Origin of the sequence: Arthrobacter sp. Soil764 (assembly GCF_001428075.1) — a bacterium.
Classification (GTDB): Bacteria; Actinomycetota; Actinomycetes; order Actinomycetales; family Micrococcaceae; genus Arthrobacter.
Genome location: NZ_LMSI01000025.1, coordinates 59,487 through 115,380 on the forward strand (window position 1 = coordinate 59,487; position 55,894 = coordinate 115,380).

Annotated in this window: 56 protein-coding genes (2 of these 56 only partly in view); 11 read left to right on the forward strand and 45 right to left on the reverse strand. The window is 66.7% G+C overall.

The annotated features are described in order from the left end of the window. The 4 genes from ASG86_RS19275 to ASG86_RS19290 all read right to left on the reverse strand — a co-directional run. Positions 1-342, reverse strand: the 5' end (the start) of a protein-coding gene (locus tag ASG86_RS19275; RefSeq protein ID WP_056338343.1) for an FtsK/SpoIIIE family DNA translocase. 2,559 nt of this gene lie to the left of the window's left edge; only the first 342 of its 2,901 coding nucleotides appear in the window; it begins with the start codon at positions 340-342; the stop codon falls past the left edge of the window. Positions 343-501: 159 nt separating this feature from the next. Next, positions 502-2,193 carry a ribonuclease J gene (locus tag ASG86_RS19280; RefSeq protein WP_056338346.1) on the reverse strand — a complete coding sequence of 564 codons (1,692 nt, stop codon included), beginning with the start codon at positions 2,191-2,193 and terminating at the stop codon, positions 502-504. Between the two features lie 40 nt (positions 2,194-2,233). After that, positions 2,234-3,142: a 4-hydroxy-tetrahydrodipicolinate synthase gene (dapA, locus tag ASG86_RS19285; RefSeq protein WP_056338349.1), complete on the reverse strand. Its 909-nt coding sequence runs from the start codon at positions 3,140-3,142 to the stop codon at positions 2,234-2,236. Between the two features lie 58 nt (positions 3,143-3,200). Continuing rightward, positions 3,201-3,590, reverse strand: a complete 390-nt coding sequence (locus ASG86_RS19290; RefSeq protein WP_235565239.1) for a hypothetical protein — start codon at positions 3,588-3,590, stop codon at positions 3,201-3,203. A gap of 100 nt (positions 3,591-3,690) precedes the next feature. On the opposite strand from ASG86_RS19290, the gene ASG86_RS19295 reads away from it, so the two are divergent. Continuing rightward, positions 3,691-4,926 (forward strand): heparan-alpha-glucosaminide N-acetyltransferase domain-containing protein, encoded by a 1,236-nt coding sequence (locus ASG86_RS19295; protein WP_056338351.1) that lies wholly within the window; start codon positions 3,691-3,693, stop codon positions 4,924-4,926. 119 nt (positions 4,927-5,045) lie between these two features. Here the strand turns inward: ASG86_RS19295 and ASG86_RS19300 are convergent, their stop codons facing one another. From ASG86_RS19300 to ASG86_RS19335, 8 genes are all read right to left on the reverse strand, one after another. Next, positions 5,046-6,053 carry a TM2 domain-containing protein gene (locus ASG86_RS19300; protein ID WP_056338354.1) on the reverse strand — a complete coding sequence of 336 codons (1,008 nt, stop codon included), beginning with the start codon at positions 6,051-6,053 and terminating at the stop codon, positions 5,046-5,048. Between the two features lie 239 nt (positions 6,054-6,292). Continuing rightward, complete coding sequence (locus ASG86_RS19305) at positions 6,293-6,775, reverse strand: hypothetical protein (protein WP_056338357.1); 483 nt, start codon at positions 6,773-6,775, stop codon at positions 6,293-6,295. A gap of 3 nt (positions 6,776-6,778) precedes the next feature. Next, positions 6,779-7,549 (reverse strand): 4-hydroxy-tetrahydrodipicolinate reductase, encoded by a 771-nt coding sequence (gene dapB, locus ASG86_RS19310; protein ID WP_056338360.1) that lies wholly within the window; start codon positions 7,547-7,549, stop codon positions 6,779-6,781. 111 nt (positions 7,550-7,660) lie between these two features. After that, the gene (locus tag ASG86_RS19315) at positions 7,661-8,152 is read right to left on the reverse strand and encodes a molybdenum cofactor biosynthesis protein MoaE (protein WP_056338363.1); all 492 of its coding nucleotides are present in this window, start codon (positions 8,150-8,152) and stop codon (positions 7,661-7,663) included. Continuing rightward, positions 8,142-8,654, reverse strand: coding sequence for a MogA/MoaB family molybdenum cofactor biosynthesis protein (locus tag ASG86_RS19320; RefSeq protein ID WP_056338734.1), 513 nt, complete (start codon positions 8,652-8,654; stop codon positions 8,142-8,144). The genes ASG86_RS19315 and ASG86_RS19320 overlap by 11 nt, the downstream gene beginning before the upstream one ends. Before the next feature lie 14 nt (positions 8,655-8,668). Continuing rightward, positions 8,669-9,160 carry a cyclic pyranopterin monophosphate synthase MoaC gene (gene moaC / locus ASG86_RS19325; RefSeq protein WP_056338365.1) on the reverse strand — a complete coding sequence of 164 codons (492 nt, stop codon included), beginning with the start codon at positions 9,158-9,160 and terminating at the stop codon, positions 8,669-8,671. Beyond that, positions 9,148-10,413 carry a molybdopterin molybdotransferase MoeA gene (locus ASG86_RS19330; protein WP_056338368.1) on the reverse strand — a complete coding sequence of 422 codons (1,266 nt, stop codon included), beginning with the start codon at positions 10,411-10,413 and terminating at the stop codon, positions 9,148-9,150. The genes moaC and ASG86_RS19330 overlap by 13 nt, the downstream gene beginning before the upstream one ends. 57 nt (positions 10,414-10,470) lie before the next feature. Beyond that, positions 10,471-12,063 (reverse strand): molybdopterin-dependent oxidoreductase, encoded by a 1,593-nt coding sequence (locus ASG86_RS19335; protein WP_056338738.1) that lies wholly within the window; start codon positions 12,061-12,063, stop codon positions 10,471-10,473. Positions 12,064-12,255: 192 nt separating this feature from the next. On the opposite strand from ASG86_RS19335, the gene moaA reads away from it, so the two are divergent. The 3 genes from moaA to ASG86_RS19350 all read left to right on the forward strand — a co-directional run bounded on the left by moaA (position 12,256) and on the right by ASG86_RS19350 (position 15,427). Next, positions 12,256-13,383, forward strand: coding sequence for a GTP 3',8-cyclase MoaA (gene moaA / locus ASG86_RS19340; RefSeq protein ID WP_200946298.1), 1,128 nt, complete (start codon positions 12,256-12,258; stop codon positions 13,381-13,383). A gap of 5 nt (positions 13,384-13,388) precedes the next feature. Then, positions 13,389-13,655 carry a MoaD/ThiS family protein gene (locus ASG86_RS19345; RefSeq protein ID WP_056338374.1) on the forward strand — a complete coding sequence of 89 codons (267 nt, stop codon included), beginning with the start codon at positions 13,389-13,391 and terminating at the stop codon, positions 13,653-13,655. Between the two features lie 116 nt (positions 13,656-13,771). Then, positions 13,772-15,427, forward strand: coding sequence for an HNH endonuclease signature motif containing protein (locus ASG86_RS19350; protein ID WP_056338741.1), 1,656 nt, complete (start codon positions 13,772-13,774; stop codon positions 15,425-15,427). Between the two features lie 74 nt (positions 15,428-15,501). On the opposite strand, the gene ASG86_RS19355 is transcribed toward ASG86_RS19350, so the two are convergent. Then, entirely contained in the window at positions 15,502-16,683 is a 1,182-nt protein-coding gene (locus tag ASG86_RS19355; RefSeq protein WP_056338376.1) for a helix-turn-helix transcriptional regulator, read from the reverse strand. Between the two features lie 139 nt (positions 16,684-16,822). Between ASG86_RS19355 and ASG86_RS19360 the strand changes: the two genes are divergently transcribed. Beyond that, the gene (locus tag ASG86_RS19360; protein WP_056338380.1) at positions 16,823-17,104 is read left to right on the forward strand and encodes a hypothetical protein; all 282 of its coding nucleotides are present in this window, start codon (positions 16,823-16,825) and stop codon (positions 17,102-17,104) included. Between the two features lie 8 nt (positions 17,105-17,112). Here ASG86_RS19360 and ASG86_RS19365 read toward each other — a convergent pair whose 3' ends face one another. From ASG86_RS19365 to truB, 10 genes are all read right to left on the reverse strand, one after another. After that, entirely contained in the window at positions 17,113-17,619 is a 507-nt protein-coding gene (locus ASG86_RS19365) for a DUF1579 family protein (protein ID WP_056338383.1), read from the reverse strand. Between the two features lie 118 nt (positions 17,620-17,737). Next, entirely contained in the window at positions 17,738-19,081 is a 1,344-nt protein-coding gene (locus ASG86_RS19370) for a M16 family metallopeptidase (RefSeq protein WP_056338386.1), read from the reverse strand. Further along, positions 19,078-21,429: a polyribonucleotide nucleotidyltransferase gene (locus ASG86_RS19375; RefSeq protein WP_235565249.1), complete on the reverse strand. Its 2,352-nt coding sequence runs from the start codon at positions 21,427-21,429 to the stop codon at positions 19,078-19,080. Before ASG86_RS19375 ends, ASG86_RS19370 begins: the two co-directional genes overlap by 4 nt. Positions 21,430-21,669: 240 nt before the next feature. Continuing rightward, positions 21,670-21,939 (reverse strand): 30S ribosomal protein S15, encoded by a 270-nt coding sequence (rpsO, locus tag ASG86_RS19380; protein ID WP_056338389.1) that lies wholly within the window; start codon positions 21,937-21,939, stop codon positions 21,670-21,672. Positions 21,940-22,139: 200 nt separating this feature from the next. Then, positions 22,140-23,399, reverse strand: coding sequence for a kynureninase (locus ASG86_RS19385; protein ID WP_056338392.1), 1,260 nt, complete (start codon positions 23,397-23,399; stop codon positions 22,140-22,142). Continuing rightward, entirely contained in the window at positions 23,396-24,250 is an 855-nt protein-coding gene (gene kynA / locus ASG86_RS19390) for a tryptophan 2,3-dioxygenase (protein WP_056338395.1), read from the reverse strand. The genes ASG86_RS19385 and kynA overlap by 4 nt, the downstream gene beginning before the upstream one ends. Positions 24,251-24,304: 54 nt before the next feature. Then, positions 24,305-25,288: a bifunctional riboflavin kinase/FAD synthetase gene (locus ASG86_RS19395; protein WP_056338398.1), complete on the reverse strand. Its 984-nt coding sequence runs from the start codon at positions 25,286-25,288 to the stop codon at positions 24,305-24,307. 131 nt (positions 25,289-25,419) lie between these two features. Then, on the reverse strand, positions 25,420-25,884 hold the full coding sequence (locus ASG86_RS19400; protein WP_056338744.1) for a hypothetical protein: 465 nt from the start codon (positions 25,882-25,884) through the stop codon (positions 25,420-25,422). Between the two features lie 19 nt (positions 25,885-25,903). Then, positions 25,904-26,257: a hypothetical protein gene (locus ASG86_RS19405; protein ID WP_056338402.1), complete on the reverse strand. Its 354-nt coding sequence runs from the start codon at positions 26,255-26,257 to the stop codon at positions 25,904-25,906. Positions 26,258-26,260: 3 nt separating this feature from the next. Beyond that, positions 26,261-27,196, reverse strand: a complete 936-nt coding sequence (gene truB, locus ASG86_RS19410; RefSeq protein ID WP_082566865.1) for a tRNA pseudouridine(55) synthase TruB — start codon at positions 27,194-27,196, stop codon at positions 26,261-26,263. A 99-nt stretch (positions 27,197-27,295) separates the two neighbouring features. Here truB and ASG86_RS19415 point away from each other — a divergent pair, with 99 nt between their 5' ends. Beyond that, positions 27,296-28,453 (forward strand): pyridoxal phosphate-dependent aminotransferase, encoded by a 1,158-nt coding sequence (locus ASG86_RS19415; RefSeq protein WP_200946299.1) that lies wholly within the window; start codon positions 27,296-27,298, stop codon positions 28,451-28,453. A 41-nt stretch (positions 28,454-28,494) separates the two neighbouring features. Here ASG86_RS19415 and trxA read toward each other — a convergent pair whose 3' ends face one another. Both trxA and ASG86_RS19425 read right to left on the reverse strand, forming a co-directional pair. After that, entirely contained in the window at positions 28,495-28,932 is a 438-nt protein-coding gene (gene trxA / locus ASG86_RS19420) for a thioredoxin (protein ID WP_056338410.1), read from the reverse strand. Between the two features lie 2 nt (positions 28,933-28,934). Next, positions 28,935-29,474 carry a nucleoside deaminase gene (locus tag ASG86_RS19425; protein WP_235565240.1) on the reverse strand — a complete coding sequence of 180 codons (540 nt, stop codon included), beginning with the start codon at positions 29,472-29,474 and terminating at the stop codon, positions 28,935-28,937. Between the two features lie 175 nt (positions 29,475-29,649). Here ASG86_RS19425 and ASG86_RS19430 point away from each other — a divergent pair, with 175 nt between their 5' ends. Further along, on the forward strand, positions 29,650-30,792 hold the full coding sequence (locus ASG86_RS19430; RefSeq protein WP_056338414.1) for a ScyD/ScyE family protein: 1,143 nt from the start codon (positions 29,650-29,652) through the stop codon (positions 30,790-30,792). A gap of 77 nt (positions 30,793-30,869) precedes the next feature. Here ASG86_RS19430 and rbfA read toward each other — a convergent pair whose 3' ends face one another. The 5 genes from rbfA to rimP all read right to left on the reverse strand — a co-directional run bounded on the left by rbfA (position 30,870) and on the right by rimP (position 36,831). Then, positions 30,870-31,379 carry a 30S ribosome-binding factor RbfA gene (gene rbfA / locus ASG86_RS19435; RefSeq protein WP_056338417.1) on the reverse strand — a complete coding sequence of 170 codons (510 nt, stop codon included), beginning with the start codon at positions 31,377-31,379 and terminating at the stop codon, positions 30,870-30,872. A gap of 250 nt (positions 31,380-31,629) precedes the next feature. After that, on the reverse strand, positions 31,630-34,560 hold the full coding sequence (infB, locus tag ASG86_RS19440) for a translation initiation factor IF-2 (RefSeq protein ID WP_056338420.1): 2,931 nt from the start codon (positions 34,558-34,560) through the stop codon (positions 31,630-31,632). A gap of 152 nt (positions 34,561-34,712) precedes the next feature. After that, complete coding sequence (locus tag ASG86_RS19445) at positions 34,713-35,075, reverse strand: YlxR family protein (protein WP_307091012.1); 363 nt, start codon at positions 35,073-35,075, stop codon at positions 34,713-34,715. 164 nt (positions 35,076-35,239) lie between these two features. Beyond that, a complete protein-coding gene (nusA, locus tag ASG86_RS19450) occupies positions 35,240-36,220 on the reverse strand; it encodes a transcription termination factor NusA (RefSeq protein WP_056338426.1) in 981 nt (326 codons plus the stop codon). Next, complete coding sequence (rimP, locus tag ASG86_RS19455; RefSeq protein ID WP_056338429.1) at positions 36,220-36,831, reverse strand: ribosome maturation factor RimP; 612 nt, start codon at positions 36,829-36,831, stop codon at positions 36,220-36,222. The genes nusA and rimP overlap by 1 nt, the downstream gene beginning before the upstream one ends. Positions 36,832-36,937: 106 nt before the next feature. Here rimP and ASG86_RS19460 point away from each other — a divergent pair, with 106 nt between their 5' ends. The 3 genes from ASG86_RS19460 (at position 36,938) to ASG86_RS19470 (ending at position 40,050) form a co-directional block, all read left to right on the forward strand. Next, complete coding sequence (locus tag ASG86_RS19460) at positions 36,938-38,074, forward strand: DUF4439 domain-containing protein (protein WP_235565241.1); 1,137 nt, start codon at positions 36,938-36,940, stop codon at positions 38,072-38,074. Positions 38,075-38,168: 94 nt separating this feature from the next. After that, entirely contained in the window at positions 38,169-38,936 is a 768-nt protein-coding gene (locus tag ASG86_RS19465; RefSeq protein ID WP_056338435.1) for a VIT1/CCC1 transporter family protein, read from the forward strand. Between the two features lie 52 nt (positions 38,937-38,988). Further along, entirely contained in the window at positions 38,989-40,050 is a 1,062-nt protein-coding gene (locus ASG86_RS19470) for an aminoglycoside phosphotransferase family protein (protein ID WP_056338438.1), read from the forward strand. Positions 40,051-40,100: 50 nt separating this feature from the next. Here the strand turns inward: ASG86_RS19470 and ASG86_RS19475 are convergent, their stop codons facing one another. From ASG86_RS19475 to dxr, 11 genes are all read right to left on the reverse strand, one after another. Next, positions 40,101-41,492 (reverse strand): pyridoxal phosphate-dependent decarboxylase family protein, encoded by a 1,392-nt coding sequence (locus ASG86_RS19475; protein ID WP_056338441.1) that lies wholly within the window; start codon positions 41,490-41,492, stop codon positions 40,101-40,103. Between the two features lie 55 nt (positions 41,493-41,547). Continuing rightward, the gene (locus ASG86_RS19480; RefSeq protein ID WP_056338446.1) at positions 41,548-42,342 is read right to left on the reverse strand and encodes a sulfite exporter TauE/SafE family protein; all 795 of its coding nucleotides are present in this window, start codon (positions 42,340-42,342) and stop codon (positions 41,548-41,550) included. Continuing rightward, positions 42,339-44,150 carry a proline--tRNA ligase gene (locus tag ASG86_RS19485; protein WP_056338449.1) on the reverse strand — a complete coding sequence of 604 codons (1,812 nt, stop codon included), beginning with the start codon at positions 44,148-44,150 and terminating at the stop codon, positions 42,339-42,341. Before ASG86_RS19485 ends, ASG86_RS19480 begins: the two co-directional genes overlap by 4 nt. A gap of 345 nt (positions 44,151-44,495) precedes the next feature. Next, positions 44,496-45,254 (reverse strand): hypothetical protein, encoded by a 759-nt coding sequence (locus ASG86_RS19490; RefSeq protein ID WP_235565242.1) that lies wholly within the window; start codon positions 45,252-45,254, stop codon positions 44,496-44,498. A 52-nt stretch (positions 45,255-45,306) separates the two neighbouring features. Further along, complete coding sequence (locus ASG86_RS19495; protein WP_056338457.1) at positions 45,307-46,197, reverse strand: GNAT family N-acetyltransferase; 891 nt, start codon at positions 46,195-46,197, stop codon at positions 45,307-45,309. Continuing rightward, positions 46,160-47,326: a flavodoxin-dependent (E)-4-hydroxy-3-methylbut-2-enyl-diphosphate synthase gene (ispG, locus tag ASG86_RS19500; protein WP_018771945.1), complete on the reverse strand. Its 1,167-nt coding sequence runs from the start codon at positions 47,324-47,326 to the stop codon at positions 46,160-46,162. The genes ASG86_RS19495 and ispG overlap by 38 nt, the downstream gene beginning before the upstream one ends. A 34-nt stretch (positions 47,327-47,360) precedes the next feature. After that, positions 47,361-47,654, reverse strand: a complete 294-nt coding sequence (locus ASG86_RS19505; protein ID WP_056338460.1) for a YciI family protein — start codon at positions 47,652-47,654, stop codon at positions 47,361-47,363. Between the two features lie 80 nt (positions 47,655-47,734). Continuing rightward, entirely contained in the window at positions 47,735-48,253 is a 519-nt protein-coding gene (locus tag ASG86_RS19510) for a hypothetical protein (protein WP_056338462.1), read from the reverse strand. 64 nt (positions 48,254-48,317) lie between these two features. Beyond that, positions 48,318-49,052: a hypothetical protein gene (locus ASG86_RS19515; RefSeq protein ID WP_056338465.1), complete on the reverse strand. Its 735-nt coding sequence runs from the start codon at positions 49,050-49,052 to the stop codon at positions 48,318-48,320. A 77-nt stretch (positions 49,053-49,129) separates the two neighbouring features. Then, positions 49,130-50,461, reverse strand: a complete 1,332-nt coding sequence (locus ASG86_RS19520; protein ID WP_056338469.1) for a M50 family metallopeptidase — start codon at positions 50,459-50,461, stop codon at positions 49,130-49,132. A gap of 17 nt (positions 50,462-50,478) precedes the next feature. Further along, positions 50,479-51,663 (reverse strand): 1-deoxy-D-xylulose-5-phosphate reductoisomerase, encoded by a 1,185-nt coding sequence (dxr, locus tag ASG86_RS19525; protein ID WP_056338472.1) that lies wholly within the window; start codon positions 51,661-51,663, stop codon positions 50,479-50,481. Between the two features lie 103 nt (positions 51,664-51,766). On the opposite strand from dxr, the gene ASG86_RS19530 reads away from it, so the two are divergent. Continuing rightward, positions 51,767-53,236 carry a lipase maturation factor family protein gene (locus ASG86_RS19530; RefSeq protein ID WP_056338475.1) on the forward strand — a complete coding sequence of 490 codons (1,470 nt, stop codon included), beginning with the start codon at positions 51,767-51,769 and terminating at the stop codon, positions 53,234-53,236. A gap of 12 nt (positions 53,237-53,248) precedes the next feature. Here ASG86_RS19530 and ASG86_RS19535 read toward each other — a convergent pair whose 3' ends face one another. The 4 genes in view from ASG86_RS19535 to ASG86_RS19550 are tightly spaced (at most 2 nt apart) and all read right to left on the reverse strand, a layout consistent with a single transcriptional unit that may run on beyond the window. Continuing rightward, on the reverse strand, positions 53,249-54,088 hold the full coding sequence (locus ASG86_RS19535) for an HpcH/HpaI aldolase/citrate lyase family protein (RefSeq protein ID WP_056338478.1): 840 nt from the start codon (positions 54,086-54,088) through the stop codon (positions 53,249-53,251). Further along, positions 54,085-54,642 carry a MaoC family dehydratase gene (locus tag ASG86_RS19540; RefSeq protein ID WP_056338481.1) on the reverse strand — a complete coding sequence of 186 codons (558 nt, stop codon included), beginning with the start codon at positions 54,640-54,642 and terminating at the stop codon, positions 54,085-54,087. The genes ASG86_RS19535 and ASG86_RS19540 overlap by 4 nt, the downstream gene beginning before the upstream one ends. Beyond that, positions 54,639-55,406, reverse strand: coding sequence for a CoA transferase subunit B (locus tag ASG86_RS19545; protein ID WP_056338484.1), 768 nt, complete (start codon positions 55,404-55,406; stop codon positions 54,639-54,641). Before ASG86_RS19545 ends, ASG86_RS19540 begins: the two co-directional genes overlap by 4 nt. A 2-nt stretch (positions 55,407-55,408) precedes the next feature. Continuing rightward, a protein-coding gene (locus ASG86_RS19550) for a CoA transferase subunit A (protein ID WP_056338487.1) crosses the window boundary here: on the reverse strand, positions 55,409-55,894 show its 3' portion. The gene runs 306 nt beyond the window's last position; only the last 486 of its 792 coding nucleotides appear in the window; the start codon falls outside the window, past its right edge; the stop codon is at positions 55,409-55,411.

Below are 55,894 nucleotides of genomic sequence, written 5' to 3' on the forward strand. Positions count from 1 at the left end.
CCAGGCGAAGGTGGCGATGAAGATGCCCAGTGCCAGGTTGAACAGGGCGGCGCCGTCGCGGCGTTCCTCCGCGGGGATGTCGCTGACGTCGTGGCCGATGCGGCGCACTCCCCCGCCCACCAGGTGGCCCACTCCCAGCCATGCTCCGCCGACGACGCGCAGCAGCCAGGGCTGGTGGTGTTCGACGGCGGGAAGCTGGCGGGTGCGTGCGGTGCTGGATGAGCCGCCGCGCCCCGTCCTGCTGGCGGTGGAGCCGGTTCCGCGGCCTGTGGAGCTGCCGGCTTTGCTGCCGGAGCTCCCCCTGCCGGTACCTTTGGGCGCGGAAGTAGTACGTGTGGCCATACTGCCACGGTACCGGAAGCATGCTGTGATTCCGGGGATATCGGGGCCGCCGGCCTACCCTCCGGGCGGCAGCGTAGAACCGCCCGGGATACGCGGAAGGGCCCGGTCCATGAAGAACCGGGCCCTTCCGGGGATCCGCCGACGCGGTGCCGTCTGGTATCAGGCCTCGAGCACCACGGGAATGATCATGGGCTTGCGGCGCAGCTTGCGGTTGACCCAGGTGCCTACGACGCGGCGCACTACCTGCTGGAGCTGGTGGCTGGTGTGGTCGGCGTGGTTCTGGACCGCTTCCTCCAGTGCAGCGTTGATCTTGGGGATGATGTCGTCGAACACCGAATCATCCTCGGCAACGCCGCGGGCATGGATCTCCGGGCCGGACACCACCTTGCCGGTAGCGCGGTGGATGACCGTGATGATGGAGATGAAGCCCTCATCGCCCAGGATGCGGCGGTCCTTGAGGTCTGCGTCGGTGATCTCGCCCACGCTGGAGCCGTCCACGTAGACGAAGCCCACCTCCACCTGGCCGACAATGTCCGCCTGGTGGTCGCGGAGGTCGATGACGGTGCCGTTGTCCGCAAGGATGACGCTGGCGTCCGGGACGCCGGACTCAATGGCGATCTTGCCGTTGGCAATCAGGTGCCGGGTTTCACCGTGCACCGGCATGGCGTTGAGCGGCTCAAGGATGTTGTAGCAGTACAGCAGCTCACCGGCAGCGGCGTGCCCCGATACGTGGACCTTGGCGTTGCCCTTGTGGATCACGTCGGCGCCAAGCTTCAGGAGGCCGTTGATGATCCGGAACACCGCGTTCTCGTTGCCCGGGATGAGGCTGGAAGCCAGGATGACGGTGTCGCCGTCGCCCACCACCACCCTGTGGTCGCCGTTGGCCATCCGGGACAGGGCTGCCATCGGCTCGCCCTGTGATCCGGTGGACATAAGCACCACGCGATTGTCCGGGAGGTTGTCGATGTTCTTGATGTCCACGATCAGCCCGGCGGGGACGTCCAGGTAGCCCAGCTTCTCGGCGATGGCCATGTTGCGGACCATGGAGCGGCCCACGAAGGCCACCTTGCGGTTGTGCTTGGCCGCGGCGTCCAGGACCTGCTGCACACGGTGGACGTGGGAGGAGAAGGAGGCCACGATGATGCGCTTGGTGGCCTGGCCGAACAGCCGCTCCAGGGTGGGGCCGATTTCCTTCTCCGCGGTGGTGAATCCGGGGACGTCGGCGTTGGTGGAGTCGGACATGAAGAGGTCCACGCCCTCTTCGCCGAGCTTGGCGAAGTGCCGGAGGTCGGTGATGCGCCCGTCCAGCGGCAGCTGGTCCATCTTGAAGTCGCCGGTGTGCAGGACCGTACCGCCCGCGGTGCGGATAAACACGGCCAGGGCGTCCGGGATGGAGTGGTTCACGGCCACGAACTCGCATTCGAAGGGCCCGAACTTCTCCACCTGGCCCTCTTCCACGGTCAGCGTGTAGGGCCGGATGCGGTGCTCCTGCAGCTTCGCCTCGATCAGGGCGAGGGTCAGCTGGGACCCCACCAGGGGGATGTCGTTGCGCAGGCGCAGCAGATACGGCACGGCGCCGATGTGGTCCTCGTGGCCGTGCGTCAGGATGACGGCCACGACGTCATCCAGCCGGTCCTCGATGTACGAGAAATCGGGCAGGATCAGGTCAACACCGGGCTGGGTTTCCTCCGGAAAGAGGACGCCGCAGTCCACGATCAGCAGCTTGCCGTCGATTTCGAACACGGCCATGTTCCGGCCGATCTCCCCCAGGCCGCCAAGCGGAACAATCCGGAGCGTGCCCTGGGGCAGGCGCGGAGGGGTAACAAGGCCGGTAAGGGCAGATTGGGTCATAGTGCACTACTTTCCAGGCGGAAGGGTGCCGGTCTTAGCCTCAGGAGAAGACCAGCCCCGCTTCCGCCAAATCCCCGCGGATGGTTTCGATCTCGGTTTCGTCCGGCTCCACGAGGGGCAAACGGACAATCGAGTTGGGCAGGACTCCCTGCCATTTAAGAATCTGTTTGGCCGCCACGGCGCCCTGGACCCGTGTCATGGTTGCGCGGACCACCGGCTGCAGCTCGAAGTTGATCTTGCGGGCGGTGCCCAGGTCGTTTGCGTTGACGGCGTCGATGAGTTCGCGGAAGCGGCGGGTGGCCACGTGGGTGGTAACGCCCACCAGGCCGACGGCGCCCAGCGCCATCCAGGGAAGGGTCAGTCCGTCGTCGCCCGAGTAGAACAGGAGGTCCGTTTCCGCCATGACACGGGTGGCTGCCACAAAGTCGGCCTTGGCGTCTTTGACTGCCACGATGTTGGGGTGCTGGGCCAGCCGGATCATGGTGTCGGGTTCGATCGGGATGGAGGACCGGCCGGGAATGTCGTACAGCATGACGGGTACGTCCACGGCGGAGGCGATGGTCTCAAAGTGGGCGCGGACACCGGCCTGGCTGGGCTTGTTGTAGTAAGGGGTCACCAGGAGGAGGCCATCGACGCCGAGGGCTGCAGCCTGCTGGGAGAGGTGGACCGAGTGCGCGGTGTCGTTGGTACCGGTACCGGCGATGATGGCCGCACGGCCGCCCACGGCGTCCTTCACGGCGCGGAACATGCCAAGGTTCTCTTCGTCCGTGAGCGTGGAGGTTTCGCCGGTGGTGCCGGTGACCACCAGGCCGTCACAGCCGTCGTCGACCAGCTTGCTGGCCAGCGCTGCCGCCTGGTCGTAATCCACTGCGTCGTCCTTGGTGAACGGCGTGACCATGGCGGTCAGGAGGGTACCGAGGGCAGGGATGTGCGCGGAAGAGTCAGCCATGGAAAAAACGTTACCCTGTCCCCGGCTGGTTAGGACAATGCCACGGGCGTGACAAGCGTCAAATACGGTTCCGCCCGGACTGTCGCGCATCCGTTCCGGCATGGCAATAGCGGCCGACGGCGGCCTGCCGGAGGCCCTCAGCCCAGGAGGCGAGCCGCTGCGCAGCCCGTACATAGTGAAACAGCTCGGTGGGCGTCAGGGCGTCAAGGTCCGTCTCTGCCAGCCGGCGCGCAAGCTCCGCCCCTTCCGGCTGCGCGGCCAGGGTGACGCCTTCCCGTTCCCACTGGACGTCCTCGGCTGGGCGCCCGGAGACAAGCTGCCGGAACAGGTAGTCCACCACGCCCGGACTCATGGCCTTCAACAGCCCATCTCCCGCGTTCCCGTCGGCGGGCACCGGTGGAGGGTTGAATCCCTGCGGGGCAATGGCTTCTGACGGTGGCATCTCCATGGCCCCATGGTATTCGAACATATATTCGAACACAAGAGTGTGCTGGACTGCGCCTTCCGTGTGACAGCCACGCCTCAGGCGTATGTGAGACGATCTGGTCATGACGTCCCGCACCCCGGCCACCCGGCCCCGGAAGACCGCAAGCCGTCATCAACCGGGCCGCCTTCGGGGCGTGGATGCAGCCCGCGGCCTGGCGCTGCTGGGCATGATGGCCACCCACCTGCTGCCGACATTCGAATCGAATGCGGATCTCACGCCGACGTGGATAGGCCTCACGTTTTCCGGCCGCGCTGCCGCCCTGTTCGCCGTGCTGGCCGGGGTGGGACTTGCCCTGTCCACGGGGAAGGACAAGCCGTTGCAGGGCCCCGAACTCTCGGCGGCCCGCCGCGGCGTGGCACTCCGCGCCCTGGTGATTGCCGCCGTCGGGCTGACCCTGGGCGCCCTGGAAGTGAACGTGGCCATCATCCTGGTCCACTACGCCGTGCTGTTCCTGTGCGTCCTTCCCTTCCTGGGACTGGGCGTGAAGCGCCTGTGCGCGTGGGCCGCCGGCTGGATCCTGGTGTCGCCGGTGCTGGCCTACCTGCTGCGGCCCTGGCTCCTTGCCCCCGAGCCGCCCCTGAGGCTGGGCCACAACCCACGCTGGGAGGACCTCGGAACACCGTCCCGGCTGCTCGCCGACCTGTTCCTCACGGGCTACTACCCCGTCTTGCAGTGGCTGGCCTACCTGCTGGTGGGACTGGCCATCGGCCGGCTGCTCCTGGCCAAGGCAGTGGTGCCCGTGCTGCTGCTGGTGGGCGGAACAGTGGTGGCTGTGGTAGCCAAGACACTGGGTGTGGCGGCGATGGAGGATTGGGGCGGCCGGGCGGCGCTGGAGAAGATCCTCAACTCGCCGGGATACCCGCTGGGCAGCGTACTGCAGGTGAACCTGGCCGGACTGCCACAGGAGGGTTCGTGGTGGTGGCTTGCATCGGCCGCACCGCATTCCGGCACCCCGCTTGACCTGCTGCATACCTCGGCCGTGGCGGCGGCCGTCATCGGTGCGTGCCTGCTCCTGGAGCGCCTCGCAGAATGGGTGGACCTGGACCTGCTGCTGCCGTTGCGGGGCCCCGGTGCCATGACGCTGACCCTGTACACCGTCCATGTCTGGGTGGTCTCCGGCTTCTACCTCAAACCCATGCCGGCAGGCTGGACCCAGGACGGGATGTACTTTGCCCACGCCGCCCTTGCCATCGGTGTGGGCATCGTGTTCGCGCGGCTGATGTGGCGGGGCCCGCTGGAATGGGTGGGCCATGGGGCAAGCCTGGTGGGGCGTGGCGGCTTTAAGGCCCTGGCCTGAACCCCAGGGGTTGCACACGGGGCTGCGCGAGGAGCTTCGCATCACATGAAAAGGAACCCGCGGCCGGCCACTGGATGGCGCCGCGGGTTTCCTTCCGGACAGTTAAGTTGCGCCCCGGGCTATTGCGGGGTCAGCGTGAAGGTTGCCGTCTTGTCGCCGTAGTCATCGTTCACCACCACCTGGACCGGGCCCTTCTTCACGTCGAACGCAATGACACCTTCGCGGACATCGCCGGCGCCGACCTCATCGGTGGGCAGGGCTCCCAGTCCCTCATCCAGGTAGACCAGTTCACCCTCTTTCCCGTCGGCATCGTAGACCGTGAAATTCGATGGGCTGGAGAAGCTGCTGCCGGTCAGCGTCTCCCAGGAAACCTGTACCGCCAGGAAGCCGCCATTCTTCGGTTCAAGATAAGTCATGTCCGGTATCTCGGTGGTGTAAATGGAGTCGAGAACGCCGATCTTCACAGTGTTGCCTTCGGACACCGTGGCCACGAAGGAGTTCGCACCGGCCCCGGTCGCATTGGACGGGGATGTCCCATTTGACGGTGCGGTCCCATTTGAGGGTGCGGTCCCATTTGAGGGTGCGGGTGCGGCTTGGGAAGCCGAAGGAAGGTCCGGTGGAACGGGGATGTTCCGGCCGCTAACCGCAGCAGTAATCATGGCCACGGACATAATGGCCAGCACAACCCCGGTAATGATGCTCACCAGCCAAACGACACCGGTGATGATCCAGGCCTTCTTCTTGTTCTCCGGATAGCCGTCCAGGGGTCGCCCGTCTTTATCCCTGGTGTTCCCGGTCAAGGTCATGATCAGGTCCACAATGGACCAGATACCCAGGCCCCCAGCAGTCAGCAGCTTGGCAACACCCGAGCCGATCTTGCCAAGGTAGAAGCGGTCGGCGCCAAAGGTGCCCAGGAGCAGGGACAGGATCCAGGTGGTCACGAAGGACTTGCGGGGCCGGTCGGAGTATGGACCCTGCCCATAGGATCCTGGCTGGTATTTCCCCTGGGGGCCTGCCGGGTACCGCCCCTCGAAGGAGGGCTGCCCTTCAAAGCTGGACGGCGCTGGGGGAATCGGCGGCGCCGACGGTCCGCCCTGGGGCGCGTGGGGGTAGTTCGGGTGGCTCATTGGTCGTCCTTTGTAAAGGTGTGCAGGTGCGCAAGTGGGGTTCAAGGGACGACCGTGGCGGAATAACCGCCAACCCCATGTCCGCCCCCCAAGCCGGAAAATGTTGCACAACGAACCTACCGCGTGCGGCAGGGAGGTGCGATGGGCAGAAATACCCATCGCAGAAAGTGAGCGGCCGCCGGCAACCGCCACTGATGTTGATGCCTCCCCCGCAGCAGGGGGTTAGACCGTGCGCGGGGTTAGCGCGGCTGGGACGCCGCGGTGAAGAGCTTCACGGCGTCACGCATGGAAGAACGCGCGCGCTTGCGGTCCCCGGCCGCGTCATAGGCACAGCTCAGCCGGAACCAGGATCGCCAGTCACCAGGAGCAGCCTCAGCTTCAGCCCTGTACTTTTCGAACTCCGCGTCGGCAGCGGCGCGGACGATCCTGCCGCCGGGCGTGCGGGGAAGTTCATCGACGGGCAGCCCGCCCTCGGCTTCCAGGACCTTTGCCATCTGCTCCGTCCGGGCACCGAACATCAGCTCGCGGATCAAGGCCCACGCGCCGACGATGGGCAGCACCAGGTAGGCAGCGCCGATGGCCTTGGCCGTCAGGTTGCTGTCCGCCAGCAGCAGGAGGGAACGCTGGAAGGACACCACCAGGTAGAAGACCAGTAGCAGGGTCACCGCTCCCACCCAGATCTTGGTGCGGTTCTTCCGGAAGCCGGCTGCGAAAGCGTTCACGGCCTAGAGACCCAGGTCCAGGTAGCCGTCCAGGCCCACGGTCAGGCCGGGGTGTGCGGCGACGTTGCGGACGCCCAGGAGCACGCCCGGCATGAACGACGCGCGGTCGAAGGAATCATGGCGGAGGGTCAACTGCTCGCCGGACCCGCCGAGCAGGACTTCCTGGTGTGCCACGAGGCCGCGGAGCCGGACGCTGTGGACGCGGACACCGTCCACGTCGCAGCCGCGCGCGCCGGCACGTTCGGTGGTGGTGGCATCGGGGCTGGGCGGCACCTGGGCGGCCGCGCGTTCAGCGGCAATGAGTTCTGCCGTGCGGACGGCGGTGCCGGAAGGGGCATCCACCTTGTCCGGATGGTGGAGTTCGATGATTTCCACGGATTCGAAGTACTTGGACGCCTTCGCGGCGAAGGCGGAGGCCAGCACCGAGCCCAGGGCAAAGTTCGGCGCGATGAGTACGCCCGTCTCCGGGTGCCCGGCCAGGAGGGATTCCAGCGCGGACAGGCGGCCGGCGTCCCAGCCGGTGGTGCCCACCACGGCGTGGATTCCATGCTCAACGGCGAAGCGCACGTTGGCTTCGGTGCTTTCGGGGACTGTCAGGTCCACCAGGTACTGGGCACCGGAGGCGGTCAGCTGCTCCAATGAGTCACCCCGTCCCAGGGCTGCGACGAGCTTCATGTCGGGCGCGGCATCAATGGCCTTGACGGCCTCGGCGCCCATGCGTCCGTTGGCACCAAGGACGGCCACCAGCTTGGAAACGGAGTGTTGTTCGGTCATGGCGTTAACCCTACCGGCGGGACAGGATGGTGCAGGAACCGGGCAGCGTGCGTTACCTCGCAGTTGGGGCATCCAGCGGGCGCATTGAGCGGCGCCTGGCCCAGGACGGCATCAGCCGCCGGCGCCGACCCATTCCACGGTGCCGTCCGCGAAGAACTGTTCCTTCCAGATGGGCACCTGTTCCTTGATCCGGTCCACCAGTTCGGAGCAGACCGCAAAGGCCTGCCCGCGGTGCGCAGCGGATACTGCGCACACCAGCGCCGGGTCCCCGATCTCCAACGTCCCGATCCGGTGTGCGGCCCAGATCCGGACCGGCTGGCCGGCCTTGCCCCCGGAAGTCTCCCCGGCAGCCTCCTCCCCCACTGCGTTCTGCTCGGCAACCAGCCGGGCGACGACGTCGGCCATCACCTGGTGCGCCGTGGGGTGCGCACTGTAGCTGAGGCGCTCCACGGCCTTGCCGCCGTCGTGGTTGCGCACCACGCCGCTGAAGCTGACCACCGCACCGGCGGTATCGCTTTCCACCGCGGCAATCGCCTGGTCCACGGAGATGGGCTCCGCGCTCAGGACTGCCCGCACTACCTCGAATGCTGCGTCAGTGCCCATGTCCGCCCTCCAACTGGTCGCAAAGGTGCCCGATCACCGGGTCCAGGACGCTGAGCCCGTCCATGACCCCTTTCGGTGACCCGGGCAGGTTCACAATAAAGGTCCGGCCCGCGGCGCCGGCGTAGCCCCTGCTCAGGGCCGCCAGCGGGGTCTTGGCAGCGCCGGCCCGCCTGATCGCTTCCATGATGCCGGGGATTTCCCGGTCCAGCAGCGGCAGGGTGACATCGGGCGTGCGGTCGTCCGGGCTGAGGCCGGTGCCGCCGCTGGTAATGACGACGGCGGGACGCTGGGTGAGGAGGGCCCTGATGGCAGCGCCCACGGGATCACCGTCGGGGACCACCATGGCAGGGAAGACGTCGAAGCCGTGTTCCGTGAGCCAGTCGGTGATCACGGGACCGGTTTCGTCGTCGTAGATGCCGGCCGCGGCGCGGGTGGAGGCGATCACGACGCCGGCCTTCCGCCCCTGCACGTCGCCGTGGCGGTGGGGTTCGGAGACGTCCATGACGTTGGGGTTGGTCACAGTGCCCAGTCTCCGCTCTTGCCGCCGCTCTTGGCCAGCACCTTGATTTCCGTCAGGACGGCATGCTTGTCCACCGCCTTGATCATGTCGTAGACACTAAGGGCTGCCACTGACACTGCGGTCAGGGCCTCCATCTCCACGCCGGTGACACCCCGGGTCTTCACGGTGGAGCTGATGGTCACGGCGTCAGTGCCGAGGTCGAAGTCAACGGTGACTTTTGAGAGGGGCAGCGGGTGGCAGAGCGGAATCAGGTCCGGCGTCTTCTTGGCGCCCATGATGCCTGCCACGCGGGCCACGGCCAGGGCATCGCCCTTGGGGAGGCCGCCAGTGCCCAGGAGCTGCATCACCTCGGTGGTGGTCCTGACGGTGGCGGTGGCCGTAGCTTCCCGGGTGGTCTCGGCTTTGGCGGAGACATCCACCATCTGGGCGCTGCCGTCCTGGCGCAGGTGCGTCAGTGCGGGGGTATGTTCTGCGTTCACAGCATCCATACTTCCACCTCGTCGCCGCCGGCGAGTTCCGTTACACCGGAAGGAACGTGGACCAGGACGTTCGATCCGGCGAGGGCGTGCATCAGGTGCGAGCTCTCGCCGCCCTCCAGCCGAACGGTTCCGTCCGGCTGCAGGCTGCCGCGCCGGACCTGGTGCTTGTGCCGGGGCGAGGTGAGTTTCCCGCCCGCCCCTCCAAGGTCGAGGCGGGCGCGCAGCGGCAGCCTTCGGGCCGGCGCCCCAAGCAATTCCGACAGTGCGGGGCGGAGGAACATCTCGAAGGACACCAGGCAGCTGACCGGATTGCCGGGAAACCCAACGAAGGGGACACCGTCGAACGTTCCCAGTCCCTGGGGCCCGCCCGGCTGCATGGCCACGTGCAGGAAGTCCACCGGCTGGTCCGCCATTGCCTGCCGAACCACTTCGTAGGCCCCCTTGCTGACCCCGCCGGTGGTGACGATCAGGTCGGCGTCCCGGCCTTCGGTCCGCAGCAGCGCCTGGAGTTCGGCCGGGTTGTCGGTTGAAATGCCGGTGCGCCGGACTGCCAGGCCCGCCTGTTTCATGGCGGCTTCCAGGAGTGTTCCGTTGGAGTCGTAGATCTTGCCGGGCGGGAGCGGCAGGCCGGGTTCCACCACCTCGTCCCCCGTGGTGACCAGCAGGACGGTCACCACCTTGTACACTGCCACCTCCGGCAGGCCCAGGGCGGCGAGCAGCCCCAACTGGGCCGGCCCCAGGCACGTCCCGGCGGCCAGGGCACGCTCCCCTGCCCTGATGTCGCTGCCCGGGAAGCGCACGAACGTTCCGGGTGCGGTAGCCGGCAGCATTACTGTCTGCCCGTCAACGGATGCCAGGAAGTGGTCCGGCACCGCCTTTTCAATAGGCACGACGGCGTCGGCCCCCGCCGGGATCATGGCACCGGTCATGATGGGCGCCGCAGTGCCCGGCTCGAGCGGCTGCGGACTTGACCCGGCGGGAACCGGGGACATGATGCCCAGGTCAGCGCCGGCGTCGGGAATGTCCGCAGAACGGACGGCGTACCCGTCCATCTGGGAATTGGCGAAGGGGGGAAGGCTGATCGGCGCGGCGACGTCGCCCACCAGGCCGCGGCCCAGTGCCTGGCTGAGTGGCAGGGTTTCGATGCGGTCCGTTGTCCGGAGCGGCCGGAGAAGTTCGACGACGGCGGCTGCATGCTCAGCGACGGACCGGGCGTGCTCCGCTGCGTGGTGGGCGGGGCCCTGCGTGGTGTGGCTGGTCATGGGTGCGCCTTTGGTCTGGGCCGTCAGGTGGTCTGGTCCTCAGGTGGGCCGAGGCCGTCAGGATTTCACGTCCACTCTAACGGTGTGGAATCCGGTGGCTCCGTCGGGCGCCGGTGGGCGTGCGGTTTCGTCCTGGAGTTCACCCGCGTGGTTGGTGGCGCGCACCTGGACCTCGTACTGCCCCGGGGTGAGGTCCACGTCCAGCTTCCACTGGTACCAGGTGTCGGCGGAGATCCCCGTGGCGAGATCCGCTTCCCGCCACGGTCCGCGGTTGATCCGCAGTTCCACCTTCCGGATGCCGGTGTGCTGGGCCCAGGCGACTCCGGCGAAAACAACCGTTCCCGCATTGACCGGGCGGCCGCTGCGGGGGACGTCAATGCGGGACGACGTCTTGATGGGCCCGCGCTCGGACCAGCCACGCGGAGTCCAGTACCCGGCGTCGTCGGCGAACCGGGTGAGTTTGAGTTCGGTGACCCATTTGGTGGCCGAGACATAGCCATACAGGCCCGGAACCACCAGGCGGACCGGGAAGCCGTGCTCCAGCGGCAGCGGTTCACCGTTCATGCCCACAGCCAGCAGGGCATCCCGGTTATCGGTGAGGACCTCCAGCGGCGTCCCGGCGGTCCAGCCGTCGGCGCTGCGGGAGAGGACCATGTCGGCGTCCGGCTGGGGACCGGCCAGGGCCAGCAGTTCCCGGACTGGCCAGCCCAGCCAACGGGCATTTCCGATCAGGTCACCGCCCACGCCGTTGGAGACGCAGGCGATGGTGATGTGCCGTTCGGTCAGCGGCTTGGCCAGGAGGTCCGCGTAGGAGAGCTGGACTTCCCGGGCTACCTTGCCGGTCACTTTCAGGACCCAGCTATCCGGGTTCACCGCCGGGACGGACAGCGCGGTGTCGATCCGGTAGAAGTCCCGGTTAGGGGTTACCAGCGGTGTCGTCCCTGCAACACCCGACTCCGCAGCAGCAGGCACGGGCTTTGCCGGTGACGCCGCTGCGGGAAGGGTGATCCGTGCCCGGGCCTCCGTGACCGCCATGGTGGCCCCGCGCCAGATTCCCGCCAGTACTCCTCCCGCCGCAGAAGCCGCTGCGGTAACACCGAGGAACTGGAAGAAGCTGCGGCGGGATTGGGCGGCCACGGGGCCGGCCGTGGTTCCGGCAGCGGCAGCAGGCTGGCTCGCAGTTGGGTGGACGGGCATGGACACGTCCCACGCGTGCAGCCTTGGCACCAGGACGCGCAACAGCACGACGGCGGCGCCCGCGGCCAGGAGCGGCGGGATGAGTGACATGGGGGTCATCTGGGAACGCGTCAGGACGGCGGCAGCTCCGGCGAGTCCGAAGATTCCCATCACGGCAGCACCGGTGAACCGCCGCCGGTACTCAAGGACTCCGGCCAGCGCGGCCAGGGCAGCGATGACCAGCGCCATTCCCACCAGGAGGGCCGCCTTGTCTGCCGTGCCGAAGACGGAGATCGCCCAGTCCTTGACGCCGGGAGGGACGGCGTCGATGACGGCGCCGCCCACGGCTGTCAACGGTGACAGGGATGGGCTGAGGACCCCCGCGGCCAACTCCCCCACTGCCACGCCGGCTCCTGCCGCGGCTATCCCGGCAGCCGCAGCCCAACCACCCCTGGCGCGTGGGACTGCCTGCATCGGGACGGGACTCTCCACGCGCTCCCCAAGGCCGGCGCCGTCGTCGTCCGCCGTGTGCCGGCGCTGGGAACTCTCCACACCTTCCAGCATAGGTTTGCCAAGGGTCGCCTGCGGCGGTGCGCCCATATATCTTGCCCAGCTGACTCTGGTCACAGGTGTGATGGGCGGCTCAACGTGGCGTAGCCTGATTTCATGAGTGTCCAGCTAGGCATGCCCCAGCCGCGGGAGGAAGCAGCATCGGCGCTGCCCGGCGTTCCCGCGCGCCGCCCGGCCGATGCACCGGCCGGGCTGGTGGATCGGTATGGCCGCCGCGCCACCGACATGAGGCTGTCCCTGACGGACAAGTGCAACCTCCGCTGCACCTACTGCATGCCGGCAGAGGGCCTGGAATGGCTCGCCAAGCAGGCTGTCATGTCTGCCGGGGAGATCGTGCGGACTGTCAAGGTTGGCGTGGAGCAGCTGGGTGTCCGCGAACTGCGGCTGACCGGCGGCGAGCCGCTTGTCCGGCACGACCTGGTGCAGATCATCGCGGAACTGCGGGCCAACCACCCGGACCTGCCGATCTCCATGACCACCAACGGTGTTGGCCTGGCCAAGAAGGCCGCAGCCCTCAAGGAAGCCGGCCTGACCCGCATCAATGTGTCACTGGATTCCCTGCATGAAGAAACGTTCACCAAGCTGACCCGGCGTCCGTTCCTGGGCCAGGTCCTGGCCGGCGTGGACGCCGCGTGGGCTGCCGGCCTGGGCCCGGTCAAACTGAACGCTGTCCTGATGCGCGGCATTAACGATGCCGAATCGCCGCAGCTGCTCGACTGGGCGTTGGGACGCGGCTACGAACTGCGGTTCATCGAACAGATGCCGTTGGACGCCGATCACGGCTGGACCCGCCGCAACATGATCACCGCAGCCGAGATCCGCGATCTGCTGTCCCGCGACTTTGTCCTCAGCCCCGATCCCCGGGCGCGTGACGGTGCCCCTGCGGAGCGGTTTGAAGTACGACGGCGGGCGGCAGGTTCGGCGGATCCGGCTGGTCCGGTGCTGGGCACCGTGGGAATTATCGCTTCCGTCACGGAGCCGTTTTGCTCTGACTGCCGGCGCACCAGGATCACTGCCGAGGGCAAGATCATGAGTTGCCTGTTCTCGCGCGAGGAGTTCGACCTGCTGGGCTTGTTGCGGGCCGGCGCCACCGACGATGAGCTGGCGCAGCGGTGGCAGGACGCCATGTGGATCAAACCGAAGGCCCACGGCATGGACCATGTGGGACTGGATGCTCCGGACTTCGTCCAGCCGGACCGCAGCATGAGCGCCATCGGGGGCTGACCGGGATGCTTGTACGTTATTTTGCTGCCGCACGCGCTGCCGCAGGTTTCGAGGAAGAAAAGTTCGAACTTCCCGATGGTGCTACCGTGGCGGACCTGCTGGAGGCGGTGCTCGCCGTGGAGCGTGCCGAACCCCCTGCCGGGACGCCGCCGCTTCCGCGCATCCTGTCCCGCAGCAGCTTCCTGCTCAATGAGGTGGCGGTGCGGGACCGCTCGACAGTTCTTGGTCCGGACGACGTGGTGGACGTGCTGCCTCCGTTCGCCGGCGGGTAAATAAGCGGGTTGCAGCCGGAACAGCTTTTCGAGGCTGCCGCGGCCTTCTGATTGCCTGGGGCCGCTGATAGCCCGGCGCAGCTTGGAATGTCAGACCCCCGTTGGATGATGTCTTCATGGGAATCGGCAGCGGTTGTGGAGTGGTTTTGGAGGGTGTTCATGCCTCTGTTGCCGCCCTCGATGCGCTGGACCGCGAGGATGCTTTCCTGGCTGCCGGGGCAGGTGTTGGTGCCGGTCTGGATGTGTTGCAGCGGCGGTACGAGCTCCGGCTGGAACGGCTGGAAGTCTCGTCCCGTTTGAGGGCACAGCTGGCGGCCGTGGAAGCCCGGGACGCGGCGGAGTGCGTTGGGTTCCAGCACGCGATGCTTGCCCCGGACGCGCCGGTGCATGAGCGCACGTTCGCGGAGATGTCAGCGGTGGAGGAGATCGCGGGGGTCCTGACCATCAGCTCCGGTGCCGCCGGGGCATTCGTGGAGCAGTCCCGGCGGGTGTGTTCCCTCCCGCAGGTCCTTGAGGCTTTGGCCGCCGGAGACCTGTCCTGGCAGCACGCCCGGATTGTTGCCGACGAAACCGAAGGCCTCACCCCGGACGGTGCCGCCGCCCTGGTGGCGCACTTCTTCGACCCCGATGCCCCGAACCCGGCCCGCGGCGCCGCCCCCGGCGAACTCGTGCCATCGCGATTCCGGGTCAGAGTCCGCGCCTGGCGGGAACGCCACCACCCCGAAAGCCTGCAGAAGCGGCACGCGAAGGGTGTTGCGGACCGGCGAATGGAATACACCCCGGACCGCGACGGCATGGCCTGGATCTCCCTCTGCCTTCCCGGCGACACCGCCTGCGCCATCTGGAACCGCACCACCGCCACCGCCCGCGGCCTCCAAGGCCCCAACGAACCCCGCACCCTCACCCAGCTCCGCCCCGACATCGCCGCATCGCTCCTCCTCGGCGCCGGAACGTCTGCGCGTGAGGCTGCTGCGGGTGAGGCGGCCGGGAGGACTGGTGATGCTGCGGGAACGGGTGCAGGCAGCGTTTCCGGTACCGGGAGCGCTGCGGGGAGCAATAGTGATATTGGACGAGTACCCACGCCGCGTGCGGACGTGCTGGTCATGGTCCCGGTCTTCTCCCTCCTCGGGCTGACGGAGGAACCGGCGGTGCTGGACGGCCACGGCCCCATCCCGGCGTCGATGGCACGCAAACTCGTCGCGGACGGGGCGGAGTCGTTCTACCGCGTCCTGGTCGACCCCCGCGACGGCGCCCCGCTGGAGATTGGACGCACCCGCTACCGGCTCACGGAGACCATCAAACAATGGATCCGGATGCGGGACGGCAAATGCACCTTCCCCGGTTGCAGCAACCACACCGCCGACATCGAGAGCGACCACCTCACCGCCTGGGAAAACGGCGGAACCACCGGCACCAGCAACCTGGCACAACTCTGCCCAAAGCATCACCGGCTCAAGCACGCCCGCCCGTGGGTACCCGATGCCGCAAGCAAGAACGGACCGCCCGGCTGGACCTCACCCACCGGCCGCCACTACAAACCCGAGCACCCCGACCGGGAACCAACCCACTGGCCACCAGGAATCCTGGAGTCACCAGCCGAGATGCCGGATTGGCCGGACGTGCCGGAAGTGCTAAGTGGAGAGCCACCCGGTGACCGCTTCATTGACCCGGACGAACTCTCACCGGCCGATCCGCTGTGGGACGACTTCTACGCGATGGCATTCCGCCTGCCGCCGGATCCAGAAATGAACTGGCAGTTGTTGCTGATGTGAATAGTCCTGCTGAACCCTGTGCTGGCAACACTGGTGGTCCACTGTCCAGCGTTCGTGGTTCCAAGCAGCCATTGTTACCCCCGTGAGCCGGTTCCAAGCGCCATGGCCATCAATGCCGCCCGGCTGTGGACTCCGCAAGCCTGGAAGATTTGCTTGAACTGGTCCTGAACAGTGTATGGAGTCACTCCTTGGGTATCCGCCATAGTTCCTGTGTCCGCCCCGGCAGCAGCCAACCACAACAGCTCCCTCTGCCGCTGCGTAAGACCGAAGACCCGGGCGAAGATGTCCAGCCGGTCCGAAGGCATACAGCCCTGAATGGTGACGGCCAGCGGCGGTGTCGAGCCCTCTGCGGCAGGGGCAATCCGGTTGGCTCGCAGCAGTGCCCATCTACCGGAACCAATATGCACCCTGCTCTCCGCGTCATGGTGGTCCACTCCGGCCTCCCTCGCGAGCAACTGCGCACCAACGTTCAGCACCTCGGCCGGAACCTGGTGATGCGGGACGGGACCGGGTTGCAACAGATGGAGCCACTCGTTGACCGATTCAGTCCGGCCAACCACGGCGAGGTCTTCGCTCAAGGTCAGGACACCCTGCTCGGGTAATCCCTGCCTCCCTCTACCCGGCCCAGGGGCCATGTCCTGTCGAGAAGGTGCACCGGGCAGCGCAGAGTCGCCTTTCCGGGAAGCCAGATCCAGCCCAACCATAACGTCGGGCGTGGTTCCTGCATGGAATTGCCTGGCCACGGAACGACGCAATCCCGGTGTCAGCGCCGCTGCCAGCTCAGCCAGGTAAGTGGTTTCTTCTTCCGTAAAGTCGTCTGCTTCTCCAGTTCGCCAGAGATCAAGCCAGGCCCAGCACCCGTGCTGGTCGGCGAAGACGACTGACAGCACGTCGCGAACGTCGTAGCGATTCAGCACTCCCCTCCACAACAGGCTGCGGGCAGGATCACCCTGGGTTGCGTGCTGAAGGCTCAGTGCGGGGACTGAAGAGGCTATCAACCCGGTCCAGCGCGCCGGAGGGGAAAGGTACTTGAGACGGATGAGTGCTGGCAGTTCCTGCGGACAGGGAATCCTGGCCCGAGGAGCCATGCCTACCGTCGTGCGGGGGTCGCAAAGAGGCCAGACGAATGCGTCGAAGGGCACCATGGTGCCCACTTCCGTGAGCACGGCTTTTCGGAGAGCCTGGTGGTCCCGGATGGATCCAGCAAGAACCCGGATGCGTTCAAGGCTTCGGACCATCGCCCAGGCCCTCTTCATTCCCCCAGTATGCTCCCGCCGGCACCACCGGACCCGACGCACCCGCCACCCAGATTTCTGGGATACCGGCCAGGGACCGTGCCGTCTATGTTGGCGGCGTGGGCAGCGCCCACGTCGGCAAACGAGTGAGGAGACTCCGATGTACACCCTGCAGATCGAACACACCATCACGGACTTCCAAACCTGGAAGACCGCTTTTGACCGCGACCCGGTCAACAGGGCGGCTTCCGGGGTGCTCTCCCACCGGATTGGCCAACCAGTCGGGGACCCGCACTACATCGTTGTTGAGCTGGACTTCGCGGATTTGGACAAGGCGGAGCGATTGCTCTCGGACCTGCGCGAACACGTGTGGCATTCCCCTGCCAACGCCCCTGCTCTCGCCGGAGCGCCAAAGACCCGCATCATCGAGGCAGCGGCCTGAACCGCTGTTCAGACGCGGTGGAACTCCGAGCGCATGAACGGCCTGTAGGGCGAAGCCTTGCCGTTGGTGCCAGCGTCAGGGGCGTCGCCGCCGTCGTCCTTGCCCATCACCCGCAACTCGGTGACGTGAATGAGGATATCCCCCTCAACGTGGACTGAATGCCGTGTCCACCCGGCGTCGCTGGGGCGCTCAACGCGCAGGACGCCGTCGCGCCAGGTACATCGGGCGGCGCTGCCTGGCGGCACACCGGTGCTGTCGACGTAGTACCAGAGCACATCCTTGCGGACCGGATCAACCGTGAAAATTCCATGGCCTTCAAAATGGCTGCCGTCCGGCTCAACGTGCCGGTAGCTCTGCACAACACCGAGGCCTCCGGCCACCTGGTGGTAGGACACCTCGGCGTCCACGCTGTGCTCCGGCCCCCAGGGACCGGAAGCCACATACGTGTGGCCCCGCCAGTGCCCCACCAGACGGGATAGCCCCGGATGGGTGCGCTCCACTGTTGGCCCGTTCACCGTTCCGCCACCTCCTGCCGAAGATCATTCCCCCTCAGGATGGGCTCTCCAGGGCCGGGCCGCCAGTGTCCCACGGCAACAGTCTCCCGTGGGCAGCATTGCCCGGTGGCTCCAGGTGCTACAGCCCGAAGGTTTCGGTCTCATCGAAGGGACCCACTACGGTGATGGTCCGCGGCGCGGCAGCGAGTTCGGCCGCAAGTTCCTGGACCTGTTCGGTGGTGACGGCTTTGATCAGCCGCAGGGTTTCATCAATGTCCTGGTATTCACCGGACACCAGTTCGGCGCGGCCCAGCCGGGACATCCGCGAGCCGGTGTCTTCCAGTGCAAGGACGATTCCGCCGCCGAGTTGTCCCACGGCCTTGCGGAGTTCGTCGTCGGAAATTCCATGTTCGGCGAGCTTGTCGAGCTCAATACCAAGCAGGTCCACAACCTGGCGCACCTTGGACGGGGTGCAACCCGCGTACATCCCAAAGTAGCCGGCGTCGGCGTAGGACGACGCAAAGGAGTAGGTGGAGTACACCAGTCCACGCTTCTCGCGAACCTCCTGGAACAGTCGGGAGGACATGCCGCCGCCGAGGACCGCGTTCAGGACACTCATGACGTAGCGCCGTTCGTCGGTGGCAACGATCGTGGGGCATCCCATAATGATGTTTGCCTGCTCCACGGCGCGCTTGACCACATGCAGGCCGGCGGTTCCCGTGATCAGGGCGCGCTCGGTGGAGCGCCGCTGCACCGGTGCGGCGTCGGCTTCCAACGACCAACCGGCGGTCTGCAGGGCGTCCACCACCATGCCGCACACCTTGTCGTGGTCCAGGCCGCCTGCGGCGGTGATGACCAGTTCTTCGGGCTTGTAGTACCGGCGGTAGTGCTCCCACACTGAATCGCGGGCCACGGCCTTGATGGCAGCCGGGGTGCCGCCAATCGGCCGTCCAAGGGGGTGGCTGCCGAGGACCGCGGCGACGAAGTGCTCGTGCGCAACATCCGTGGGGTCATCGCTGTCCATCGCGATTTCCTCCAGGATGACATCCCGTTCCTGCTCCATCTCGTCAGGGTCCAGCACAGCGCCGGTGATCATGTCCGCGATGACATCGATGGCCATGGGCAGGTCGGAGTCCAGGACGCGGGCAAAGTAGCACGTGCTTTCCTTGGCTGTTGCCGCGTTTGATTCACCGCCCACCTCATCAAAGGCAGAGGCAATTTCCAGGGCCGTGCGGCGCCTGGTGCCTTTGAACAGCAGGTGCTCCAGGAAGTGGGTGGACCCGTGCTGGCCGGGCGCCTCGTCCCGGGACCCCACGCCCACCCAGAACCCGATGGTTGCCGACCGCTGGCCCGGCATCGCCTCCGTCAGTACCCGCACTCCCCCTGGCAGTACTGAACGGCGGACCTCGGACCCGCCGTCGGAGCCGTGGACCAGGGTGTCGCCGGCGTGGTTCTGCTCAAGCGGCAGGGGTACAACAGTCATTGATGCCTTTCAGGACGGGCAGCCGGGATCTGGCTGCCATCGTAACAGCGGCGGGACCGGTGGATCATCCCCTGTTCTCCAACCAGTGGGAAGTGTTCCGATCCTCGGGCCAGCCCACTCCGGGCCCGTATTCCCGGAGCCTCCGCGCCTTCTTCCTCGGCAACCACCGGGGCGAGCGAGAGCTTTCCACGGTCATCGATCTTGGTGATTTCCACCTGGACCTTCTGGCCCACCGACACAACGTCGTCGACGTTGTCCACGCGCTTGCCGTTGGCCAGCTTGCGGAGCTCGGAGATGTGCAGGAGGCCGTCCTTGCCCGGGGTCAGCGACACGAAGGCACCGAAGGTGGTGGTCTTGACGACCGTGCCCAGGTAACGCTCGCCGATCTCGGGGACCTGCGGGTTGGCGATGGCGTTGATGGCGGAGCGTGCTGCATCCGCAGACGGACCGTTCGTGGCGCCAATGTAGACCGTGCCGTCGTCCTCGATGGAGATGTCGGCGCCGGTGTCCTCCTGGATCTGGTTGATCATCTTGCCCTTGGGGCCGATGACCTCGCCGATCTTGTCCACGGGGATCTTCACGGCGATGACGCGCGGTGCGAACTCGGAGAGCTCGTCCGGGGTGTCGATGGCCGAGTTGAGGACCTCGAGGATGTGCAGGCGTGCTTCGCGGGCCTGCTTCAGTGCTGCTGCCAGCACGGAAGCGGGGATGCCGTCGAGCTTGGTGTCCAGCTGAATGGCCGTGACGAACTCGGAGGTACCGGCAACCTTGAAGTCCATGTCACCGAAGGCGTCTTCGGCGCCGAGGATGTCGGTCAGGGCCGCGTAGCGGGTCTGGCCGTCAACCTGGTCGGAGACCAGGCCCATGGCGATGCCGGCGACGGCGGCCTTCAGGGGCACACCGGCGTTCAGCAGGGACAGGGTGGAGGCGCAGACGGAACCCATCGACGTCGAGCCGTTGGAGCCGAGGGCCTCGGACACCTGGCGGATGGCGTAGGGGAATTCCTCGCGTGAAGGCAGCACGGGCACAATGGCACGCTCTGCCAGGGCGCCGTGGCCGATTTCGCGGCGCTTGGGCGAGCCCACGCGGCCGGTCTCACCGGTGGAGTATGGCGGGAAGTTGTAGTTGTGCATGTAGCGCTTGCGCGTGACGGGAGACAGCGAGTCGATCTGCTGTTCCATCTTGAGCATGTTCAGTGTGGTGACACCCATGATCTGGGTCTCGCCGCGCTCGAAGATGGCCGAACCGTGAACGCGGGGCAGAACCTCAACTTCGGCGGTGAGCTGGCGGATGTCCGTCAGGCCACGACCGTCAATGCGGACCTGGTCCTTCAGGATGCGCTGGCGCACAACGTGCTTCGTGACGGAGCGGAAGGCAGCGGACAGTTCCTTCTCGCGGCCTTCGAACTGGCCGGCGAGGTTGGCGAGGACCTCGTCTTTGAGTGCGTCGGAGGCGTTGTCGCGTTCCTGCTTGTCGGCGATCTGGAAGACAGCGGCAAGCTTGTCGGCGGCGGCGGATTCGACAGCCGCGTAGACGTCGTCCTCGTAATCCAGGAAGACCGGGAACTCGACAGTGGGCTTTGCAGCGCGTGCGGCCAGATCGGCCTGGGCGTCGCAGAGTGCCTTGATGAACGGCTTGGCAGCCTCGAGGCCCTCGGCCACAACCTCTTCAGTGGGGGCGGTGGCGCCCTGTTCCTTGATGAGGTTCCAGGAGTTGTCGGTGGCTTCGGCCTCAACCATCATGATGGCGACGTCGTCACCTGCAACGCGGCCGGCAACCACCATGTTGAAGACGGAGTTCTCCAGCTGCGAGTGCTTGGGGAAAGCAACCCACTGCGATCCGTTTTCGTCGGCCACCAGGGCAACGCGGACGCCGCCGATGGGGCCGGAGAACGGGAGGCCGGACAGCTGCGTGGACATGGAGGAAGCGTTGATCGCCACCACGTCGTACAGCTCGTCGGGGTTGATGGCCAGGACGGTGACCACGATCTGGACCTCGTTGCGCAGGCCCTTGATGAATGCGGGGCGCAGCGGGCGGTCCATCAGGCGGCAGGCCAGGATGGCTTCGGTGGACGGGCGGCCTTCACGGCGGAAGAACGAGCCCGGGATGCGGCCGGCAGCGTACATGCGCTCTTCGACGTCGACCGTCAGCGGGAAGAAGTCAAAGCCTTCACGCGGGTGCTTGCCGGCAGTGGTGGCGGACAGCAGTGCGGTGTCATCGTCGATGTACACCATGGCTGCGCCGGCTGCCTGCTTGGCAAGGCGGCCGGTTTCGAAGCGGATTACGCGCTTGCCGAAACGGCCATTGTCAATGACTGCTTCCGAGAACTGGATTTCGGGACCCTCCAAGAGAGTCACCTCCGTTTCTGTTTGACGGAAGTCCAGCCGCATCAACCCGGCCAGCATCTGTCTACTGGCCCTGCACCCGGTCATCGATCGAGACCCACGGGCCGCCGGCTTCAGTCAACGAAGCCGTTCCCGGGGATCACTACCGAGGACCGCGAATGCGTGATGCGGTTGATCCTCCTGTTTAGTTTTTATTTGAAGAAGGCGGCCCGATCCGGAAGGAAAGGGCCGCCCGAAGCCAGACTAGCGGCGCAGGCCGAGGCGCTCGATGAGCGAACGGTAGCGGGCGATGTCAGTCTTCTTGAGGTAGCTCAGCATACGCTTGCGACGACCAACCATGGCCAGCAGACCGCGCTGGGTGTGGTAATCGTGCTTGTGCTCCTTCATGTGCTCAGTCAGATCCTTGATCCGCTGGGTCAGGACAGCAACCTGGACCTCCGGTGAACCGGTGTCGCCTTCTACGGTTGCGTATTCCTTGATGATGGACTGCTTTACAGCGGCGTCAAGTGCCACAATAACTCCTTGGGAATGTGCCGTGAGGGCCCAGGTCAGTAACTCACTGCCGGGTCTGCCGGGTACGTCCTGATCCGGCGAAGCGGAGCAGGCGGACTGCAACAGGAACCAGCCGCCACGGACTGCAGCCGGATCCATCGTCCAGTTTACCGGCCCCGGCCTGACCTTGTCGAAACAGTGCGGTCGAAACAGTGCGCTTGTCAGCCCTGGAGCCGGCCCCGGATGGCCGCCATGCCCTGGAGGACTTCCGTGAAACTGGTACTCAAGGGTGACAGCCCCACCCGGATGCCGTGCGGCGAACGGAAGTCCGGGATCACGTCCCCTTCCCAGAGTGCCTCCACGGTGGCCTTGCTGAAGTGGGGATGATCCACCGTGATGTGGCCTCCCCGCTCCCCCGGGTCCCGCGGCGACGCCAGTTCCGCACCCAGCGGGGCCAGCCAGGCGTCGAAGACCTCCACGGCGAACGCGGTCAGCGCCAGGGACTTCTCCCGGATGGCAGCCATGGTGGTTTCCTCGATGAGGTCCATGGTCCCCTGCATGGCGATCATGCCGAAAATGGCAGGGGTGCCGCTGAGGAAGCCGCGGATGCCGGCGGCCGGTTCATAACCAGCAGCCATCTCAAAGGCGTTCTTGCGCCCCATCCACCCCCAGATGGGCTGGCTCAGCGAGGGCAGGTGCCGGGCATTGACGTAGGCGAAGGCAGGCGAACCGGGACCGCCGTTGAGGTATTTGTAGGTGCAGCCGCCTGCGAAGTCCACCTCCGCGCCGTCCAGGTCGATCTCCACCGACCCCGCCGAATGGCAAAGATCCCACACCACCAGGGCGCCGGCGTCGTGCACTGCAGCGGTGATGGCGGGAAGGTCGGCCAGGTGGCCGGAGCGGTAGGCAATCTGGCTGAGGAGTACGACGGCGGTCCGCGGCCCGGTGGCCTGGCGCACCTGCTCGAGGGTCACCCCGGCCGCGGGATCAGGCTTGATCCAGCGGAGGGTCAAGCCTTCCTCGAGGGCGATGCCCTCCACCAGGTAGCGGTCGGTGGGGAAGTTTTCGGTGTCCAGCACCAACTCGTTGCGGTCGGGGTCCTGCACCGCGGCCAGGGCTGCGCGGATCAGTTTATAGAGGACCACGGTGGTGGAATCGGCAATGATGGTCTGGCCCGGCGCTGCCCCGAGGACGGCGCGGCCCAGCTGGTCTCCAATGGACTGCGGCATGCTGAGCCACTTTTCGTCCCAGCCGCGGATCAGGCGGCCGCCCCATTCGTCGCGGATGAAGGCGGCGACGTCGTCGGCGGTGCGCTTCAGTGGCCTGCCCAGGGAGTTGCCGTCAAGGTAGGACAGGGGCGTGTCCGTGCCGATGAAGAGGTCCCGGCAGTGCGCCAGGGGGTCCCGGCGGTCCAGCTCTTCGGCCCGCGCGCGGAGTTCTTCGGCGGTCACCCTGGTGGGGTTTTCCTGGTGGATGCTCATTGTCCGATCTCCGTCCTGACAGCGAATAGTTCCGGGAAGAACGTCAGTTCCAGTGCCTTCTGCAGGAAGGTGACGCCGCTGGATCCCCCGGTGCCCGTCTTCATGCCGATGGTCCGCTGGACGGTGCGCAGGTGCCGGAACCGCCAGAGCTGGAAGTTGTCCTCCAGGTCAACCAGTTCCTCGCACGCCTCGTAGGCCGCCCAGTTGTCCGCCGCGTTTTCGTAGATGTGCTTGAAGAGCGGGACCAGTTCCGGGGCGAACTCGTGCGCCCGGGTGACGTCCCGGTCCAGAACCGAACGGGGTACGTCGAAACCCTGCCGGGCGAGGTACGCCAGGAATTCGTCGTAGATGCTGGGTGCGGCCAGCAGTTCCTCCAGCATGGCATGCGCTTCGGGGTCGGATTCGAAGACCGGCAGCATCTTGCGGTTCTTGTTGCCCAAAACGAATTCGACGGCGCGGTACTGGGCGGACTGGAACCCCGACGAGTTGCCCAGGAAGCCGCGGAACTGCGAATACTCGGTGGGCGTCAGGGTAGCCAGGACGGACCACTGCTCGGTGAGGGTCTTCTGGATGTGCTTGACCCGGGCAATGCCCTTGAGCGCCGACCCAAGATCGTCCTCCCGGAGCCAGGCGGCGGCGCTCCGCAGCTCATGCAGGACCAGCTTGAGCCACAGCTCCGTGGTCTGGTGCTGGATGATGAACAGGAGCTCGTCGTGGTGTTCGGGCTGGCTGACCGGCTGCTGGGCGCTGAGCAGCGTGGGTAATTGCAGGTAGGAGGCGTAGCTCATCCGCGAGCTGAAGTCGCGGACGATCCCCTTATCCAGCTTGCGGGTGTTCTTTTCGACGGACACGTGCTGCCTTTCGTTGTGCTCACCCGGTTGCTGAAGCTCCGGCGGATGCTGGAATCAGCGGCCGCTGAGGAGATGGTGGGCCTGGGCCACATCCAGCCGCATTTGTTCCACCAGGGCCTCAGGGCCACGATAGGCCACCATGCCGCGCAGCCGCGCCACGAATTCAACGATCACTGTCTGGCCGTACAGATCGAAGTCCTCCACGGCCTCCTTGGGCCGGTCGATCACGTGCGCTTCAACCTGGCGGCTCACGCCGTCGAACGTGGGATTGGACCCTACCGAGATCGCGGCCGGCCAGCGCGTGCCGGCCTGGTCCACGAGCCAGCCGGCGTAGATGCCATCCGCAGGAATCAGCCCTGAGGCGTTCGAGGAGAGGTTGGCCGTGGGGAAGCCGAGGGCACGGCCGCGGGCGGCGCCATGGACCACCTCGCCGCGCATCCTGTGCGGGCGGCCCAGGACGGAGGCGGCAGTGGCCACGTCGCCCTCCTGCAGGGCCTCGCGCACCCAGGTGGAGGAACAGCGCCGGTCCGTGCCGTCGTCGTCATGCAGGGGGTAGCCCTCCGCCCCGAACTCGCTGATGACTTGAACGTCGAAGCCGAACTTGTCGCCCAGCGCCTTCATGGTGTCCAGGTCCCCGGAGTTGCCCCGTCCAAAGCGGGCGTCATGGCCGATGACCACGTGGCTGGCATGCAGGCAATCCACCAGGTACTGCTCCACGAATTCCTCCGCCGTGAGGCTGGCGAGGTCCAGCGAGTACTTGACCACCAGGACGGCATCCAGTCCCAATTCGCCCAGCGCCTCCAGCTTGTCATCCAGGCCCATGATCAGCTCCGGGGCGGCCTCGGGACGGTGGATGACCGCCGGGTGGGGGTCGAACGTCACGGCAACAGCCTTGGCGTGGGAGAGACGGGCCGAACGGATCAGCTGGGACAGCACCTGCTGGTGGCCGCGGTGGACACCGTCAAAATTGCCGAAAGTGACAACGGATGGGCCGAAATCCGCCGGGACATCGGACGGATCGTTCCAGATGTAAACCATCACCCTCGCCTTAAGCTGCCTGCATCAACGTTCCGGAACCATGCCGGCCGCGGAACTCTTCAAGATTACCCGGATTCATTGTGCTGCCCTTGACACCCTGACGCCCCCGGCGCCACGCGGTTGCTTTGGCTTCACCGGGAAGCGCTGGCACGCGGTCCAGCCACCGAAGGCCGGCGCCGGTAAAGCCACACCAGGCCAAGGATGGGCAGCAGCAGCGGTATGAAGCCGTAGCCGCGGCCAAACAGGGACCACACCGTCTCGTGCGGGAACTGCACGGAATCCAGGATGCTCAGGGTCCCCACCACCAGGACACCCACCAGTTCAACCAATACTGCGGCCACGGAGACCTTGAACCAGGTGGTTCCGGCCTTGGCCAGTGACACTGTGGCCACCACGTAGACCAGCGCGGCGAAGGCGGAGAGCAGGTAGGCCAGCGGAGCCTCGGAGAACTTGGTGAGGATCTGGTAGCCGGCACGGGCGGTGGCCGAGATGGCGAAGACTCCATATACGGCAATCAGGAGGCGGCCGGGGCCGGTGTTGCGGGTATTGCGGACGGATCCGTCCCGTGTGGCCGTCTGGGCCTGCTTGTCTTTCATTCCTGCTGCTTCTTCCACTTCAGTACCAGATCTGGTTCATTCGGGCAGCCATGACGAGTGCCGTGACGCCGACTGCGGCCAGGACAAAATTGCTCCACCGTGTGCGCTCCAGGATGGACCAGTAGATCGCTGCCGGCGGCAGGAGCATGGCGGTGGCCATATAGCCCCAGAACTCCCACGCCTCGCCGGCAATGTGTTCGCCGGCAGTGACCCGGACGATGGAACCCACCAGGTACACCACCAAGGCCACTTCCACCGCAACGACAGACAGGATGGTCACGTCGTTCGGCGCCTTCTTCAGGATGCCTGCGCCCAGGCATACCAGCGTCGACACCAGGCCGACGACCAGGACGATCCAAAAATATGCGTCCACGCTTTAGGCCTCTGCGGCGGCGGTTGCGGCAGCCCCGGAGCCGGGGGCGAAGACAAGCACCGGCTTGGCGTAGCTGCCGGCGTCGGCAAGAAGGGCCACCAGGCTGCCATCGGGGGCGAAGGCAGCGGCGGGATGTTCGGCGGTGGCAGCGCCGGGAGCGCCAGGGGCGGCCCCGGCAGCAATGCGCCGCCCAAAGGAGATCTCCGTGGTTTCCTCGGCGCTGAGTTCACGGTTGGGCATCAGCGCGCGGGCAGCTTCGGACATTTCGAGGACGTTGAGCTCCTGGGCCAGCTGTTCAAGGGTGCGCGCCTGATCCAGGGAATAGGGGCCCACGTGGGTCCTGCGGAGGGCGGTGAGGTGGCCTCCCACGCCGAGTGCGTTGCCAAGGTCCCTGGCCAGGGCGCGGATATAGGTACCGGAAGAGCATTCGACCGTGACGTCGAGGTCAACCACATCCGCATCGGGATCGCGGCGGATGGCATGCACCTCGAAACGGTGGATGGTGACAGGGCGTGAGGCCAGCTGCACCTCCTCACCTGACCGCACCCGCGCGTAGGCCCGTTCGCCGTTCACCTTTATGGCGCTGACGCTGCTGGGCACCTGCTGGATGTCGCCCGTGAGGGCCGAGACGCCGTCGTAAATTGCCTGCTCGCTGACGCCGGACGTGCCGGCCGTGCTGGTGACCTCCCCTTCCGCGTCATCGGTGACGGTGGACTGGCCCAGCCGGATGGTGGCGGTGTAGGTCTTTGAGGTGCCCACGATGTAGGTCAGCAGCCGCGTGGCCTTGTTGATGCCCACCACCAGCACGCCGGTGGCCATCGGGTCCAGGGTTCCTGCGTGCCCCACTTTCCGGGTCCCTGCGAGGCGCCGCATCCGGCCAACCACATCATGGCTGGTCCATCCCTGCGGCTTGTCCACTATCACCAGTCCAGAAAGCACGCCTCCCAGTATATCGGCGCTGGTAGGCCCGCCTGCCCACCCACCGGGGCCTGCGGTACGGTCCGCGGCAGGCCCGCTGTGACGGTTAGGATGGCTGGCATGCCTGAGCTTGCCGCCCATGTCCGCGACGTGCCCGTCAACCAGATCCGCGAGATCACCGAGGCCGCGTGGCGCACTCCCGGCGCCATTGTGCTGAGCATCGGGGAGCCCGGGTTCCCGCTCCCCCGCCATGTCCTGGACGCAGGCATCGCCTGCCTGGACCGCGACGAAACCAACTACACGCCCAACGCGGGGATTCCCGCCCTTCGTGAAGCGTTCGCTGCCAGATTCCGCGAAGAACAGGGAGTGGACGTCGGCGCTGACCGCGTCTATGTAGTGTCCGGTGCGCAGCAGGGCCTGCACTTCGCCATGAGCCTGCTGCTCTCCCCCGGAGACGAGATCCTTATCCCCAACCCGGGCTACCCCACCTTCGCCATGACCAGCCGGCTGCTCAATGCCGTCCCCGTAGGCTATCCGCTGCACCCCGAACACGGCTTCCAGCCCCGGGTTGCCGATGTGGAGGCGCTGATCACCAGCCGCACCCGGGTGCTGGTCCTCAATTCCCCCTCCAACCCGCTCGGCGCCGTGCTGGGTGAGGAAGTGGTCCGGGAACTGATGGACCTGGCCCGCCGGCACGACATTTGGGTGGTCTCGGATGAGTGCTATGAGGCGTTCACCTACGATGTGCCCCACGTCAGCCCGGCAAGGTTCGACGGCGGCACCACGGCGGATGCGCGCGTGTTCACTTCGCTGACACTGTCCAAGACCTACGGCCTGACCGGGCTGCGCATCGGCGCCCTGGTCTGCCCGCCGGGGCTCGAACAGAAGATGGACAACGTCATGGAATCGATCGTCTCCTGCGTGGCGTCTGCACCGCAGTATGCGGCGCTGGCGGCCCTGACGGGGCCGCAGGACTACGTCCGGCACGCGCACCGGCACTACCGGGAGAACCGGGACGCCGCTTCTGCGGTGCTGGCAGCGAAGGGGATCCCGTACCTTCCGGCGCAGGGCGCGTTCTACCTCTGGGCTGATATGTCCCATGTAAGTGACGGGGATGTGCGGGCCTGGGTCCGGCGTTTCCTCGCAGACTCCGGTGTGGCCCTGGCTCCGGGGACCGCTTTCGGCTCCATTGGCGAGGGGTGGGTCCGGATCGCGCTCTGCGGCCGGAAACAGGATCTGCTGGAGGGGCTGTCCCGGCTTCCGGACGCCCGGCCGTAGACCGCGGGGCCGGTGCCGGGCTTCGGGCGCTGCGTGTGTACCTAGCTGCGGGCTCCGGCAATGGCCTTGTCCAGCCAGGAACGGAGGACCCCCGCGGGTGCGGCGCCGGCCTGGCGCGCTACGACCTTTCCGTCAACGAGCACCATCAAGGTGGGAATTGCCTGCACATCGAACCGCTGCGACAGGACCGGCGACGTGTCCACGTCCACCTTCACCAGCTTGATCTTCCCGGGCCGTTCCCGGGCCAGCTTGTCCAGGACCGGGCTGACCATCCGGCAGGGTCCGCACCAGGCGGCCCAGAAATCGACCAGCACCGGAACCGGGGATTGCTCCGCCACGGCCGCGAAGTCGCTGTCGCCTGCCGATACGATCCAGGGCAGGTCCGCCTTGCAGTTGCCGCAGCGTGGGTGGCCCGTAGCCTGGGCCGGAACCCGGTTGGTTTTGCCGCAGGCGGGGCAGCTCAAAAGTGTGGGCTCCATGGCTAATATTCCTTCCTGCTGTCAAAGGCGCGCCACGCCTGGAAGGGGACGTCCGACGTCGGGATGTCACCTTTGGTGACCGGCATCAGCTCCGGCGCCGCGCCGCTGAAGTAGTCGTAGAAGAGTGCGTCATCGAAGCCTGCCGCCGCGGCCCCGTGCCGGTCTGCGGCGTAGTAGACGCGGCCGATCCTGGCCCACAAGGCGGACGCCAGGCACATGGGGCACGGCTCGCAGCTTGCGTAGAGGACAGAACCGGTCAGGTCGAAATCGGATGCAGCGGCGGCCGCCGCCCGGATGGCCACCACTTCCGCGTGGGCGGTCGGGTCGTTGTCCCTGGTCACCCTGTTGACCCCGGTGTGGACACGTCCGTCCGGCGTCACCACCACCGCACCGAATGGCCCGCCGCCCTCCGCGACGTTGCGCGTGGCCAACTCCACGGCCTGTTCGAGGTACTGAGCCTGCCCAGGATGCTGGGTAAACCCAGGGTGCTGGGCAGATTCGGGGTGCTGCAAGCCCCTGTTGCCGTGGTCTGCGGACGTCATAGCACGATCCTAGCCACAGGCGCCCCGTTGGGGGACGAAAAGGGGGCAAGGAAGGGGGGATGCCCCCAACGACTACCCGCTGGTAGGGGCCTACGCTTGCGCCCGGGGGACCATTTCGCCTCTGCGGAGGCTTCATATCCAGCCCGCAAGGGCATCTCGCACCCCGGAGTACCCAATGAAACGACAACTTACCTTTATCGCCTGCGTGGCCGCCGCCACGATGGTGCAGGCCGCACCGGCTTTCGGATCCAGCCACAACCCTGACTATGAAGAGATGGCGACCGGCCTCGTTTCGCCCCTCCATCTCGCGGTGGGCAGCGGTGAAACTGTCCGCGTCAGCCAGGATTTCGCCGGGATCCTCACCCGCGTGGAGCACGACGGCGAAAGGGAGGATATTCATACCGCGGAGCAGGGTTGGGAAGTTGCCGGGGTGGACATCCACGATGGCATGACGTATTTCCTTGAAAGTACCGGAGCAGGGCAAGGTGACCCCGCCGCTCTCCAGGGCTACCTCAAGTCCATTGACTCCAAGGGTGATGTGGACACCATCGCCAACTTCGCGGACTACGAACGGAAGCACAACCCCGACGGGGACCAGCACTACGGTTTTGAGCCCGATGTCAGCGACAAGTGCCTGGCGGGTTGGCCGGCCTTCCCGCCCGCCCGGTACACAGGAACGGTGGATTCCCACCCCTACGCCCTGGCAATCAAGGGCAATATTGCCTATGTGGCGGATGCCGGCATGAACGCGATCCTCAAGGTGAATCTCACATCGGGCGCCATTTCGACGCTGGCCGTCCTGCCGCCAAGGCCAGCCAAGGTCCCGGCCGGCCTTCAGATTCCCGTTGACATGCAGGGCAATACTATGGCGGTTCCTGAATGTGTTGTTGGCCAGAAGTATGCCTTCGAACCCGTTCCCACCGATGTCGAAATCGGGCCGGACGGCTGGCTGTATGTCACCTCACTGCCTGGTGGCCCGGAAGGACCGGAAATGGGTCCGCGCGGTGCGGTCTTCAAGGTGAATCCGTGGAACGGTGACACGACTGTTTGGGCGGACCATATCCTGAGCCCCACCGGGCTGGCTGTGGCAGACAACGGGGAAATCTACGTGGCGTCGCTGTTTGGCGGAGAAATTCTGAAGTTCACCTGCGATGCCGAGCGGTCACGTTTCCTTTCCGTGAACCAGCCCGCCGACGTTGAGTACAGGGACGGGGATGTCTTCGCCACGGTGGATGCACTGATGGGGCTCTCAGACCCGTCAGCACCGGACGCTTCCGCTCCCAAGCCTGCAGGCCGGGTCATCGAAGTCGACCGCTGACAAGTGGCCGCACATACGCAACAGGACCCGGAGATGCCTCCGGGTCCTGTTGCTGTGTTGCTGGCTAAGTCGGCTGCCTACTTGTTGCCGTCTTCGTCGAGGTCCTCATCGTCGCTGAGGTCCAGGTCCTCTTCGTCGAAGTCGTCCTCATCGATGTCCACGTCAGCCACCGCGTCGGACTTGTACGGGTCCGCGTCGCCAGCGTGCCGGGCGTTGGCGGCAAGCGCAGCAACCTCGGCGTCCCGCTTCTTGGCTTCGCGCAGCAGTTCCTCCAGGTTGGAGGCGTTGACCGGAATCTGGTCAGCCACGAACTCAAGGGTGGGAGTCAGCCGGACGGTGATGTTCCGTCCAACTTCCTGCCGGAGCACACCCTTGGCCTTCTCAAGGCCCTTGGCAGCATCAGCCTGGACAGCCTGGTCGCCGAAGACGGTGTAATAAACGGTGGCGTGCTGCAGATCATTGGTCACGCGGGCATCAGTAACAGTAATGCCCTCCAGCCGGGGATCCTTGACCTTCCGGCCCAGAGCCTCAGCAACAACAACCTTAATCCGCTGCGCCAACTTGGCAGCACGTGCCGGATCAGCCATGAACAACTCCTAAAAGAAGAAAAAATTTGGGCGTACGACGGCGGCGCAGCAGGGGCTGCGTTTCGCATCGTACAAAGGTCGCCACGCACCCAAGCGAGCCGATGACGCACCCGTTGGATTTTTCCGGCGGCCCGGGAGTGGCATCGGGCCTGCCGAAGCTGGGCGGCCGACGTCGTAAGACGTTGGCCGCCCAGCGAAGGGGCGGGGCCGCCGGAAAAATCCAACGGCCCCGGCCACGGACTAACAAGTGTTAGACGCGCGGCTTCTCGCGCATCTCGAAGGTCTCGATGATGTCGCCTTCGGTGATGTCGTTGTACGACCCAAGACCGATACCACATTCGAAGTCCGTGCGGACCTCGGTGGCGTCGTCCTTGAAGCGCTTGAGCGTCTCAACGGTGAGGTTGTCACCGATGATCTTGCCGTCGCGGCTGATCCGTGCCTTGGTGTTACGGCGGATGATGCCGGAGCGGACGATCGAGCCGGCGATGTTTCCGAACTTGGAGGAGCGGAAGACTTCGCGGACCTCGGCGGTGCCGAGCTGGACTTCTTCGTATTCCGGCTTGAGCATGCCCTTGAGCGCTGCTTCGATGTCATCGATTGCTGCGTAGATGACGGAGTAGAAGCGCATGTCCACGCCTTCGCGGTCTGCCAGTTCGGCAACCCGCTCGGCGGGCTTGACGTTGAAGCCGATGATGACGGCGGAGTCGACCGTTGCCAGGTTGACGTCGTTCTGGGTGATGGCACCCACACCGCGGTGGATGACGCGCAGCTGCACGCCTTCGCCGACGTCGATCTTGAGCAGCGCGTCTTCGAGGGCTTCGACGGCACCGGACACGTCACCCTTGAGGATGAGGTTGAGGGTGTCGATCTTGCCTTCGGCGACGGCCTGGTCGAAGTCTTCCAGGCTGATGCGCTTGCGGCGCTTGGCCAGGGCGGCGTTGCGGTCGGCGGCTTCACGCTTCTCGGCGATCTGGCGGGCGGTGCGCTCGTCAGCGGTCACGAAGAAGGTGTCGCCGGCGCGCGGCACGTTGGACAGACCCAGCACCTGGACGGGGCGGGACGGGCCGGCCTCGGTCAGGGCGCTGCCGTCGTCGTCGAACATCGCACGGACACGGCCGTGGGCCGTGCCTGCCACGATGGTGTCGCCGACGCGCAGGGTACCGGACTGCACCAGGACGGTGGCAACGGCACCGCGGCCCTTGTCCAGGTTGGCTTCGATCGCGATACCGCGGGCGTCCTTGTTCGGGTTGGCGCGCATGTCCAGGGCGGCGTCCGCGGTGAGCAGGACGGCCTCGAGCAGCTCGTCGATGTTGAGGTTCTGCCGTGCAGAGACCTCAACGAACATGGTGTCGCCACCGTATTCCTCGGGAACCAGGCCGTATTCGGTCAGCTGGCCACGGACCTTGTCCGGGTTGGCGCCTTCCTTGTCGATCTTGTTCACTGCCACGACGATCGGCACGTTGGCCGCCTGGGCGTGGTTGAGGGCTTCAACGGTCTGCGGCATTACGCCGTCGTCCGCTGCGACCACCAGGATGGCGATGTCGGTAACCTTCGCACCACGGGCACGCATGGCGGTGAACGCCTCGTGGCCGGGGGTATCGATGAAGGTGATCTTGCGGTCGTCGCCTTCGTGGTTGTGCGTGACCTGGTAGGCACCGATGTGCTGCGTGATGCCGCCGTGTTCGCCGGCCATGACGTCGGACTTGCGGATGGCATCGAGCAGGCGGGTCTTACCGTGGTCGACGTGGCCCATGACGGTGACAACCGGAGGACGTGCCTCGAGTTGCTCGTCGCCTTCGGCTTCCAGTTCGGCATCGAAGTCGATGTCGAACCCGGAGAGCAGCTCGCGCTCCTCGTCTTCCGGCGACACTACCTGGAGCTTGTAGCCCAGCTCTTCGCCCAGCAGGGCGAAGGTCTCCTCGTCCAGCGACTGCGTTGCCGTGGCCATTTCACCAAGGTGGAACAGCACGGTCACCAGCGCGGCGGGGTTTGCCTCGATCTTGTCGGCGAAGTCCGTGATGGACGAGCCGCGGCGGAGCCGGATGACGGTGTTGCCGTCGCCGCGGGGTACGCTCACGCCACCCAGCGACGGGGCACTCATCTGCTCAAGTTCCTGGCGCTTGGCGCGCTTGGACTTGCGCTGCTTGCCACGGCCTGCGCCGCCCTTGCCGAAGGCACCCTGGGTGCCGCCGCGGCCGCGGCCGCCCTTGCCGAAGCCACCGCCGGCGGGAGCTCCGCCGCCGGCACCGGGACCACCGGTTCCGGGTGCGCCGCCGGGGCGTCCGGGACCGCGGCCGCCGCCACCGGGACGGCCTGCACCTGCGGGTGCGGGACGCTCAGTGCGGTTGGGCATCATGCCGGGAGTAGGACGGGGACCTCCGGGGCGGGGTGCGCCCGGACGGGGTCCGCCTGCGCCGGCTGCGGGGCGGGGTCCGCCTGCACCGGCTGCGGGACGCGGTCCGCCCGGACGGGGTCCACCGGCACCGGCTGCGGGACGGGGACCACCGGGGCGGTCGCCGTCGTTGCGGCTGCCACCGGGACGGGGCATGCCCTGCGAGGTGGCGAAGGGGTTGTTGCCCGGACGCGGGGCGCGTTCACCGTCTCCGCCGCGGCCGCGGGGCATGCCCTGCGAGGTGGCGAAGGGATTGTTGCCCGGGCGGGGACCGCCGGGACGGGGGCCGGACCCACCCGAGGTGGATCCACCGGGACGGGTGGACGGAGCCGGGGTGTCGGCCTTGGGTGCCGGGCGTGCACCGGGCTTGGCGCCGGTGGACGGAGCACCCGAGGTGGGCGCAGCCGAGGACGGAGCCGCGGGGGCGGCAGGCGCGGCGGCCTGCGCGGCCGGCGCTTCTGCCTGTGCGGGGGCGGCGGGGGCAGCGGGAGCCGGTGCCTGTGCCTTGGGGGCCGGAGCCTTGGGTGCAGCAGGGCCGGGAGCCGGTGCTGAAGGACGTGATTCTGCTGCGGGAGCAGGTGCCTTGGGCGCAGCGGCGGGCGCTGCGGCCGGTGCCGCTGACTTGGCAGCGGCGTCGGGGAACGCGTTGCGCAGTTTACGCACAACGGGGGCCTCAATGGTGGAAGAGGCGGAGCGAACAAATTCGCCCAGTTCCTGCAGTTTTGTCACTGCATCTTTGGAAGTAATACCGAGCTCTTTGGCGAGCTCATGTACGCGGACCTTGGCCACATTTCTCCTGTCTCGGTCCGCACCGAGCCAGGCACGAACCGTCTACTTCTTACTGCGGGCCCCAGCCGCGAATACAGCGGAAGGGCCCATTGCAGAGCGCAACAAAGTTGTCATCGTTACGCACTCATCGCTGGGAACTCATCGGGTTTCCATCAGATTTCTGACCCGCTTTCAGGTTGGACGGTTGGTGTTGCAGCCACCGGGGCGGCGTCAACGTTCGGGCCTCGCGTGATCCAGTGTTCGACAGCGGCTGTTTCGGTTGCGCCCGGAAGGGCACGTCCGAATGCTCGCCGCTTGACCGCCAGAGCCAGGCACGATTCGCTGGGGTGCAGCCATGCACCCCGGCCAGACATCCGGCGTCGTTCATCCACCAGGACAGCGGTTGACCCGCTGCCTTCGGCGACGAGCCGGAGCAACTGTGACCGCGGGCCCTTCTTCCGGCATCCGATGCAGGTACGTTCAGGCTGACTTCCGGTGGAAAGCACTTCTGCCACGGTCATCGTCCTGACGTTCATTCTGCTGGCCGCAGGTTTACCGCCTCCGCAGTTACGGAAACGAGCACGCCCAAGGCACACGGCTACCGGCCGTTAGGCGCGGTCTTGTCTATTCTAGCCCCTTTGGGCCGTTCTGCCCGAAACCGGGTGGCTGCCGCGTTGCGCCAGCCACCCTTCCCGGGACTCTACTTGTCGCGGGCCGCCGCGGCGTCGGAGACGATGTCGATCCGCCAGCCGGTCAGCTTCGCCGCCAGGCGGGCGTTCTGGCCCTCCTTGCCGATCGCGAGGGACAGCTGGTAGTCGGGAACAACCACCCGGGCCGAACGCGTGGCCTCGTCCGTGATGGTGACGGAATTCACGCGCGACGGCGAAAGTGCACTGGCAATGAAGGTTGCCGGGTTCTCGCTGAAGTCGACGATGTCGATCTTTTCGTCGTTCAACTCGGTCATGACCGCGCGGACACGTGAACCCATCTCACCGATGCAGGCCCCCTTGGCGTTGATACCCGGGGTGTTGGCCTTGACGGCGATCTTGGTGCGGTGGCCGGCTTCGCGGGCCAGGGCAACAATTTCCACGGAGTGGTCGGCGATCTCGGGAACTTCCAGTTCGAAGAGCTTGCGGACCAGGCCGGGGTGGGACCGGGAAAGCGTGACGGACGGACCCTTGGTGCCGCGGTGCACGTCGATGACCAGGGCACGCAGCCGGTTCCCGTGGACGTACTTCTCACCGGGAACCTGCTCGGGCGGCGGCAGGAGGGCCTCGAGCGACCCGAGGTTGACCTGGATCATGTGCGGGTTGTTGCCCTGCTGGATGGTGCCGGAGACCAGCTCGCCCTCGCGGCCCTTGAATTCGCCCAGGACGTTATCGTCCTCAACATCGCGCAGGCGCTGCAGGATGATCTGGCGTGCGGTGCTGGCGGCGATCCGGCCGAACCCTTCCGGGGTGTGCTCGAATTCACCGATGGGCGCGCCGTCGTCGTCAATCTCCACGGCCCAGATGGTGACGTGGCCGCTCTTGCGGTCCAGCTCGGCGCGTGCTTTCTCGAAGGCGCCGGGGGACTTGTGGTAGGCCACCAGGAGCGCCTGCTCGATGGTGGGGATCAGGAGGTCCAGCGGGATTTCACGCTCACGCTCCAAAAGTCTCAGTGCGCTCATGTCAATATCCATCAGGCCTCCTCAGAAGGTCCATTGTGTTCAGGTTCCAGACCGTCCTCGGGGAGGTGGCTGAATTCGATCTCGACTTTTCCGTTGCGGATCCTGTCGAAAGGAAGTTTTACGGGTTCGCCCTGCCGGGGCTTCATGCCCTTCTTGACGGCAACCTCGGGGACCAGGGTCACTCCCCCGTCGTCCACGGACTGGATGCGTCCGGTGATGTTCTCGCCCTGGATGACGTTCACCTTGGCCATCCGGCCCCGGGCGCGGTACCAGTGCCGGGGTTCCGTCAGGGGGCGTCCGACGCCGGGTGAGGACACTTCGAGGTCGTAGGGACGGCCGTCGTCGTTGGGATCGTTGTCCAGCACATCCGAGAGCACCTTGGAGATGTCCGCGATGACGTCCAGGCTGACCCCGCCGCTTTCCTCCTGCGGCAGGTCCACCACGACGTGGACCACGCGGTGCGAGCCGGGGATAATGGCCACGTCCTCCAGGTACAGGCGGTTGGCCTGGACGGCGGGTTCCAGGAGGGCCCGCAGCCGGGCAGCTTCGGGGTTGTGGGCCGGCGCGGATCCGCTTCCCGTACCGGAATGGTCTGGTGAAGCCGTGGCTTCTGCATTGCTCACGATGCCGGCCGCCTCCCTATAGATGATGTGGTGTTTACTAGCGTAGCTATTTTACCGGCCCAGCGGTGCACCCGGGTGCCCCTTCACCGTGACACCATGGTCTGTTGTGAAAGACCGCCGCCAGGACAGCAGCCCGCGCATGCGCCCGTTCCGTTTTGCCGTCTTTGGCCTTGCCGTGCTGGTTGTCCTGAGCCTCGGTTTCGCCCTGAATCCCGCGAAAAAGCCGGCGCCTGCCCCGCCTTCGTTCTCCGAGCGCGCCCGGGCGGCGGCGTTCAGCGAGACGATGGACCTCCGCGCTGCCGGGATGGAGCTCGCCTCCGCCGGCGCGGCCGAATCCACCGCGGTGGAACCGGTTGTGACCTTGCTGACCATGCAGGCCAGGGCATTGTCCGGCCCCGCTTCGGATGCCGGCCCTGCGTCGGCGTCACCATCGCCAACCGGACGGCTTCCCGGTGCAGGTCTTCCGGGTGCTGGCCTTCAAACCCCCGCCGCGCTGGTCCAGGCGCTGGCCAACAGTGGCACCGCCCGCGTCAAGGACGCGGAGACGGCCGACGGTGGCATGGCGCGCCTCCTCGCAGGCACCGGCACCGCACAGCTCCTCGCGTCCGGACGACTTGCCGCCGCAACGGGGGTACCTGCACCGCAGGGACTGGCAGGAACCCAGGGAAAAGCTTCCGCGGTTGAAGCAACTGCTTCCCCTTGCCCGTCGCCTTCGGATCCGGCTGCCGCCCCGAAGACCACCGGGCCGGACGCTGCCGCAAGTGTGGGGCAGGCACTGGCCGCTGCCGTGACCGCGGAGCAACAGGCCGCCTACGGCTACCAGGCGGCACTCCCCCGCCTGGCGCCCGCGGAGGTGGGCCCGGCGTCGGAATTCCTGCTCCGCCACAAGGAACAGGCCGCAGCCGCGGAGGAACGCCTCCGGTCCGCCTGTGGTACGCCCCTGCCGCAGCAGCCGGGGTATGTCCTTGACGCCGGCTTCCTGGCGGCACCGGGGGCCGGTTTGGGCAAGCTCGAGGCGGCCACCCTGGCGGCCTACGGGGACGTCGTGGCGGTGTCCGTGGGCCAGGACAGGTTGTGGGCGCTGTCAGCGCTGCAGTCTGCTGCGGGCCGGGCCCTGCGGTGGGGAGCAGATCCAGGCCCCGTTCCCGGACTGCGCCTGGATATTGACCAACTGCCGCCCCTTCCTGCCGGCGCTGCCCTGCCTACTCGATCCGACGTACCGCAGTCACCCGCTGCGCCCTGAACCCTGGTAGTCGCCGGCCCTCCCCCGAACCCGGCCAGCGAGGAAGGCCGCCTCGAGGCTGGCACTGGGCAGGCGGGGATGGTTTGCTGAAGGGATGAACGCGGACGAACCGGCCGATGCTCCGGGAGCCAGTGCCGGCAGCAGGAAACTGAACAGCCATCTTGAAACCGAACCACACGGCAACGACATCGCGCACCGGCTGAACTGGCTCCGTGCCGGCGTCCTGGGCGCCAATGACGGCATCGTCTCCGTCGCCGCGATTGTGGTGGGCGTGGCCGGTGCCACTGCCGAGACCGGCCCTATCCTGGCGGCGGGTGCAGCCGGGCTCGTGGGCGGTGCGGTGTCCATGGCGTTGGGCGAATACGTATCGGTCAGCAGCCAAAGCGACAGCCAGCGGGCCCTGATCGAGAAGGAGCGGCGCGAACTCGAGGAAGAACCGGAAGAGGAACTGGCAGAACTCACGACGATCTACCAGGCCAAGGGCCTCAGCCCTGAAACAGCCGCCAAGGTTGCCCGGGAGCTGACGGACCACGATGTGCTGGCCGCGCACCTGTCCGCCGAACTAAATATCGATGAGGCGGACATCGTCAGCCCCTGGCACGCGGCTTTTGCCTCCGCCACCGCTTTCACCATCGGCGCCATCCTGCCCATGCTGGCCATCCTGCTTCCGCCGCCCGGGATCCGTGTTCCGCTGACCTTCGCTTCAGTCCTGGTGGCCCTGGCCCTGACGGGTGCCCTCGGTGCGTGGATCGGCGGCGGTTCGAAAGCCCGGGCGGCCGTGCGCGTGGTGGTTGGCGGTGCCCTGGCGCTCGCGGCAACGTTCCTGATCGGCAACCTGCTGGGCGCCTCCGGCGTTGTCTGACCCGATGCTTCCTGACTCGACAGTTCCGGACCCTGCGGCGCCTTGCCCCGGTATGAGTGGCCCCGGCATCAGTGGCTCCGCGAGGGCTCGTCCTGTGGCGGCCGTCCCCATCCCACAGGACCTTTCGGCCCGCTACGCCCGCAGCAGTGAAGGAAGGGCGTGGCTTGCCCGCCTCCCGGGCCTGCTGCAGGAGCGCCTGGAGCAGTGGCACCTCGAGGTGGACCTGGTGCCCGGGACCACGCCGTGGAACGGCCACGGCGGCCTGGTGGTGCCGGTGCGGCTGCAGGACGGGTTGGCGGCGGCCCTCAAAATCGCCTTTCCCCACGACGAGGCCAAGGTGGAGCGGCATGCCCTGGCCCTTTGGGATGGCCGCGGCGCTGTTGCGCTGCTGGCCTCGGATGCCGGGTCCTGCGCCATGCTCCTGGAACGCCTCGATGCCGGCCGGACCCTGGCGGACCTGGAAATGGACGACGCCGTGCAGGTGTGGGGCAGTTTGGTGCGGCAACTGGGGCTTGCCCCCGACCAGCGGCCCGAGTGGTGGGAATTCGGCCACATCGCGGCCCGGGCGGAACAGTGGAGCGATGATCTTCCGGCCGACTGGGAGCACTTGGGCCGACCGTTTCCCAGGTGGCTCCTGGAGGCGGCCCTGGAGGTCTGCCAGACGCGGGGTGCGGTGGGACGCCGGTCCGCACGGGACGTGCTGGTCCATACGGACCTGCATTTCCTGAACATCCTGGCCCGCCCCGGCAGGGCTGGCTTGGATGGCATGCGTGCGCCGGCTGCTTACGCTGCCATCGATCCACAGCCGATGATCGGCGAGGCCGAGTTCGCAGTTGCGCCGCTGCTCTGGAACCGCCTTGGGGAGCTGCCGGCGGTAAAGGCCGCTCCGGCACTGCTCAGGCGCTGCCACGACTTCAGCACAGCCGCCGGGATGGATCCTGACGTGGCCCGGCAATGGGGCATTGCCAGGGAGGTGGAGAACGCGCTGTGGTATGCCGGCCATGGCCACCCCGGCGACCTGGCGAGGTCCCTCTGGGTTGCCAGCACCCTCGCCGGCGACACCTTGGAAGGCCTGCCGCACCCCCATGCGCTGCCGGAACCCGGCCAGGGTTGATTGTCCAAGGGGGATGGTCCGGGCCGAACAGCGACAGGTCCCGAAGACCCTTAGGCGTTCCGCACGGCGGCGAGGGCTGACCGGACAGCGTCCACCGCCGTGGCCACCTCCCCGCCGGAGGTCTGCCAGTTGCTCACTGAAACCCGGAGGATATCGCGGTCCCGCCAACGCGACCCGGACATCCACACCTTTCCCTCGTCGATGACCCGGGCGGTGACCGCGCGGGTGGTGTCGTCGTCGCCGAAAGCCAGGCACACCTGGGTGTAGCCGACGTCGTTAAGCACCTCCACGCCGTCCAGGCCCGCCATGCCCTGGGCAATTGCGGTGGCGGCGGCGGCAAGTCCACCCACCTGCGCTGCCACCCCATCCCGGCCCAGACTTTTCAAGGCGGCCCAGACCGGCACTCCCCGCGCCCGGCGTGACAGTTCCGGGACCTTCTCGAAGGGGTCGCCCGGACCTTCAGCGTCGTGGACGAGGTAGCTCGCGTGCAGGCCCATCGCCGCGCGCAGGGCCGACGGGTCCCGGACGATGGCAATGCCGCAGTCGTAGGGCACATTCAGGGTTTTGTGCGCATCCGTGCCCCAGGAGTCCGCTTCCCCGCAGCCGTCCATGAGGTGCCGCAGTTCCGGCGCGGCGGCCGCCCACAGCCCGAAGGCACCGTCAACGTGCACCCAGGCACCATGTTTGCGCGCGACGGCGATGGCCTCGGTGAAGGGGTCGAAGGCACCGGAGTGCAGGTTCCCCGCCTGGAGGCATACCAGGGCGGGGCCGGTGCCGGCGGAAAGGGCAGCGTCCAGCGCGGCGGGCACCAGGCGGCCCTGCCCGTCGGCGTCGACCTGCGTCGGCTGTCCCAGGCCCAGGTAGCGCAGGCCAAGATCCACGGTGTCGTGCCGTTCGCGGCCCACGAAACAGCGGATCCGGGGCGCGCCGAAGAGGCCGTCCCGGTCCAGATCCCACCCTGCGTCGGCGAGCAGGCGCCAGCGGGCGGCGGCCATGCCGGTGAAATTTGCCATGGTGGCACCGGTGACGAATCCGACGTCGGCAGTGGACGGCAGGCCCAGCAACTCCAGCACCCATTGCCCCGCGGCTTCCTCGATGGCAGCGGTGGCCGGGGTGGCATACCGCAGACCGGCATTCTGGTCCCAGGCGCTGACCAGCCAGTCCGACGCCATGGCCGCCGGGAGGGTCCCGCCAATGACCCAGCCGAAGAACCGGCCGGAGGGCATGGCCATGAGTCCGGGTTCGGCAGCGCCGGCCAGGAAGTCGATCACCTCATGGGCAGGCATACCCGCGGCCGGCAGCGGGCCGCCGAAAACGGGAGCGAGCTCGGTGGCGTGCAGGCTGGGTCCCACATGGCGGTCCGGAAGACTGTCCAGCCAGGCCTGCGCGTGGGCTGCTGCGGCCGCCAGTGCGGCGGCATACCCGTCTTCGCCGTGTGCCATACCTGCATGCTACGCCGGGCCGGCGCCAGCCACGAGGAGCATTTTCCGGGGCGGATCAGGCGAAGTTTTCCTGCCAGATGTCGTAGCCGAGCTTGACGATCAGGGCTGCAACGACCACCAGGAAAACAATCCGGACGAACTTGCTCCCCTGTTGCACGGCCGTGCGGGCGCCAAGGTAGCCGCCTGCCATGTTGGCTGCCCCCAGCAGCAGGCCGATGCCCCACAGGATGGACCCGTGCGGCAGGAAGAACAGCAGGGCCCCGGCGTTGGTGGCCATGTTCACGATCTTTGCCTTGGCACTGGCCTCCAGGAACGCGTAACCCATGGCGGACACCAGGGCAATGACCAGGAAGGATCCTGTCCCCGGGCCGATGAGGCCGTCGTAGAAGCCGATCACGGCCCCGATGAGGCAGGCGACGACGTAATGCCTGTGGCCTTCATGGCGGAGCGCCGTCAGCTCACCAACGGTGGGCCTCAGCGCGGTGAAAAGCGCGACGGCGACGAGCGCCACCACGATGATGGGCTTGAAAACCCCGGCCGGCAGGGTGGCCGCCAGGCTGGCCCCGCCGAAACTTCCCGCCAGGGCTATCACCGCCATGGGCACGGCAGTCCGGAGGTCCGGCCCCACCCTCCGGTAGTAGGTGGCGGCACTGGTCGCGGTCCCGAAAATGGAACCCATCTTGTTGGTGGCCAGCGCCTGGACGGGTGCGATGCCCGGAACCAGGAGCAGAGCTGGAAGCTGGATAAGTCCGCCGCCGCCCACCACCGCGTCAACCCATCCGGCTGCGAATCCAGCCACCACGATCAGGATGATGGTGGTGAGCTGGATCGATTCGAAGCCCGATATCACTGGTTTCGTACGGCGTTGACCACGTAGTCCACGGCCTTATCGACCTCGATATTCTCGGCTTCACCGCTGCGGCGGTCCTTGATCTCCACCACACCGTCCACCAGGCCGCGTCCTACGGCCAGGATGGTGGGCACGCCCACCAGTTCCGCGTCGCCGAACTTCACGCCCGGCGACACCTTGGGGCGGTCGTCGTAGATGACGGACAAGCCGGCGTCCTCAAGCTCTGCCGAGAGCTTCTCCGCGGCCTGGAAGATCTCATCACCACGGCCTACGGCCACCACGTGCACGTCGGCCGGGGCCACCGTGCGGGGCCAGACCAGGCCGCGGTCATCATGGTTGGCCTCTGCCAGGGCGGCCACGGCGCGGGTCACGCCGACGCCGTAGGAGCCCATGGTGACCACCACCTGCTTGCCGTTCTGGTCCAGCACCTTGAGGTCCAGGGCCTCTGCGTACTTGCGGCCGAGCTGGAAGATGTGGCCCATCTCGATGCCGCGGGCGGTTTCCAGGGGACCTGACCCGTCCGGGGAGGGGTCGCCGGCGCGCACTTCGGTGCATTCGATGACGCCGTCCCACGCGAAGTCGCGGCCGGCCACCAGGCCGAAGACGTGCTTGCCGGCCTCGTTGGCGCCGGTGATCCATGCTGTTCCGCTGACCACGCGCGGGTCCACGAGGTACAGCAGCTTGGTGGCGCTGTCGGAGCCCAGGAGCGGCTGGTCCAGGGAAAGCCCGGGGCCCAGGTAGCCCTTGACGATCAGCGGCTGCTTCTTCAGGTCCTCCTCGCCGGCCTGCTCGAGTCCAATCTCGCCCGCGATGGGCAGGAAGGCACCAATGTTTGCCTCCACCCGCTTGAGGTCCACTGCACGGTCCCCGGGAACGCCGATGACTACCAGCTGCCGCTCACCGGTGGGCAGCGTGACGGCGAGGACCACGTTCTTGAGCGTGTCCGCGGCAGTCCAGGCGCCGCCGTCGGCCTCTGCCCGCGGGGCGATCTGGTTCGCGGCGGCAACCAGCGTCTCGATGGTGGGAGTGTCCGGGGTGTCCAGGACCTCTGCGGCCGGCGCATTGCTGAAGTCGATCTCGTCGGGGACCACCGTGGTGACGGCCTCGACGTTTGCTGCATAACCGCCCGCGGAGCGGACAAAGGTGTCCTCGCCGATCTCGGTGGGGAACAGGAATTCCTCGCTCCTGGACCCGCCCATGGCCCCCGCGGTGGCTGCAACGGGAACAACCTCAAGCCCCAGGCGTTCAAAGATCTTCAGGTAGGCGCCGCGGTGGGCTGCGTAGCTGGCGTCCAGGCCTGCGTCGTCGACGTCGAAGGAGTAGGAATCCTTCATGATGAATTCGCGGCCGCGGAGGAGCCCTGCCCGCGGGCGTGCCTCGTCACGGTACTTGTTCTGGATCTGGTACAGGCTCAGCGGAAGGTCCTTGTACGACGAGTACAGGTCCTTGACCAGGAGCGTGAACATCTCCTCATGCGTGGGTGCCAGCAGGTAGTCGGCACCCTTGCGGTCCTGGAGCCGGAACAGGCCTTCACCGTACTCGGTCCAGCGGTTGGTGGCCTCGTAGGGCTCACGGGGCAGCAGGGCCGGGAAGTGGACTTCCTGCGCACCGATGGCAGCCATTTCCTCCCGGATGATTTCCTCGACCTTGCGCAGCACGCTCAGCCCCAGTGGAAGCCAGGTATAGATGCCCGGGGCCGCGCGGCGGATGTAGCCGGCGCGGACCAGGAGCTTGTGGCTGGCAACCTCGGCATCGACGGGATCTTCGCGCAGCGTGCGCAGGAACAGCTGGGACAGTCGTAGGACCACGGGTGGTATCCGTTTCTGGGGAAGTGCTGGGTCAGCAGGGCCGGACAATTCGTCTGGGTACTAATCTACCGGCACACGGCCTGCGACATGGACTGGCGTCACGGGCAGCCGCCGCGGACCTTCTTCAGGCCGGACACAGTAGGGCCACGCCCGGGAATACAAAGCCCCTGGCCCCCCAATAGGGCTGGTCATCGTATCCGGGCGTGGCCCGACGCCGTTATCGCCTAAGTACTGGTGAGGACTGGTGAGACCGCCCACCCCACTTCCAGCGCAGCTAGATCGAACTTATGTGATCGTGAACACGTTTGACAAGTGTTTTTACTTTAAGACCCACCCACCGGATGGTTATTGGACCTGCGCGGCAGCGGAGTCCAGCAGCGCACCTGCCCGCCGGACGGCGTCGGCCCCGCTGTCACCGCCGGCTGCCACCGAGGTAATCAGCATGCCGTGGTGGACCACCTGCGCCCTGACTATGGACTGCGTGCTGCCGTCCGGCAACGCGGTATCGGTGCGGTAGGCGATGGCGCCGGGCAGCCCGCTGGCCCCCTCCACCGGCGTGATGGTGACTGCCACGGTGATGCCCGAGGCCGTCATGGTCATGGAGGAGCACTTCGCCAACTGCCCCGAGTCGGAAACCTGGGCAAGGGCGCTCTGGTCCAGTCCCGCCACCAGCGACAATGCCGCCATCGCGCCGGTAGCGGAGTCCGTGCTCATGCCGATCGCCATGGTTGCATCCTCCACCGAGGGCACCGTGCTTGCGGCAGCGAGTTCCTGGCATTCCGCCGGTTCGACGCTGATGGAGGAGATCATGGCCTTGGTTTCCTCCAGCGCCGCGGCGATGTCACCGCTGGGCAGGACGGAAAGCCTGCGGTCGGCATCGTCACGCACCTGTCCCACGATGGCAGCGAGTTCGCCACTGGTGTACGCCTTGGCCGTGGGAGTGGGGGTGGGAGTGGGCGTTGCTGTTGGCGCGGGGGCTGCCGTCGAAGTTTGGGCCGTAGCAAGCGGGACAGCCGAAGATTCCGCAGCGGGAGGCGCTCCCGACCCGCCGCAGGCAGAAACCGTTATGGCCAGCAGGGCCAAAGCCCCGAAAGTTCCCAGCACGGACGTCTTCAATTTTTCCCCCAATATTCAGCTGGCCGCGGCCTCTGCCCGGCTAGAAAAGAACTGTAGCGAACGTCCCCACCTGGCGGAAGCCAACACGTTCGTAGGTGGATCTGGCCCGGGTGTTGAAGCCGTTCACGTAGAGGCTGGTCACCGGGGCGATCTGCCGGGCCTTTTCCACCACAGCGGACATGTAGCCGGCGCTCAGCCCTTGGCCGCGGAAGATCGGGTTCATCCAGACACCCTGGACCTGGGTGACGTCGTCGGTGACTGCGCCGAGCTCAGCTTTGAACACCACTTCGCCGGCGTTGTTGAGGTGGACCAGGGAGTGCCCCTGCCTGATGAGGCCCTCCACCCGGCGGCTGTAGAACTCCCTGCCGCCCAGGTAGGGCGAATACCCCACTTCTTCCTCGAACATGGCGGCGCAGGCGGGAAGGATGCGGTCGAAGTCGGCGAGGTTCCCTGGCTCCAGGCCCCGGTTGGGCTGGACCAGGGGCGGTCCGTCAATGATCATTAGTGGCTGGTCGGCCCGGACCTCGTGCGCACGGTGCCCCAACTCCGCAAGTTCGGCGTTAAGTGCCAGCACAGCTGCGGCGGGGCCAAAGGCGGATGCATACCGGCGGCCGGAACTGTTTGCGGCCTCCGCCACCAGGGGGGCCAGGGCGGGATCGAGCTGGACCGGAACCAGGTTGGCTCCGGCCCAGCAGGCACCTGTCAGGATGCCGTCGTCAAAAACTCCGATGACACCCGCACCACCACTGGTGGGCGCTGCGGTCCCCGTGGCACGCAGGTGGGCCAGGATGAAGACGTTGGCTACCGGGTCCTGCCGGGCCAGCAATAACAGCGCGGGGGTATCCTGGGCGTCCAGTGTGCGGACAGAAAGCCCCGCCGGGTCTGGAGCGTCCCTACGAGACGCTAACCACGGGGCTACCCTTGACAGCATCTTCGCCATCGGCCTCCCCCATCTCTTCCGCGATACGCATAGCCTCTTCGATCAGTGTCTCAACAATTGCGCTCTCGGGAACAGTCTTGATGACCTCGCCCTTAACGAAGATCTGGCCCTTGCCGTTGCCTGATGCGACACCGAGGTCGGCCTCGCGGGCCTCGCCGGGTCCATTGACAACACAGCCCATAACCGCCACGCGGAGAGGGATCTCCATCCCTTCGAGCCCGGCGGTGACCTGCTCAGCCAGAGTGTACACGTCAACCTGGGCACGGCCGCAGGAAGGGCAGGACACGATTTCCAGCTTCCGGGGCCGCAGGTTCAGCGACTGGAGGATCTGGTTGCCTACCTTGATCTCCTCCACCGGCGGCGCGGAGAGGGACACCCGGATGGTGTCACCGATCCCGCGGGACAGGAGCGCACCGAAGGCGGTGGCGGACTTGATGGTGCCCTGGAACGCAGGCCCTGCCTCGGTGACGCCGAGGTGCAGCGGCCAGTCACCCTTTTCCGCGAGCATCTCGTAGGCCGCCACCATGATCACGGGGTCGTTGTGCTTCACCGAGATCTTGAAGTCGTGGAAGCCGTGCTCCTCGAAAAGCGAAGCTTCCCAGACGGCGGATTCAACCAGCGCTTCGGGCGTGGCCTTGCCGTACTTCTTGAGGATGCCCGGTTCAAGGGAGCCGGCGTTGACGCCGATGCGGATGGAGGTGCCGTGGTCCTTTGCGGCGGCGGCGATCTCCTTTACCTGGTCATCGAATTTGCGGATGTTTCCAGGGTTTACGCGCACGGCAGCGCAGCCGGCTTCGATGGCCGCGAAGACATACTTGGGCTGGAAGTGGATGTCCGCGATGACCGGGATCTGGGACTTCCGGGCGATGATGGGCAGCGCCTCCGCATCGTCAGCAGAGGGGCAGGCGACGCGGACAATGTCGCAGCCGGACGCCGTGAGTTCGGCGATTTGCTGCAGCGTGGCATTGATGTCCGTGGTGGGCGTGGTGGTCATGGACTGCACGCTGATGGGGAAATCAGATCCAACGCCAACCGAGCCGACTTTGATCTGGCGCGTCTTGCGGCGGGGGGCAAGGACGGGCGGTGGTGCTGACGGCATTCCCAGGCTGACCGAGGTCACGTGGACTCCTTGAGTTGAAAGGGTGAAAAGGCGGCTACGCGGCAAGCCCGGCCAGCATGCCGGTTACCGGAGACCATTCGGTGATGCGGGTTCCGGCAATCACGCCGGCTGCGGCGAACGGGTCCTGCTTGAGGATCGAGTTGAGGGCGGCTTCATCCGATGCAGCGAAGATCAACAGGGCACCCGCACCGTCGCCGTAGGGTCCGCTGGCCACGATGACGCCGTCCTGCGCCAGGCTGCCCGTCCACTCCCGGTGTGCGGGGCGGACCTCATTGCGGGTTTCGGTGGAGTTGGCGGCATAAACGTACTCAACGGCAAAAACTGTCATACCGCTACCCTATCGCCATGGCTGGCGTGGTACCGTACCCATGCTCCATGCAGGAAAAGCGCCGGCGCAAGGACGGAGCTTCAGCGCAGGAAGAGGACTTTCACCGCGGCAGCGGTTCCGGCAGCCCAGAGCATGGAGGTGAGGGTCCCGATGATGAAGCGCTCAGCGGCCACGGGCGTCTCCTTCAGCTCGGCGAACCTGCCCAGGCCCTTGATGGCGACAATGTAGGCAATAGCCACAGGCTGGCCGGTCAGGATGGCGAGGCACACCCCCAGCCGCTCCAGCACCCCGATGATGGCCCCACCGCGCAGGATGCGCTGGCTGGGCAGGGCGGGTCCGGCCCCCGGCCCGTCCGACGCCGGTACGGCGGGAGGGGCGCTCAGCTCACCGTCCACGGCCTGGCCGGCTGCGCCCCCGGAAGGATCGTCCACGGTGACGTCAGCTGAGGGGTCAAGTTCTGTCCGGCGGGCCTCCTCCGCAGCCTTGACAGCGTCCGCTTTGTCATCGATGGTCCGGGCCAGCTTGAACACCAGCGCGGTGACGGGCCAGCCGGCGAAGCCTGCCACCACCAGCGCCACTGCCACCCAAAGTGCGGTCACCTGTCTCCTTCATTGGGGTCGTCGTCAATCCGGCCATCCTGCTCCTTCAGGGGGCTGGACCTTTTCATGCCCGGCCATCCTTGAGCGCCCGGCCATCCTTGACTGCCTGGGCAACCTGGGTGTCGGCAAAACCAAGAAGCATGGAAGCGGCCGGCCTGGCTGCCCATTCTTCCTGCCAGGCGGCCCGAAGCACGGTGCGGCTCACCGACTGCTCCGAGATTCCAAGTTCACGGGCCACCTGCTTCTGGCTTCCGTGCCGGCCCGCCCCCTGCCCGCCCGTACCCAGGCGGCGCAGGGCATCGACAACCCGCCACTGGGCTTCCGTCCGGTCCTGGACAAGCCGGCCGAGCAACCGAAGAACCGCCTCCGCATTGGCGCACGCCTGCACCCCTTCCCCCGCAGGTCCGCCCGCAGGGATTCCCCCGCGGGTTTCCCCTGCCATGATGCCGGCCATCACTGACAGCGGCACCTGGGAGCCGGCGCCTTTGGCTATTTCCACCGCCTTGCGGGCGGCAACAAAAGCAGTTCCGGTCCCTTCGCGCGGACTGGCACCCGGTGGCAGGGACACGCTTCCGACGCCGATTCCCACGTACCAGCGGCCTTCGCGGAGGGCGTGCAGGGCGATCTCCACCACCGTGGAAGGGTCCCGCACCACCCCCTGCACTTCGTCGCCGACTGACCGGTCGAATACCGGGTGTCCGGATTGGGGAAGTTCGAGGCGCGAAACCTGCCCGAGCAACGCCGGAACCCGGTCCTGGTCGCCAGTGCTCCCGCGCTGGTCGATGGTCATGACGAACATTCATCAACCATAGGCGGTTGAGAGCAGATGATCAATCACATTTGGCTGATTTTCCGGAGTCAGCCGATATGGAATCCTTAGCCGAACAGATTGACCGGCTTCACGATGTCCGCATAGATCAGCAGCACGCTCATGCCCATCAACAGCGCTGCAACCACGTACGTGACGGGAAGCAGCTTTGCGATGTCGAAGGCGCCGGGATCCGGCCGGCCGCGCAGCTTTGCCACCCCGCGCCGAATTCCCTCGTAGAGGGCTCCGGCCACATGTCCGCCATCAAGGGGCAGAAGCGGGACAAGGTTGAACACTGCCAGCGCAAAGTTCAGTCCCGCCATCAGGCCAATGAGCGTAGCCACCCGGGACTGCAGCGGTACGGCTTCCATGGCCGCCACCTCGCCGGCAACCCTGCCCACGCCCACCACACTGATGGGGCCGTTGGGGTCCCGGGGCTCTTCGCTGAACGCAGCCTTGGCCACTCCCACCACACGTGCCGGGAGGTTGAAGATAACGCCGGCCACCTGGCGGATGTTCTCCCCCGCCATGGGCAGGACGGACGACGCCGGCTGGGGAACCAACGCCGTTTGCGCACCGATGCCCAGGAATCCGACGTCCTGGTACTGGAGATTGCCGGCAGCGTCGGTGGCCTGCCGCCCATCCGTTCCCATTACGGGCCGGGCCGACAGCACCGGGGTCACGGTGGTGGACACGGGATTGCCGTCCCGCTGCACCGTGATGGCCACTTCCCTGCCGGCGGAGGCACGGATCCACTCCGTCAGCTGCTCCCAGCTGGTGACGGGTTTGCCATCGAAGGAGGTGATGGCGTCGTTTGGCTTCAACCCGGCGGCGGCAGCGGGCGTCAGGCGGCAGTCCGCAGAGTCGGGATCAACCGTTTGACCTGCGGCCACCTGGCATTTGGACACGTCAGAAATGGTGGTGGTGGCTGTGGCAATACCGAAACCCATCAGCAGCACGGCGGTGAGCAGCACGCCAAGGATCATGTTCATGGCCGGGCCGCCCAGCATCACAATCACCTTCTTCCACACCGGCAGGCGGTAGAAGACCCGGTTTTCGTCGCCCGGCCCCACTTCCTCGTGGGCCACGGAACGGGCCTCGGTGGCAAGCGTCTGGAACATGCCGGTGCTGGAGGGGCGGACGGAACCGTCCTCCTTGTTGGGCGGGTACATGCCGATCATGGACACGTAGCCGCCCAGCGGCACGGCCTTCACGCCGTACTCGGTTTCACCCTTCCGGCGTGACCACAGCGTGGGCCCGAAGCCGATCATGTACTTGGTGACGCGGACTTTGAAGAGCTTGGCCGGGACCAGGTGCCCCACCTCATGGAGCGCGATGGACACGGCGATGCCGACGGCGACAAAGACGACGCCGAGGATGAAAAGTAGGACAGGGGTCATGGAGGTGGTGCTGCTTCCTAGAGACTGCTGACTGCTAAACGTTCGTGGGCGCGGGCGCGTGCCCATCTCTCAGCATCCAGTACTGATTCCACCGTCAGCCCTGAGGAACCTGAATGTTCGCTGAGCACACTGTCCACGGTATCGACAATGTCGGTGAACCGGATGCGGCCGGCGTGGAAGGCGTTGACGGCCTCCTCATTGGCCGCATTGAACACGGCAGGGAAGGTGCTCCCCTGCCGTGCGGCGTCCTTGGCAAGGCCGACGGCGGGAAAGGCTTCGGCGTCGAGCGGTTCGAAGGTCCAGGTGGCGGCCTGCGTCCAGTCGCAGGCGCTGGCGGCGCCGGGCACCCGGGCCGGCCAGCCAAGCCCCAAGGCGATGGGCAGCCGCATGTCAGGCGGCGAGGCCTGCGCGATGGTGGAGCCGTCAACGAACTGGACCATGGAGTGGACGATGGACTGGGGATGCACCACCACGTCGATGCGGTCCAGCGGGATATCGAACAACAGGTGCGCCTCGATGACCTCCAGGCCCTTGTTCACCAGAGTGGCGGAGTTGGTGGTGACCATGGGGCCCATGTCCCAGGTTGGGTGGGCCAGCGCCTGCTGCGGGGTGACGGCGTGCAGTTCCTCCCGGCTCATGCCCCGGAACGGACCGCCGGAAGCGGTGAGGATGAGCTTGTCCACCTCATCCCCGGTACCTGAGCGCAGGCACTGGGCTATTGCGGAGTGTTCCGAGTCCACCGGCACGATCTGCCCCTCATGCGCTGCGGCCTTGACCAGGCTGCCGCCCACGATCAGCGACTCCTTGTTGGCAAGGGCAAGGGTGGCTCCGGATTTGAGGGCCGCCAGCGTGGGTGCCAGGCCGATGGAACCGGTGATGCCGTTGAGCACCACATCCGCCTCCACGACGGCGATCCGCGCGGAGGCGTCAGGGCCGGCCACGATCTCCGGACGGTACCCTGGACGGCCTGCAGCTGCCGCGGCCTCGCGGATCAGCGCTTCCAGCCTGCCGGGGTCTCCACCGGCAATTCCCACCGCCGCCGCACCGGTGTGGACAGCCTGCCGGGCCAGGAGCTCCAGGTTGCCGCCGCCGGCACTGAGCGCCACCACCTCGAACAGGTGCGGGGCGGCGTCGACGACGTCAATCGCCTGGGTGCCGATGGAACCGGTGGATCCGAGGATGACGATTCTGCGTGGCTGCATTGGTTAAGTATCCCGCACCCTGCCCTGCGTGCTTACGCCCGTGGCCTGCTGCAATGCCCCGACCGGCCTTGACCGGGGCACGGCCGGGCGTAACGTGGATTGCGTGGACTGGCTCGCCTGGTTTGATGCGCCGGAGTACGAATTTGCCCGGCAGGTGCTGCAGCGTGGCGTCGCTGCACTGTATTTCGTTGCGTTCCTGTCCACGCTGAACCAGTTTCCCGCCCTGCTCGGCGAGCGCGGCCTCCTCCCGGTGCCCGATTTCCTGGCGGCATTCACCCGCCTGCGCCGGCCCACGTTGTTCCGCTGGCGGTATTCCGACGGGCTGCTTCGCGGGGTTTGTGCCGTCGGCCTGCTGGTGTCTGCGCTGCTCGTGGCCGGAATACCGCAAACGGGCCCGCCGTGGGTTCCACTCATCGCGTTCCTGGTCCTGTGGCTGCTGTACATGTCGATTGTGAACGTGGGCCAGACGTTCTACGGGTTTGGCTGGGAAATGCTGCTCCTGGAGGCGGGGTTCACCGTGGCGTTCCTGGGCTCCAACCAAACGGAGCCGCCGCGGACCATCCTGATCCTGGTCGTGTGGCTGGTGTTCCGGCTGGAATTCGGGGCTGGAATGATCAAGATCCGCGGTGGCCGGGAGTGGCGGGACCTGACGGCGCTGTACTATCACCATGAGACCCAGCCGATGCCAGGTCCCCTCAGCCGGCAGGCGCACCTCCTTCCCAAGCCGCTGCACCGCATCGAGGTGGTGGGCAACCACATCGCCCAGCTGGTGGTGCCGTTCCTGCTGTTCGCTCCGCAGCCCGTGGCCGGCGTGGGGGCGGGGGTGGTTATTGTTACCCAGTTATGGCTGGTGGCCAGCGGCAACTTTGCCTGGCTGAACTGGATGGCGATCGTGCTGGCGTTCGCGGCCGTCAGCGATCCTGTGGCGCACGCGGTGATACCGGCCCTCCCGGCGGACTGGGACGCGGCCGTGGGAGGCCGGCAGGAGACGCCGCTGTGGTGGCTGGCCATCACGCTGGCGGCATCCGTCCTGTTGCTGGTGCTGAGCTACTGGCCACTGCGCAACCTCTTCTCACGGCGCCAGCTGATGAACGCCAGTTTCAACCGGTGGCAGCTGGTGAACGCCTACGGCGCGTTCGGCACGGTGACCAAGCAGCGGGTCGAGGTGGTGGTGGAAGGCACGCTGGACGATGACCCGGATGACAGCTCCGACTGGCGCGAGTACGGCTTCAAGGGCAAGCCCGGTGATGTGCGCCGGATTCCCCGGCAGTATGCCCCCTACCATCTGCGGCTGGACTGGCTGATGTGGTTCCTGCCGCTGCGTACGGTGCACGAGGAATGGTTCTACGCGTTCCTTGCCAAGCTGCTCGCGGCGGACCGGCAGATGCTGCGGCTGCTCAGGCATGACCCGTTCGACGGCGCCGAGCCGCGCTGGGTGCGCGTACGCACCTTCTATTACCGCTTCGCCACCCGGAAGGAGTTCCGGGAGACAGGAAACCGTTGGGTACGGACGCTGCTCTACGAGCCCATCCCGCCCACGTCCTTGCGCCGCCCGCAGAGACGGCAACGGTAGCTGGGCCGTGCGCTATGCTTTCGCAGCGGCGCGGCGGACGATTTCCTGGGCGTGCTTGAGGATGGGCCCGTCGATCATCTTCCCCTGGTACTGGAACACTCCAGATCCGGCTGACGCTGCGGCCTCCAGGAGGGCAGCAGCCGCGGCCACCTCGTCTTCCGACGGTGCGTAGGCTGTGCGGACCACCGCCGCCTGGCTGGGATGGATGCAGGCTTTTGAGCTGAAGCCCGAGGCCACTGCGTCGGCGGCTTCGACCGCCAGTCCGTCGAGGTCGGGGATGTTGGTGTAGACGGCGTCCACCGCTTCCTTGCCGTAGGCGCGCGCTGCCAGCAGGACGGCGGAGCGGGCATGCAGGGCCACGGCCCGGTAGCCGCCGTCGTCCTTGCGGCTGGATGTACCTCCCAGGCTGGCCAGCAGGTCCTCGGCGCCCCACATCAGGCCCACCACGTTGGGAGCGGCGGCGATGGCCGGCGCATTGAGCACGCCCAGCGCCGTTTCGCAGAGCGCAATCACCTGGTAGCCCTCCAGCGCCTTGAGCTGTTCGGCCGATTCGGCCTTGGCCAGCATCACCGTGCGGTACGGGGTATGGGCCAGGCAGTGCAGGTCCTTTTCAAACTCCTCCGTACCAACGGGATTCACCCTGACGATGGTGCAGCTGGGCTCGAGCTCAGGTTCCACGCCGGTGGTTCCCAACTGGGCCAGGAGGGCACCCCGGGCGCGCTGCTTGTCCGCCGGCGCCACGGCGTCTTCAAGGTCCAGGATCACCGCGTCCGCCCGCGCGGCCGCTTTCTGGTAGCGCTCCGGCCGGTCGGCGGGGCAGAACAGCAGCGCGGGGCCCATTACAAAAGTCATACCGGCATTGTCTCCTGTCCGGCGTCCTGCGCCTTGCCGTGGGCGTCCCGCGTCCACATCAGGCAGCTTCGGGTGGCCCGGGCCACCACCGTTCCGTCCTGGTTGCGCCCGGTGTGCTCCATGGTCACGATGCCCTGGCCGGGCCGTGACGACGAGAGCCGCTTGGCTGTGATGGCTGTCTCCGTGTAGAGGGTGTCGCCGTGATACAGGGGGTGCGGGAACGTGACGTCCGTCAGGCCCAGCTGGGCGATGATGGTTCCCTGGGTGAGCTGGGTGACCGACTGGCCCACCATGGTGGCGAGAGTAAACATTGAGTTCACCAGCCGCTGGCCAAAGGGCTGCCCGGCGCTCCAGGCGGCGTCCAGGTGCAGCGCCTGGGTATTCATGGTGAGCGTGGTGAAGAGGACGTTGTCGGTTTCGGTCACGGTGCGTCCGGGCCGGTGGGCGTACAGCACGCCTTCCTCCAGCTCATCGAAGTAGAGCCCGCGCTGCTCGATGACCCTCCTGCCGCCGTCGTCCTCCTGCCGGGAATCCGGACCGTTTCCGTCAGTCATACGGTGAGTTCCCGGTCTTCCTCGAACAGGTCCGCGCCGGTGGCCGCCACCACGTCCTCGGCAGAGACATTGGGGGCCAGTTCCCGCAGCACCAGGCGCGAAGCGCCGTTGTCCTTCAAGACATCAATGACGGCGAGATCCGTGATGATGCGGTCCACACAGCCCTTGCCGGTCAGCGGGAGTGAGCATTGCTGGACGATCTTCGGGTTGCCGTTGCGGTCCACGTGCTCCATCATCACGATGACCCGCTTGGCACCGAACACCAGGTCCATGGCCCCGCCCATGCCTTTGACCATCTTGCCCGGGATCATCCAGTTGGCCAGGTCCCCGTTGGCGGCCACCTCCATGGCGCCCAGGACGGCGAGGTCCACGTGGCCGCCCCGGATCATCCCAAAGGATGTTGCCGAATCGAAGAACGCGGCGCCCCGGTTGACCGTCACGGTTTCCTTGCCGGCGTTGATCAGGTCCGGATCCACCGCGTCCTCAGCGGGGTAGGGGCCGACGCCGAGGATTCCGTTCTCGGAGTGCAGCACCACCTCCACTCCGTGCGGAATGTAGTTGGGGATCAGGGTGGGCATCCCGATCCCAAGGTTCACGTACTGGCCGTTGCGAAGCTCCCTGGCCACCCGTGCGGCGAGCTCGTTGCGGGTCCAGCCCTTGGCACCGGACCCGTCCGGTGCCGTCTCATGCTGTTGTCCTGCCGCCCGCCGGTATTCAGGGCGTACGCCTTCGGGCCGCGGTGCGAAGGGGCTGTTCGGGTCCATGGCTAAGCTCCTGCCTGCTGGTTGGTGCCGCGCTCCCGTGCCGGGGCCAGCGCCACTGTCCGCTTTTCGATCCGTTTCTCCCCGTGCGCGGCCAGGACCACCCGCTGGACGAAGATGCCGGGGGTGTGGATGTGTTCGGGGTCCAGCTCGCCGGGCTCCACGAGTTCCTCCACCTCTGCAATGGTGATCCTGCCGGCCATGGCGCACAGGGGGTTGAAGTTCATGGCGGTGGCGTGGAACACCAGGTTGCCGTGGCGGTCGCCTTTCCACGCGTGGACCAGCCCGAAGTCAGGGGTGAGGGATTCTTCCAGGACGTAGTCCACTCCCCCGAAGGACCGCACTTCCTTCGGTGCGGAGGCAACCGCAATGCCGCCGTTGGCGTCGTACTTTTGCGGCAGGCCGCCGTCGGACACCTGCGTGCCCACCCCCGCCTTGGTGTAGAAAGCCGGGATGCCCGCCCCGCCTGCCCGCAGCTTTTCGGCCAGCGT

What these genes read in the sequence shown, in the direction of transcription:
- dxr (WP_056338472.1), bottom strand. Translation starts at nt 51,663, where the DNA reads ATGCAGCCACGCAGAATCGTCATCCTCGGATCCACCGGTTCCATCGGC.
- ASG86_RS19470 (WP_056338438.1), top strand. Translation starts at nt 38,989, where the DNA reads ATGAGTGGCCCCGGCATCAGTGGCTCCGCGAGGGCTCGTCCTGTGGCG.
- ASG86_RS19355 (WP_056338376.1), bottom strand. Translation starts at nt 16,683, where the DNA reads ATGAAGAGGGCCTGGGCGATGGTCCGAAGCCTTGAACGCATCCGGGTT.
- ASG86_RS19495 (WP_056338457.1), bottom strand. Translation starts at nt 46,197, where the DNA reads ATGCTGTCAAGGGTAGCCCCGTGGTTAGCGTCTCGTAGGGACGCTCCA.
- moaA (WP_200946298.1), top strand. Translation starts at nt 12,256, where the DNA reads ATGAGTGTCCAGCTAGGCATGCCCCAGCCGCGGGAGGAAGCAGCATCG.
- ASG86_RS19385 (WP_056338392.1), bottom strand. Translation starts at nt 23,399, where the DNA reads ATGAGCATCCACCAGGAAAACCCCACCAGGGTGACCGCCGAAGAACTC.
- ASG86_RS19400 (WP_056338744.1), bottom strand. Translation starts at nt 25,884, where the DNA reads ATGAAAGACAAGCAGGCCCAGACGGCCACACGGGACGGATCCGTCCGC.
- moaC (WP_056338365.1), bottom strand. Translation starts at nt 9,160, where the DNA reads ATGGATGCTGTGAACGCAGAACATACCCCCGCACTGACGCACCTGCGC.
- ASG86_RS19475 (WP_056338441.1), bottom strand. Translation starts at nt 41,492, where the DNA reads ATGGCACACGGCGAAGACGGGTATGCCGCCGCACTGGCGGCCGCAGCA.
- ASG86_RS19430 (WP_056338414.1), top strand. Translation starts at nt 29,650, where the DNA reads ATGAAACGACAACTTACCTTTATCGCCTGCGTGGCCGCCGCCACGATG.
- ASG86_RS19540 (WP_056338481.1), bottom strand. Translation starts at nt 54,642, where the DNA reads ATGACTGACGGAAACGGTCCGGATTCCCGGCAGGAGGACGACGGCGGC.
- rbfA (WP_056338417.1), bottom strand. Translation starts at nt 31,379, where the DNA reads ATGGCTGATCCGGCACGTGCTGCCAAGTTGGCGCAGCGGATTAAGGTT.
- ASG86_RS19535 (WP_056338478.1), bottom strand. Translation starts at nt 54,088, where the DNA reads ATGACTTTTGTAATGGGCCCCGCGCTGCTGTTCTGCCCCGCCGACCGG.
- ASG86_RS19300 (WP_056338354.1), bottom strand. Translation starts at nt 6,053, where the DNA reads ATGAGCCACCCGAACTACCCCCACGCGCCCCAGGGCGGACCGTCGGCG.
- ASG86_RS19445 (WP_307091012.1), bottom strand. Translation starts at nt 35,075, where the DNA reads ATGAACGTCAGGACGATGACCGTGGCAGAAGTGCTTTCCACCGGAAGT.
- ASG86_RS19415 (WP_200946299.1), top strand. Translation starts at nt 27,296, where the DNA reads ATGCCTGAGCTTGCCGCCCATGTCCGCGACGTGCCCGTCAACCAGATC.
- ASG86_RS19505 (WP_056338460.1), bottom strand. Translation starts at nt 47,654, where the DNA reads ATGACAGTTTTTGCCGTTGAGTACGTTTATGCCGCCAACTCCACCGAA.
- ASG86_RS19520 (WP_056338469.1), bottom strand. Translation starts at nt 50,461, where the DNA reads ATGACCCCTGTCCTACTTTTCATCCTCGGCGTCGTCTTTGTCGCCGTC.
- ASG86_RS19315 (WP_056338363.1), bottom strand. Translation starts at nt 8,152, where the DNA reads ATGGGCACTGACGCAGCATTCGAGGTAGTGCGGGCAGTCCTGAGCGCG.
- ASG86_RS19465 (WP_056338435.1), top strand. Translation starts at nt 38,169, where the DNA reads ATGAACGCGGACGAACCGGCCGATGCTCCGGGAGCCAGTGCCGGCAGC.
- ASG86_RS19320 (WP_056338734.1), bottom strand. Translation starts at nt 8,654, where the DNA reads ATGGACGTCTCCGAACCCCACCGCCACGGCGACGTGCAGGGGCGGAAG.
- ASG86_RS19515 (WP_056338465.1), bottom strand. Translation starts at nt 49,052, where the DNA reads ATGTTCGTCATGACCATCGACCAGCGCGGGAGCACTGGCGACCAGGAC.
- ASG86_RS19350 (WP_056338741.1), top strand. Translation starts at nt 13,772, where the DNA reads ATGGGAATCGGCAGCGGTTGTGGAGTGGTTTTGGAGGGTGTTCATGCC.
- ASG86_RS19425 (WP_235565240.1), bottom strand. Translation starts at nt 29,474, where the DNA reads ATGACGTCCGCAGACCACGGCAACAGGGGCTTGCAGCACCCCGAATCT.
- dapB (WP_056338360.1), bottom strand. Translation starts at nt 7,549, where the DNA reads ATGACCGAACAACACTCCGTTTCCAAGCTGGTGGCCGTCCTTGGTGCC.
- dapA (WP_056338349.1), bottom strand. Translation starts at nt 3,142, where the DNA reads ATGGCTGACTCTTCCGCGCACATCCCTGCCCTCGGTACCCTCCTGACC.
- ASG86_RS19280 (WP_056338346.1), bottom strand. Translation starts at nt 2,193, where the DNA reads ATGACCCAATCTGCCCTTACCGGCCTTGTTACCCCTCCGCGCCTGCCC.
- ASG86_RS19545 (WP_056338484.1), bottom strand. Translation starts at nt 55,406, where the DNA reads ATGGACCCGAACAGCCCCTTCGCACCGCGGCCCGAAGGCGTACGCCCT.
- ASG86_RS19345 (WP_056338374.1), top strand. Translation starts at nt 13,389, where the DNA reads ATGCTTGTACGTTATTTTGCTGCCGCACGCGCTGCCGCAGGTTTCGAG.
- trxA (WP_056338410.1), bottom strand. Translation starts at nt 28,932, where the DNA reads ATGGAGCCCACACTTTTGAGCTGCCCCGCCTGCGGCAAAACCAACCGG.
- ASG86_RS19370 (WP_056338386.1), bottom strand. Translation starts at nt 19,081, where the DNA reads ATGACTGTTGTACCCCTGCCGCTTGAGCAGAACCACGCCGGCGACACC.
- nusA (WP_056338426.1), bottom strand. Translation starts at nt 36,220, where the DNA reads ATGGATATTGACATGAGCGCACTGAGACTTTTGGAGCGTGAGCGTGAA.
- ASG86_RS19395 (WP_056338398.1), bottom strand. Translation starts at nt 25,288, where the DNA reads ATGGTTTACATCTGGAACGATCCGTCCGATGTCCCGGCGGATTTCGGC.
- ASG86_RS19335 (WP_056338738.1), bottom strand. Translation starts at nt 12,063, where the DNA reads ATGCAGGCAGTCCCACGCGCCAGGGGTGGTTGGGCTGCGGCTGCCGGG.
- ASG86_RS19295 (WP_056338351.1), top strand. Translation starts at nt 3,691, where the DNA reads ATGACGTCCCGCACCCCGGCCACCCGGCCCCGGAAGACCGCAAGCCGT.
- ASG86_RS19360 (WP_056338380.1), top strand. Translation starts at nt 16,823, where the DNA reads ATGTACACCCTGCAGATCGAACACACCATCACGGACTTCCAAACCTGG.
- ASG86_RS19290 (WP_235565239.1), bottom strand. Translation starts at nt 3,590, where the DNA reads ATGGAGATGCCACCGTCAGAAGCCATTGCCCCGCAGGGATTCAACCCT.
- ASG86_RS19330 (WP_056338368.1), bottom strand. Translation starts at nt 10,413, where the DNA reads ATGACCAGCCACACCACGCAGGGCCCCGCCCACCACGCAGCGGAGCAC.